This window comes from Lacticaseibacillus pantheris DSM 15945 = JCM 12539 = NBRC 106106 (assembly GCF_001591865.1).
Classification (GTDB): Bacteria; Bacillota; Bacilli; order Lactobacillales; family Lactobacillaceae; genus Lacticaseibacillus; species Lacticaseibacillus pantheris.
Window position 1 is genome coordinate 1 of sequence record NZ_BCVS01000005.1, and the last position, 57671, is coordinate 57671.

Sequence of the window (57671 nt, forward strand, 5' to 3'; positions counted from 1 at the left end):
CTTATACTCTGCTTTCTAAACGGCCTGCTCCGCCCTCTACGGCAAATCATGCCCCGCCGCAAAGTAAATATCGTACCACTCCTGGCGGGTCAAACTAACATCCGCACCCGCCGCACTATCACGAATATGGTCCGGATTCATCGTGCCGATAATCACCTGCATGTGCGCCGGATGCCTCAAAATCCACGCCGCCGCAATCGCATTCTTCGACACTCCGTACTTCTCCGCCACAATTCCCAGTACCCGGTTTACCTCTGGGAACGCCGGATTATTAATGAACGTCCCCTGAATCTGACCGTACTGGAACGGCGACCAGGTCTGAATCGTCATCCTGTGCAACCGTGAATACTCAATCACACCACCATCATGATCCACACTCGCCTCGTCCGTCATGTTCGTGTGGATGCCGAAGTCAACTGGCCCCGTGTGCATAACCCCGAACTGCAACTGGTTCACCAACAGCCTCTGGTTGACCGCCGACTGCAACAATTCCACCTGCCCAGGGTTAAAATTCGACACCCCAAAGTGGCGTACCTTGCCGCTAGCGAGCAACTCATCGAACGCCGCCGCGACTTTGTCCACGTCCATCAACGCATCCGGCCGGTGTAGCAACAGAGCATCCAAATAATCGACCTGCAGCCGCTCTAGAATCCCGTCGACCGCCTCTAAAATGTGGTGCTTGGAAAAGTCGTAGCGCCCACCATACGGCGCCTCGCCCAACGGTGAATCACCCTTGCTGGGTACAATCCCCGTCTTGGACTGAATGAAGAAGTCATTCCGGTTCGCGCCGGCGCGCTTCAACGCCTTGCCCAACACGCGCTCCGAATCGCCGCCACCGTAGATGTCGGCCGAATCAATGTAATTAATGCCTACATCCTTGATGGTATCCAGAACCGTCGCAGCCTCGGGAGCCGTCAACGCGTTCATCCGCATGATGCCCAGCGCCACCGCCGATGCACGGTAGTTACTGTTGCCCAACTGTACTTTATGCATATTCCTAACCTCGATTGTTTGTAATCGGTTCCATATTTAAGGTAAACCGCGCCGCCACGAACGTCAAGCCGTGGCGGCGCAGCTGTCACTAGTCACGCATCAAAAAACACTTACTCCGCAAATAACGTGCGGTACTCCCCGTAGCCCTCTTTGTCCAAATCAGCTACCGGTACGAACCGCAAAGCCGCGGAATTAATACAGTAGCGTAAGCCACCCTCCGCCGCCGGTCCGTCCGTAAACACGTGACCCAGATGCGAGTCTGCGTCCTTACTCCGCACCTCCGTCCGCTCCATGCCGTGGCTCTGGTCGCGGTGCTCCTTAAGCTGCTTAATGGGCCGCGTGAACGACGGCCAGCCACAGCCGGCATCATATTTGTCCCGCGACGAAAACAACGGCTCCCCACTCACCACGTCAACGTAAATACCATCATGAAAAAAGTCGTCGTACTGCCCACTAAACGGGCGCTCCGTGGCCGCTTCCTGGGTCACCGCGTACTGCTCGGGCGTCAACCGCCGGCGCAATTCGTCATCATCCCTCTTGTCCATAGTCAGAATCCCCCTTTGCATCATCAATCGGTCTAGTTACTTTTTGTTAGTTTCCACCCACAGAATAACATGGTGGGATGCAAAAACAAAGACGCATCATAGCATTAACTGGTGGTTAACTTGATGCCCACAATACCAATCATTAGCAACGCCACAAAGCCCCATGTCAGCGAGGACAGGTGGTCGCCGAATAACGCCACACCCAAAATGATGGTGCCCACCGCACCAATCCCGGTCCAGATCGGGTACGCGAGGCTCAGCGGTAGGTGCTGCATTGCGCGCTCAAGCAACAGGAAGCTCGCCACCATGGCCAAGAGTGTGGTCACCGTGTACCCCCAAAGGGTAAACCCGTGGCTCAACTTCATCGTGGTTGCCCACACAGTTTCCAGCAGTCCCGCAATTACCAAGTAAATCCACGCCATTTTAAAAAGTCCTCCATGCATAGATAGGCATACTAGATGCCCAAAACAAAAGGACGCCCCCGCCCACTCCTTCTTGGCCTAATGGAGTGGGAGACAACGTCCGTCAACGGTTACTACCCGGCGGTAGCTTGATTCAATAATTGTGATTTTAGCACGGTGTATAAGAATGGTCAAAAGTTGATAGCAACCAAGCCCCTACAGCCGGGCAACCACAGACTATACTTGCGCCAGCATTCCGTTCGGCGCATACTAATTAATAACAGATACCAGTTACATCAATAAGGAGGGCACGATGGCCACACCCCTGAATCACGAACGGCAACTTGTAGATATCCTCACCGAGATTAGCCATACCGGCAGCGTTTCGCGCACCGCCGCGAACCTCTTCATGACTCAACCCACGGTCAGTAAACTTATCCGCAGCCAGGAAAAGCAGTACGGCGTGGCCTTGATTGACCGCGCGCAACACCCGCTGCGGCTGACCTACGCGGGTGAGTACTATCTAGACCAGATGCAACAGCTCATCCGGTCATACCAAAATGTTAGTAACAACCTCAAGGGTTACGCGGGTACGACGGTGGGACGCGTCACGATCGGCGTTAACCCGTCCCTCGCGCGAGTAGTGTTGCCCCAGCTACTGCCCGAATTTCACCGCCGTTTTCCACAAATACAGATTCGCCTCTTTGAGCAATCCGCCAGTAACATGGCGCAGGCAGTGCTTAACGGCGACATCGACCTTAATATCGGTACCGCCCGCACGTACGACGAGTCGCTGGAACACCAACGACTGTTCACTGACGGGGCGGCACTGGTCATACCGGTGCGGTTGTTGCCAGAAAATTTTGATGCCACACACCCTGGCAAAGTAGCCACTTTGATTAACGGTCAAGATTTCATCGAAGAGACTGATGACTCCGGCTTCCAACGTATGGTCACCAGCTACCTCACACAAACTGAGTCCGACCCCAACGTGGTGCTGCGGACTCCCAACCTCACCACCGCACTCCAATTGGCGAGTGCGGGCCTGGGCGCCACCATCGTCCCCGCATCACTGTTGGCCGAACAAACCGTAGAGGCCGATACGCAGATTGTGCCATTACCAATACCCGAATTTCAGGCGGACGTCGCCATTACATACAAAACGGCGGCGCAATTAAACGAAGCGGCCACGGAATTTTTAAATTTGGCACGCACAATTTTCGCATCAGGAAATGATTAGCACCCCTAGCAGCATCATTTACCCACGACGGCCGGTCATAATTAACGGCTTCGGAAAACGACGAACGTCGACGCAGGCCACAATGCAGCTTCCTGTGCCTAACACAATAATGCCGATATTCCTAAATTCGGGAATATTGGCATTATTACGTTAGTATTCGAAAACTAAGCACATTGTGGTCCACTCCCACAATTTTTTGCTTTTGATAGCCAAAGTCGGTAAAATGTGGATAACAACGTATACGAATTAGTTTACACACACTTCACCGTTGTAGCGACGCTAGGCTTGTTACTACGGTAGTTGTATCTCTTTCTGAAAAGATATTAGTCGTAATATAACCAGAAAATTAACCAGTTAATTATCGACGAATATTATCATGTGTAAATACTACGCATATAATGATTAAATGATGGCATCGGTCACGCCGAATTTTTACGGCGACCCTCTGGTAAAACTCAAATACCTTGGTACGCCGAATGCACCCGCAGACATCCGGGGAGATGCAACAATGAACAAATTAAACTTTTACGTTAATGGTGACTACGCGCAATTTAAGCCCTTACTCACCAAACTGGCTACCAAGCGCATTACCGTTCGTGCCGGTGAACGACTACAGGATACTAACGGGCGCCACTTCTACTATTACATAGAGGACGGTCTGATTATGCGGTCCGTGCTTTTCAAGTCAGGCTTGGAGCACGGTCTGTTGTTATGCGGCCATGATACCCTGACTCCGGTTTACCGATCGGAGGGTACAAGTCCCGAGAGTACGCTAAGCCTAGTGGCCATCCACGAGGCCCACGTCTTGGCAATCACCCATGATAAGATTGATGACTTGGTCTATAACAACCGCGACTTTAATCATCAGCTCATTATTAGTTACCAGAAAAATATTGATTACCTAATCCGTAAAAAGGAGCTGTTGTTGACCAGCACCGGCCTACAGCGATTAGCCTACTACCTCACCTGCTACCTAGACGAGTACGAACCCAAGGACAACACTGTCCACGTGAGTCAATCCCTAATGGGTAGCTTGGTGGTGCTCAACCCGGTCAACACGTCACGCAATATGAAAAAGTTGCGGGAGCTGGGTTTAATATCGACCGACCGTAACGGCATCAAGATCTTGAAGCGGAATAAGCTCAGGGAATTGGGTGAAATTGAGGAAATTACAATTTAATCGGGCCAAGCAGGCGTCACATATAGAGAATGTGATGCCTTTTTTATGCCTGGGGTGAACCCAGCTTTTACTCAGAATACATTACGGATGTTCTTGGTATAGGTTAGTCAACGATAATATAGGCGTGCAAGAGTAATTGGTCTAAACATTAAACAAAATTTGACTAAATGTGGCTAATTTTATCGCTTGATAATAGACAAGTATATACATTCAATGTATAGTGTCACCTGTAAAGTGTAAGTTGTAGGCACGTCGTGGTCCAAATGGACAAGGCGCGAAGCAACTGAACGTATGGTCACCGATACTTGTTGAAGCAATTCAACGTTCGCGAAGGCGCCACGGTGGGGGCCGTGGAGTAGAGGGTGCCTGCGTTGCCTGTGTGTGGGGCACGCCCCAGCAGGATTACCAGGACGAAGTGCGCAAGAGGGACAGAGGCTCCCGAGGCGGGCTTCGTTTTTTTTTAGTTAGAGTAGGTGCTTTCAGCACCGTACTCTAACTTAACTCGTACGCGGAAGCTGTGCGCAGCACCGCTGAGAGACTGGAGTGTTTACTGGTTTAACCGTAGTCAGAACGAGTAACGTAGTGTGCCAGTGCACGAGCGCTCACCCTTTACCCTTGCTTAACAAAATTCGCAAATAACCATAACGGTCTCTGCACAATTTCTTCACACTTGGTCGGCATAATAAGCAACATAGAAACGAGGAACCCAGACCTCGCTCCTACAACTTCTTCTTCATAAACGTGATGTGGTCTCCCAGAGCCGCATCGCCCTCCCTCATTGAGGCCTCCGTGTGGACAGCGGAGGCCTTTTTCTATTGTCACAAAAAAAGACCCGATACCGCAGTCGGCGGAATCGAGTCGTTGAATATAGATCAACATTGCGTTAATCCATTAACATTCATATTAGTTAGCAAAGTACAGCCGAACAAAACCGTTCGTGGCTTCGCAGGTCTGAAAGCTAATGCCGCCCCACTGAGCCTTACCGGCCATCAGTGCGTTGTACGCAGCGTCCGTCGTGTTGTTCTGGTTGTACAGAACCTGACGGATGGTGTACTGGTGGCCATTAACAGCGACCGTTGAGCCAACACCGGCGCTAGCGAGCGAACCAAAGGCAACACCGGTCCGTTCAAACAAGTAGTGATTGCTCATCCCCGTCCACTGGTACACATAACTGTCGGCCGGAACGGAGCCACTACCACTAAATGAGCGGATGGCATACGTCGACCCACCAACCGTGAAACCGGTAGTAGGCGTCGGTGCCTGGGCTTGACTAGCCTGCGTGCTCTGTGCCGTTGTGGACGCAGTCGCGGTGTTGCTCTGGTTAGCAGTATTCGTCGTGTTCGAGGTAGCGTTGTTCGCCGCGCTGGACGCACTAGTAGCGTTAGCATTCTGGTTACTCTGGCCACTTTGGCTACTTGCACTAGCCTGGCTGGCACTATTACTGCTTGCGCTAGACGCACTGGCAGCGGACGCCTTCTTGGCATCCTGCTGCTTGTGGTCCTTCTTCGCAGTACTCGTTGCCACAACCTTGCTTTTCTTGACGGCAGACTTCTTAGCCACTTTGTGACTGGAAGATTCCGAAGAGCGCACGGCACCATTAGCGCTGCTTGTTTGACCAGGTGTCCCCCCCAGGACGCCGACAGCCAACAAAGCCGCACTTGCTACAGAAGCAAAAATATATTTAATTTTCAAAAGTATCCCCCAATACTTAAAAACCTAGTAACAACTTACACTCAATATGGTGATAATAGCCGGTAAGTATTGGTCCGTCTTTATCGCACGATAACTTTTACCCAATAAATAGCTTTGTACATGTTGACGAATACGCATTCAATTGCCGCTGCTATTCATTTGCCTATTTTGGAATAACGGTAAATTTATTTTCCTGTTTGTGGCGTTTAAATGAGAAACACCAACTAGTCGCCGTTTTTGCATATGTAAAGCCTGTGCAAACAGCCGTATCATTGGTAAACGCCTCTAACGGCTAATTGCAAAGCGTTATCGTTACCATAGACTTTTATCAGGAAAATTTGTCCCAATAAAAAACGTGCGGTCGCAAAAATGTCAGTTTTGCTACCACACGTGCCAATAATGGCATAACAAATCGTTTGCGACCTAAACACCAAACCGCTTGATGGCCTCCGCAATGCCCCCGACATTATTGTCGGCCACCACCGCATCAGCTACCTGCTGGAGCGCCTTGGCGCCGTTGCCCATTGCAACACCCACGCCGGCCGCACGGACCATGGGCAAGTCGTTGCCACCATCACCAATCGCTAGCGTTTCCGCCAACGGGATATCAAAGTAGTCGCGCAAAAATGTTAGCGCCGCTGCTTTGGTCACCCCATCGTGCGTAATCTCCAAATAGGTCGGCTTCGACCGCGAGATGGCCAGCTCTAGCTCAGGACGGTCGGTCAACGCGGCCTCCAGCACGTCGATGGATGGCTCTTCGCCCATCACCAAAATTTTGTGGATTGGTTCCGTGCCGGCCAGCACTTCCCGGAGCGGCTGGACTTCCGGGGCAAAACCCGTGATGGCGGCCTCCTGTTGCTCCCAGTACTCCTCCTCGTCGACGTACCAGTGAAGTTCCGAGAACACGTTCACACTGACCCCGAGGTCTTGCTCGCGCGCCAACCGGTACACCGTCCGCGCCGCGCTGGTTGCGAGGGGCTCCTCAAACAAAGGTGCAAGCTCACCGTCCGCATCACGCTGAGTAATGTAAGCTCCGTTGAAGCTCACTAACGGTACGTCAAAGCCAAGCTGGTCGGCCAAAGCGGTCATCCCCAAAGGCGGTCGGGCCGACGCCAACACGAAACGCCCACCGCAATCCTTGTAATTCCGAATTGCCGCCACCACGTTCGCGGGAATGACGTGCTCATCGTTCACCAAGGTGCCATCGATATCACTAATCATCAGTCTGACTTTGCCCATAATCTCATGCCCCCTATTCGTCGTTCCCAGTGTACCATGGTTAGCGTATACATGACGATAGCGGCGCACTTAATCCCGAAACGTTTCCATGTACTAGCGGGAAATTATTTGCTTGTGGAATAGCCCACAAAGACCTAGACTGAACTTAGATAATACTGTGGGCTGTGGCGTCCTCGGGGGACGAATGCTACGACCAAAAAGCCGCCTTTGGGGAGGTGCACGCATGTCCATTAACCAAATTCAACCGCAGATTGTGCAATTGTTGGTGATGACATTCTTCATCACTAGCTTTGCCAGTTTCTACTCCAGCTATTGGCACCGTCTAGCCACGCAACCAGCAACGAATCCGTCATCGCCGGTTTGGCGCATACTGCTCTCGCTGGGCATTGAGGGCCTCGGCATCGTACTGTTTATCACGGCCAGCATGGTTGGACCGACAAACGCAGTCATATATACCAACGGTGCGCTAATTCTACTGTCATCCGTACTGTTCGATACCAACACAACCTGGCCGGAATACATGGTGCGCGTCGCGGGTATTCTGCTCGTTTGGATTGCGGCTCACTGGGACAACCTGACCAGCCCACTCGTTATGACGATGACCGTCGTTATGCTGGGACTGCTTTCTGTTATTCGGGCGCAATCGCGGACCACACGCGCCAACCTCGCGCTCAACATGACCATGTCCGCACTTGCCGACTTTGCATTCTGGATGACCCTCCCGGCCACCACGCTACTCGGCCTCGACGGTACCGGCCTGAGCCTCACCATCGCGATCGGGATGTTCCTCATCATGGCGAGCGTACTCAACATCTACTGGGTGTACCGCCATCACGCGATGACCAAAGCCGCCCAGATCACCAACAACGTGCTGACGACGGCCGCCACCTACGAACGGTACGAGCACCATATGACCGACATGTTCAACACAGCACAGGAGTCTGCCGGTACGTTCACCATGGCCGTGATGGACATCGACCACTTTGCCCAGGTCAACACGCAGTGCGGTCACATGGGTGGTAACGGCCTCCTGCTGGACCTTACCCACTTGCTGGAGGAGACGCTCCGCCAGTACGCCGATTCCGTCGAGATTCTCCGGACAGGTGGGCAGGAATTCACGGTCGCCGTAAAGAACGCCGATGGTCAGGCCGCCTTACCCATCATCGTGGCCTGCTGGCAGGCCGTGCGCACACACCATTTCTACTACAAAGGTGGTCAGGTTAACTTGACCGTATCGGTGGGGATGACCAGTATGCATCCCCGCGACGAATCGGTGGAAGATACTTACCAACGCGCGACGACTAACCTGCAGCAAAGCAAACATTCTGGTCGCGACGTGATCACCCTGGACGGCCAAGTGTACGGCCAGCACCATCAGGCCCACCACGCCGAACTGGCCTACTTTGGTCAGGGCATCTATGACGTCAACGCTGACAACCCGCGACTCGTGCACAACGAACTACTGCTGCGGCAATATGATGCGAGCCACCATCGTTGGGTGTTACCGCAAAGCTTTGAGATTAGCGTCGGCACCCAGATTAACTTGCTCCGGCACTTCCTTCGGCACTCACAATGCAAATCGGTCACGCTTAACCTCACCGCCCAGGAATTCCGGGACGCAACGGTAGCAACCGCGCTAACGCTGTTCAAGCAACGCGCGGACGGCCCCGAAGAATTGATTGTGGAAATCATGGACACACCCAGCCTGCAATACGTCCGTGAAATTAGCAGCATTTACCACGCTGGCGGGGTCAAAATATACATCGACGACGTGGGTAGCGACAACAGCTTTGAGCTAGTACACACCCTGTTTCCGTACGTCGATGGCGTGAAGTTCGCCATGCAGAACCTACGCAAAACGGCCACCTTTGAACAGATGGCCGAACGCATTAAATTCTGGACCGGCATCGCGCAAGAATACCACCTGGAGTTCATCCTCGAGGGCGTCGAAACGCAATACGAGATGGCGTTTGACCGCACCAACTTTGGTATCATGCTCGAGCAGGGCTACTACTTTGGCCGACCTGCGCCGGCGGAAAAAGCCGTTGCGTGAATACGTATCATTATCACTGCAAAGCAGCCGCGGCTGCTTTTTTGTTGACCGGTTTTACTGGTACTCCCGGTTACGGCGCCGCATCACGCGGGCGTACCAGGCAAATAGTAGCAGGTACGCAATTGTACCAACCAGCGTGACCATCACCCATTTGGCATCGCCACCACTACTTTTGCCTAATGCTACCGCCAGTAGTTGCTCCACGGGCCCCTCCTTAGTGGCCGCGCTGATTGCCATTATTCCATGCTCTCCCACTAGTGATGCGGTCGCGTGGGTGATAAACGGGGCGGACAGCGACCCGGCCCAGAGGAACAACGGTAATTCCACGGCGCCAATGACCACCATCCGGATTACCTTCCCGCGTGTCACCACTAGTAAAGCCGGTGTAACGCCCATCGCAATGATTCCCCCGAGCGGCAAAATACGGTTACCAGGTAAAATCAAGGCCTCCACAACCATAATGGGGGCCAAAATATTAGCGGTTGCCCACAGCTCGGAACGGCTCGACAAAAAGGCCCAATCCAACCCAACGTTGAGTGACCAACCGGCAAAAATGTGATTAAGACGGTTAGTTAATCCCTGCGTCAGTGGATCAACCGCCGCCGTGAACCAACCACCGATAACGTTAAATAATTCCAGGGTTGTCGCCAGCGTCAGGGCCAGCGTTGCCACTGATGTCAACGGTAGTCTCCCCATTAGCCCCACAAAAATGCCGATGTACATACCGATAGCAAACCGACTACCCGCAAACCCAATTCGATTATTCAAAGCGGCGGCATCAACATCAAAATGGTCCAGCCACCCCAAACACAGTGAGTACAATTTATCTAGCACCATCACGAGTGGGTTAATCATGTAGTTCAAATGGCTAGTGGTCATCAGACTACTAGGATTCCCCAGTAAGTCATTAAATGTCGGCTTCATCAGGTCCGCGTTAATTAATTTCAGCACCACCAGTAGCGCCACAAAGACTAGGGTTAGCCACAATGGGGCCCCAGTATACATAGCCAACAGCGCCGTAAAGGCCACATGCCAAATATCAAAGATGTCAATGTCCAACGTCTGGGTGTAACGTAATTTAAGCATGATAATATTGATGATCAGTGCCACGCCAAGAAACAGTAACGTGTGCGGTGCGGCCCACGTAATGGTGGCAATAGGCGCCCAGCCAACATCAGCCACAGGCAAATTCACGCCGGTTTGCCGGGCCATTGCGGCTAAAGCCGGTCGGTAAACGGTTGATAGTATCCCCACCGTCGTCACAATTCCAGTAATGGCGATGGCTAACTGCAGCGCTCCCGCCACGGCTTTACTCAGTGCCGACCCACTCACCCACGTGGCCAACCAAAGACATAACGCCATCACCACTATGGGATTAGCTCGGGTAAAATTAATTATGGTATCCACTACGCGCTTCCTTCCTGGTTCAACCGCAACACGCGCCAAGCCCCGTCTGAATCCCGATTGGGGAAATTCCGGCGGGGCTTAGTGTCATGCATTAGTTTACGTCCTGGTTCTAGAACCAGCAACTGGACAGTCGGCATTGGTCGGGGTGACTAGCCGCCAATTGTCCGTCCTAGCTCACGAAACCACAAGGTACTCTTTTTAATCTCACGCGCCTGCGTATCAAAGTTGACGTAGAACAAGCCATAACGCTTATTATAACCATTGGCCCAGGAAAACTGGTCTTGTAGCGACCAAACAAAGTAGCCCTGAACGTCAACACCTTCCACGCGCGCTTGGAGTAGCGCTTCAACGTGTCGGTCAATAAAATCAATCCGTTTATCGTCGTTAATTAGTTGACCCACGCCCTGATACTCGTCCTTGTACCCCAAGCCATTTTCCGTAATGTAGATGGTTTTACTGTTGGGATACTCGGTTGCAACCCGCTTGAGCATGTCATACATACCCTCCGGATAAATATTCCAATCCCAGTCGGTTTGGTCCACACCCGGCTTCTTCACATGCTGACCCACGCCCTTAAACTTGAACGCGCTAGTCCCCTTCTCACCAGTGCCATTGAAGCTATTCGTACTCTCACCAGCATAGGCGGTAACAAACGAAGGCTGGTAGTAGTTCATACCAAAGTAATCATTCTGGGTGGAAGCGGCCTTAATAATCTCCATATCGCCAGGTTCAATCGTTAGGTGCGCGTCATTAGCGTCCAACAATTCATCAATCAGTGCCATGGTGGCATCGGTATACTCACCCTTAAAGGTACCATCCAGTAAGAAACGGTTCATGAAGGCATCTTCCAAATCCGCCGCGTGTTGGTTGGCCGGCGTTTCTGGATACGCGTAAACCGGCTGTAATACGTGAATTAAACCGATGCGCCCGGCATACCCCTTCTCCTTGAACAGGTTTACTACCCGTGCGTGTGCCAGCAACTCATTATGTTGCGCCTGAATACCGCTAGTCACGTCAAAGTGGTGGCTGGGTGGGAAGTTACCCTGGATATACTGCGAAAAGGCCAGTGAAATTAGTTCGTTGATGGTGAACCAATTCTGCACTTCGGTAAACTCACCGAAACAGAAATCGGCGTACCGCACAAAAGCATCAATAGTCGCACGGTTCAGCCAATCACCGTCATCAAACAGCCGCTTGGGCGTGTCAAAGTGGTGTAAGGAAACGTAAGGCGTCACGCCGTTCGCAATACAGTCCGCAAACAGGCGGTGGTAATACGCTACTCCCGCTGTATTGGGCTCACCCGCTCCATCTGGGAAGATTCGTGACCAGGCGATTGATACCCGGACAGCGTTCAGTCCGTAGAGCTTGGCCAGCTCAATATCCTCAGGGTAACGATGGTAGAAGTCGCTAGCGGGATCCGGACTAAACCGGCCCTGCGCCGCTAAATAGTCATCCCACATGGTCTTACCCTTACCATCGACTTTGGTTGCACCCTCGACTTGGTACGCGGCGGTGGCCCCACCCCATACAAAGCCATCTGGCAACTGCTTAACACGTTTCAATAATGATTCCACGGTTCATTTACCCCCATCTTAATTGCGAGTATGGTCGGCCAACTTTTGTTCTAAATCATGAATACGTTCATATTCATCAATGAAGTACTTGGCCTCATTTTTGAGCATCATCGTGGTCATTAACGTGTCCTGCGCGTGCACCATGATGAACGTCACGTCCATCTCCTGACCACCGGCTTCGGCACTCAATAATTTGGTCTGCGTGTTGTGGGCAAGGTTAATTGACTCTTCCGCGGACTTAACTAGTTCACGTGCGTGGTCAAACTTGCCTTTGTGTGCTGAGTCGAGTGCATCCAGCAAGTCTGTCTCGGCGTCACCCGCGTACGCGACGATGTCGAACCCCGTCATGGAAATTTCTTTCTTTGTTGCCATAATCAATTACCCCCTGCGACTACGTTATTCCTGTGCGTCATTTTCTTGAATTAAACGTTGAATGTGGATGATGAAGTACAACCGTTCGTTCTCCGTCAACTGTACCTGGAGTTGCTTTTCCAGCTGGTCAGCAATCTCGGCAGCAATCCCGTACGACCGTGGAAATTTCTGCTGGTACTCCCGGTAGATTTCCGAGCTCAGTGTTTGGGCGTCCTGGTCGTTGGCTTTCACCCGTTCCACCATGTACTGCAAGTGAATCATGAGGCGGTCAAAGTAGTTCTGGTTCGCCACGTTGCGCTGAATATGATATCTACTGAACACGGATTTAACCGTGTTATTAACCTCAGTAGTCATATCTGGAGTAGCAGCAACCGTATCGTCGTTCTCCTCGCCCTGAGCGTTGATGAAGTGTAAAGCCAAACTTTTTACTTCGGCTTGTGGGAACTGCACGTTCAGAGCTCGGTTAATCGACGCCAAAGTTGCTTGGGCCACCGCGTACTCGGCCGGAAACCGGTCATGGATGTCTGGCACGACACTTGGCTGGTAACGGCCGTCCATCAACCGTTTATACATCTGAAACACGTGGTCAGTCAGCGTAATGTACACATAGTTCAGCAGCTGCATGTGGTAGTCACGCTTAGCCTGATCAACCGCGCCAAAGACGGTCACCACAATATCAATGGGTACATTTTTCAATAAACTCGCAAACTGACCGCGTACCCGGCTGTCATCTAGATAAAGAATTTTGCTAGCGTTACTGGCGTCGATGACATCGCCCTTACGCTTTCCAAAACCAATGCCTTTACCCTGAATGACGGCTTCCTTACCTTCACCGACTGTGACTAGGGCACTGTTGTTGTTATAGATCTGCCGAACTATTAACTTCATGGTGTCCTCCTACTATTATTATTCTAACTACCCCTTATCGTCCTCAGTATTGTTGACCGCGTCCAGGACAAACTTTACGGCGTTGGCCGGATCGTGCGTCAGCGCAATGTATTGCTGACCCTTAGTGGCCACGAGCTTAATACCCAGTTTATCAGTATCGGCCTTCAAATCGCTGTAATACGTACGAACCTGCGGGGCCAACACCACGAGGTCGTAATTCGGCAGAATATCGTGGTGCGAGCCATATGCACCCGCAGTCGCAACAATCGGTTCACCGGTCGCCTTCGCGCCTTCGACCAGTGCGTTCGCCAGTTGCTCACTAGTGCCACCACCGGCACAAAGTACTAGCACCTTAAGCTGCTGGTCAAGTTTCTTGAGTGGCTGCTCGTCTGCCTTGTCGACAGTATCGGCAGTCGTAGTGGCTGTGGCTTCCGTCGCTGTTGTAGCTTCAGCAACGGCCGGACCATCGGTGGCTCCAGCAACCGCCACGGCACCTTGGCCCTGTTCCTGCAAAATCAAAGTAGCGTCATACGCCTTAATGAACGGTAGGTAAATCAGGGCATCAAGGATTAACAGTATCGCCATAAGTACCAGTGAACTCCACTGGAAGTTGGTGTCTAGGAATGCCCCAATTGGCCCAGGCAATGCCCATGACAGCACGTACATAAACCCACGCATCAGGTGCAAGTCAATGAACAACTTACCAATGGCCACGTTCACCATCGGCGCGATGACAAATGGAACCAGGAAGTACGGGTTCAGCACAATTGGTGCACCAAATAGTAATGGCTCGTTCACGGCGAACATTACTGGTACGACCGACGCCGTCCCAATAGCTTTAAGCTGCTTTGACCGGGCAAATAGTAAGAAGAGAATCGGTACCACGAAGGTTGCACCAGTGCCGCCCAATTCACCCACAAAGTTCAAAAAGTTTTCGGACAGGGCGTGGATAGGAAAATGCCCCGCCTTGAATAATGCCAAGTTAGCCGTAGTGTTACCAAACAAAGCTGACTCAATGGCTGGCTTAACCACGGACGGACCATGAATACCCATGAACCAGAACAGGGGGATGAGGAACTCAACAAACATAATCCCCGGGTAAGTGTCGGCCCCTTTGAAAATTGGTGCAAGTACGGTCTGAATCACCTGTGCAAACGGTACGGACAGCCATGCCCGTGCAGCCACATCAATCAAAGAAAAAATCAAGGTAGCCATCCCAAACGGAATGATGTCCCGGAACGTTTGCGAAATGGCGCCAGGTACTTCCTTTGGTAGCTTGATGGTTAGGTCACGAGAAACACAGAACTGGTATACCCAAACGGTGACAAAGGCGGCTACGAATGCCGACAGAATACCATCCGTACCAAAGAAACCCGCCTGGTAGTTACCCGCCTTAGTCGTGCCGATGGCCAGTAGCATGAAGCCAACCATCGCGGCCATCATGGTGGAGGTATTGTTGATGAAACGTCCACCCTTCATGCGCTGGTTAATGGACCCAGTTAACGCCTTAGCGGTGGTCCCCGCTACATAGAAGCCCACAAAACCCATGGTGTAGTTATAAATCTTGTTGAACCACGCGTTGAGATCAGTTGGAATTGTAATACCAATTAGTGGTGGTACATTTGACAACAGAATGAACACACTGGAGAACAGGATGATTGGCATTGCAGCAATAAAGCCATCTTTAATTGCCATTAAGTAAATGTTGCGCGAGATTTTCTCGAACAGCTTTTGATGCTTTTCAAGCCTTGAGATAATAAATTGCATGACTCTTTCCTTCTTTCAGCATCGCTAGTAACAATGAATAATTGCATTGTTCAGAGCACCCCGGGGGCATTCACGTAATTATTAGCTATCTGAGCGCACAAAAATAACCGTGGTTACACCGCTGGTATTACCAGCGCCGTCAGCCACGGTTACGCCTAGTTGAGTAGTAACGATCCGTTTATGCTGTTGCTCTTTACAAAGGTTATAATAAACGCACTAACTGAATTTGTAAACGCTTTCTGAATTAAAAAACATTTTCTTTTTCGGGTCTATACGTTAAAGGCTCACCGGAAAGCGGCAGTTATAGAAAGCGTTTGCAGGTACAATAACAATTTTTTCTTACTTGAATCTCAATTGGCCCAACGGTATCACTTGAGTTGCCCGCGAAAGTATTAATGCTGGCGAAAGTAGAAAAATATGCCCATCCTTACTACAGTATTAACGAGAGACGAGCGGAAAGAGCTACCTCATCTATACGTAGAAAACTGGAGTTGCATACTGGTGACAGGGTCTATTTCAGCGAAAGCCACGACCAGTGCGTTATTACCAAATTCCCCCCGCACCTAATTGGCTTGAGTTGACACAACATATTCCCCACGTGCGCGTTATCTTCGATCAAAACGGACATTACGACGCAAAGCAGTCACCAAACTTTGACAAATGGATGCACGAAGACGACTAGCGGCGCCTACTTCACCAACCCGGCATCCATTAGTGACCGCGCTGCGTCCAAAACGGTTTCTGCGGGCGTGTGCTGAGTCCAACTCAAATCACGCTGCGCCGCGGCCGTTGTGTGCCGATAGCGGCGCCGTAGCATCGGTACCAGTGTCCGTAACGAGGGTACAAACCGCGACATCAACCGCACCGTCCAGTTGGGTGCGGCCACAAAGTGCAGGTGTAGCTCTGGAAACGCCTGCCGGTACGTGGCCAGCACTGACGGCATGGTCATCAACTGATCCGCAGCCAAATACCGGTGTCCTACAGCAGCCGGATTAGACAGCGCCAGCCGGTGTAAGGTCGCCAAATCGCGAACGTCAGTGATTTCCATCGGCACTTTGGGTACCAGGTGCTGCCCGCGCAACATTGTCAGCAGAATACTGTCTGAACTAATTTGGTCTGGAGTCAGAATGGGACCAAAGATAGCACCGGGCATAATCGTGGTGAGTTCCATCCCCTGTTCCCGCGCAAAATGCCACGCGGCCTTTTCTGCCGCAATTTTGGACCGCCGGTAAGGGTCTAGCTCGGGATTATCTTCCGGTGACCAGTATTCTTCATCCAATAACTGATCACCCACACTAGTTGGGGCGGTTGATGCTGCTTGAGAGCTGGTCATGACCACCCGGGTGACCCCTGCGTCATGTGCTGCCTGTAGGACATTAAGCGTCCCGCCCCGAGCAACACGGACCATTTCTGCCGTTGACTCGGTGCCGTGGCCCAAAGGCGAAGCAACGTGCATAACGGCATCCGCGCCGTGCATTCCTGCCGCCCACCCATCCGTACTGGTTAAGTCAGCGGTAAAGAAACTGAGGCGCGTGGCCTGCTCTGCTGGTAACCCACGCGTAACGCTACCGGTTACCCGGTCCGCTTTGCGCATGTTCCGTAACGAAGCGCGGACAGTATAGTCGTGCTGTAACAAATCCCGAATCACCCACCCCGCTACGAAGCCGGAGCCACCAGTAACCACAATCGTTTTGTTATTCATATTTACTCTCCCTCGGGTTAAAACCATCCGTCATTAATTTTGACAAACTTATTAGACAATTTACACACGAAACTGTATAATTTGTTCAGAGAAATGTCAAGGAGGAATTTCATGCCCACGAATAAGGACGACAAAAAAACCGCGCTGACCATCACGTTAAACCATGTGGTGGTTGCCCACGGCTTTGCCAAACTATCAATGAATCGGCTTGCCAGTCTTGCTGGAGTCAGCCGTGCCACTTTGTACCTCTACTTCAGTAATAAGGACGAAATCGTGGATGCGGCGATTGGCCGGCACCTGCAATTTATTGCCGCTAATACTCTTAGTACAGTTGACCCCAGTCCCGCCCAGTACGTCCGTACCCGAATCAACACGTTGCTATTGTTGGGTTCGATGTCACCCGTTTTGCATAACGATTTACGCGCTGCCCGTCCCGACTTGGCGGCAAAGTTGAATAGTGGCTACCGTAATTTTCAGGCGGGCATTATTACGCAGCTGGAGACCGACATGGCCGCAGCCGTAATCACGGATACGGCTCATGCTACGACTTTGTACCAGCAGGACCACCTATTCGTTCGGAGCGTGATTACGTCCCTCACCGATGACTCGATTGATACGGTGGCGGCCCAGGCGGTGTTGACGTCGTACCTGACCGGGGCGGTTCGTGGGACGCTGCGTGACCCAACCGCCACAGCCGCGGCGTTTGCCGACAACGCCGATTTTATCAGCACCATCTGGGGTGAAATGCAGGCTACATACCGATAGCCGCGCTTACAATAACCGCACCATCTGCCCCTGCATCTCGATACGACCCTCCCGCACCAGGCGCTTCAGGTTACGGCTGAGCGTCTCCGGCGTGATGCTCAGCCACCCCGCCAGGTCGCGTTTACTCATCGGTAACCGGAAGTAATCGGTCCGCAGGCGGGCACCCGTATCTTCCAAGTAGCGGAGCAACCGCGCGTGTGCCGTTAACGTACCGAGCCCCGCGCTACGGTTTTCAAGCGTGGTCAGCCGACTACCAAAGGCGCTCAGGAGGTTGACCGCGAGTTGCGGTGTGTTCGCCACCAACGTTCGGAAGTCGTCCCGGCGAATCGAACACACCCGGGCGTCCTCCGTGGCCACAGCCGAGTTCTGGTGTTCTACGTCCATGAACAAAGCCGCCTCGCTGTCCACCGCGTGACCGGCGAGAAAGTACATGATTTGTTCCGTACCGTCCGCGGCAGTCCGGAACACCTTCACCCGACCGCTGTCCACCACCAGCAGCCGGTCCGCGGTCGTCCCTGCCGCGTACAACAATTCACCTTTGCGGACGGGCTGCTGGTGGGTCGATATGGCCGCAATCTGAGCGATAATGGGGTCTGGTAAGCCGGCAAAGATGGGCGCGCCGGCGACGCACTGACGGGGATCATGCATAGTTAGTAGCCTCCACAGCGAATTGATAAATGTCAATTACAGTATACGCGTTTGGACGTACACTGAGCGTAACAATTACGAGGAGGAAAATAGTAATGACTACTTACAAAGCAGAAATCGTCCCGTTAAACGCAAACAAAATCGGCACCAGTGCGCATGGTACCGCCAGCTTAGAGCTAACGGACACCGAACTAACCATCACCATCGAGATGTTTGGCACACCCGCCAGCACCGAGCATTGGGAACACTTCCACGGATTCCCGGATGGCCGCGCTGCGGAAATCGCCACGGCCGCCCAGGACGTGAACGGCGACGGCTTTGTCGACCTGATGGAAACCGAGTCCGTGTCGGGTACCACGATGGTCCCGTTTGACGACGCGCCGGAACACATGGACATCCCGCACGACCGCTACCCCGTGGCAGACGCCGATGGCCACTTTGCGTACACCAAAGTCGTGCCACTGGCCGAACTGCAGGATAACTTTGCCAATGCGTTTGGTAGTCGCGACCTGCAGCTGGACCGCCGCGTTATCTACATCCACGGCGTACCGGCCGACCTCCAGTTGCCAGACAGCGTCGCCGGAATGGTGGGGATGTTCGACGCCCACGTCACCTTGCCGATTGCAGTGGGTAAGATAGTCCGGGTCGACTAACTACTGACACCAATAGTAAAGGCCACCCCGCATTTGTGGGGTGGCCTTTGCTATCCGGTTAACCGTGCAGCTTTGCCTGGAGTTTGTCGCCCAGACCGTCGATGCCCTTAGCGGCCATGACGGTTCCGGCTACCAGCACACCACCAACAATCAAGGTGCTAGCCAACATAAATTTAAACACTGTTTTTACTGTGTCCATGTACTCGTCCCCCTAATGATGATCCGAACGACCGGCGATCAGTGACACGATTGCCACCAGAATGACCGCCCCAATAATGGATGGAATCAGCGCCATCCCCGCTAGTTGCGGCCCCCAGTGCCCCAGAATCGCCTCACCGACGACGGAGCCCAGTAGACCAGCAATAATATTCGCGATCCACCCCATTGAGTGACCCTTGCTGGTGATGGCACCAGCAATTGCACCAATTAGCGCACCAACGATTAATGCCCATAAAAAATGCATGATGTCGTCCCCCTTCGTTAACTGTGACAGTACCTCTGTCCTTAATTTAAGCGTAACGGGACGGGGATGGCGGGTAAAGATTTAATTTATTGGCCGCGATAAATTGCTTTATACCGGGGCTCGGATAGACCGTTGCGCGTGGTTGCGTCCGCTCAGTTTTGGCAAAGATACCGCAATAAATCTAATCGAACAATTGCCGAGACAAACGCAAAAAGCCGGCACACTTCGCAATCAATGCGCCGTGTACCGACTTCAAGTTCTTTATGATTACCGTCCATCCACCAATTCGAGGTGGTAGCCGCGGCGGCGTATTTCGCTGGCGTAGTTATCGGGTAAGGGCTCATTAAACCGGAGTTCAACGAGTACGTGCTGCCTGCCAGCGTCGTCCCGTACCGTGAAAACGTGCGCCGATCCGGGCTCGTGCGGGCGTACATCCAGCACCACCTGGTCAGGAGAGAGCTCTCCCCGCTGGCGCGCCTGCACCAACGCGGTCAACACCCGGTCTAAATTAGTAATGGTCACTGGTTGCATCCTCTTCACCCCCCCCGATGTTGCCGCTATCGTCTACATATAAACTATACACGCCGCTTCCGGGATGCAAGTCCAGCCAGTCCCAGCATGCTGAGGATAGCTAGACCGATTGCGGCCAACGGGCTGTGTGCATCCCCCGTCGCCGGCATTGCCGCCGCAGTCGTAGTTGCTGGGCTTTGACCTTGATCAGCACCACTCTGCGGACGACCTGCCTGGCTGGCGGCAGGTACTAGCTGTACGCCACCCTGACCATCATTCTTGTAACCAGGTGCAGCAGGGTGCACGTCTGGAGCGCCCTGCGCCTGCCCGCGCTGCCCACCATCAACCACGGGGCTGGTGGTGGCGGTACCCTCACTGCCCTGCGATTCATCACCGGTTGGTGTCACGCTAGTTGCGTCCACCCGTACGACGTGGAAAACCTTCGTGATGGTGTTACCCACCATATCCACGGCGGTCACGGTGAAGTAGTTATCGCCCTTCAACAAGTTGTACGTCTGGCTAAAGTCAGCCGCCCCATAAGGGTTTGAGCTGGCCGCATCCGCATCCACGTGGTTGTTAAAGCCAGCCAGGTTCTTCTGGTGCACAACGTTATCGCCGTTCGTGTACAGCCGGTAACCATTCACGTTATCGTTCACGGTGCCCGTGACGGTAAAGGTCGGGTCCGACGTCGTGATATCGTAGTTACCATCCGCATCAACCGTCAACGTGTCGGCTTGCGGCATGGACAAAGTTGGGAAGACGGTGTCCAGGTAGATCTGGAGCTCGCCGTAAGCCGTGCTACTTGCCGTCGTGCCGTCATCGTTGGTCGTAGTCGTCGTCAGACGGTAACCAACTGACTGCTGCTCAGCGGCTTTGAATGGCACCGTGAAGCTGAACGTCCCGTCCGCGTTAATCGCAACCGCCTTGGTCGGCTCGGTAGCATCAGTCACCGTCATGGCCTTCCCGGCAGGATCAGCCACCTTACCCGTAATCGTCAGTTCACTAGTCTGCGGGTCGTAAACGTCCGCCACCTGATCAGCACCCACCAACGTAAACGTGTTGTCATTAAACTTATCAAAGGAAAGCCCAGCAGTTGGCTGTGCGTGCGTCGTAATGTCCGCAAAGGCGCGCCCACTAAGCACTGGCGCCCCGGTCGTGACCGTAGCGTCCGCAGCCGCGTCTGCGTTATCGCGCAGAGCAATCACCGTGTGTGGATTCGTTGTGCTGAAGTGACCGTATCCGGCAGTGCCGTCAGCGTCAAGGAAGACGATCATTTCGTCCCCGTCAGCACGTCCAGCCTGCTTGTATTCGCCAAAGTTAGCGGTCGGGTACAGGACGGTGCCCACAAAGTCGCCGTACGGAGCCCCTTCGGTCAGGTTAAACGTCACGATACCAGTAGCCGCATCAACTTTGCCCGGGAACACCTTGCCCGAGATAGCGTCGGTCGCGTAAACAATCCAATCGACGCCCGCCGGCACCTGGGCGTAGGCGGTGAAACTCGTCTGGTCGGACACGGCCTGCACGAAGCCCTCCTTACGCCAGCGGTTGTAGCTACCATCGCCGACTTGCCAACTAAACTGCGGTGCGACGGTGGCGGCAGTATCGGTCGATGAGGCCGAAGTAGTACCCGCAAACGCCTGTACACTCGCGCTGGTGTGGTTGCCAGCAACGTCCGTCACCGTCAAGGTCAGCTGCCCATCGCTCGTTGCTAGGGCGGCCATTTGCGCTGCCGTCAGTTTGAAGCTGATTGTCCCAGCGTTACTTTGCCCGTTGTTATCGAGACTCACCCCATACTCCTGGGCGCCAATCTTGAGCACCGCGTCACTAAACTGGCTGAACCCCGCACCCTGGTCGTTGTAGCTGGCCGTCAACTGACCTTTGGCGTAAGTCAGACCGGTCAGAGTCGGTGCGACGGTATCCACGGCTACAGGTAAATCAAAGTTTTGTTCCTGCTCCGCCCCGTCGTTGTACTGCTCAGTCACAATCCGGTAAGTGTACCTGCCATCCGGCGCCGTGATGTACTTGCCCGTCTGTTGGTCGTAAATCCGACCATCCCAGGTAAACGCGTCGGTATCCAGACGCATGTCGGTGCTCAACCCTAAGTCAGAGTTGTAACTGGAGCCATTTTGCAGGTATGACTTGGTCGTGTTGTTCTCCTTGTCGAGCACGCGAACCAAGTTACCATTAGCGTCCAGAATCTGAATGGTGACCGCCTTGAGGTTCTGCTTGGCAAAGACGTATGGGTACACGGTATCGCTAGCACCGTCTCCGTTAGGCGAGAACGAGACCTTGCCGTTCTCAATGTACGCGGGCACCTGTCCCCACGTGTACTTGCCCGTTACGTCGCTATTCACGAGGTTGCTCAGTGAGGCAGCGTCGGTGACCCCCAGCGGGTTATTGTTGTTATCAACGAGGTACCCACCCTTAAAGATTGAGTCCTGCTTGTTCGCCGAATCATCAATAATCTGCTCGGTGGTTAGGTCACCAAAGTAGCCGAGGTACGGCACACTGATGGTCTGGGTGTCGTCCTCCGCTTTGAATGTCAAGTAGCCCTCGACAATTTGGTCAGCGGCAACCGCATCAGCCAACGCGAGCGTGAAGGTCACCACTTTGCTGGCACCGGGCGCGAGCGTAAACGTTGGCGTAGCAGTGTTCACCGCCGCTCCCGCCAAGTTCTGGTCGTGCACAATATTACCGTTACTGGTATCCCGCACCTGCGTGAGGGGCCCACCGTCGTAGTCGACCGTGTAGCTTTGGGTCGTCTGCCCGTAATTGGTTAACGTCACGTTGAAGCTGGTCGTCTGCCCGATTTTACCCAGCGACACCGAGCCGGCGTTATTTGTACCCTCAGCAGCGACGGCCAAGTTCCCCGCCTTGGTCACATCAATTTGTCCAGCACCCTGGCGCCGCGGGGAGACGTAGGTGTCCGGGTAGTTTAAGTCAATCATTGGGTCGGCCGCGTTCATTAACGCTAGCTTAACGGCCTTCACCAGGTCCGCGCCCTGCAATTCTGGGCGGGTTGCCTTGAGTTTCTGCATGACTAGTAGGGCCGCACCGGCATCGTACGGGCCAGCCATGGAAGTACCGGACTCAACTGCGTATGTTTGGGTATTGGTTGTCGGGTCAATGGCCGTGGAGGTCACACTATCACCGGGCGCCGCGATGTCCGGCTTGAGCGTATAGTCCGCCATTGGTCCCCACGATGAGAAGCCGTCCATTTCAGAATCAGCACCAGTCGCACTCTTCTCGGCGGCGACGGTCATCGCGGACGCTGCGGCACCGGGATCGGCAATGGTTGAATCGTTCTTCGGCACGTACGCCGTGGAAATATCATTCGGCGTATCGGAGCCCACAATGCTGGCCGCGTTGGCGTTGTTGCTGGCCGAGATGGAAACAAAGACTCCGTGGTCGGTAGCGTACTGCACGGCGGCTTGCTCCTCGTCGGTCAGATCTTGTTCGGCCACACCAATTCCCAGTGACATTTGGATGGCGTTGGCTCCTAGCGCAACGGCGTCCCTTATTGCCCGGGAAATATCGTTAGCATTTTCGTCCGGGAACTCATCAATGACCTGCATCGCCAAAATCTGGGCTTCCGGGGCGACCCCTTTGACGTAGACTGACGCTTTAGACGTACCGGTAGCGCCATCGGCAACGGTCCCGTTGGCGGCAATAATACCAGCGACGTGTTCACCGTGCGTAGACCCGGACACCGTAGTCCCCGTGTTGACACTATCGTTGTTCACGTAATCGTAGGCAAAGGGGATCTTGCTGTTGACGTACGTGCCGTACCCTAGCTTAGCAATAGCGGCCTCCGCGGCGTCTTTGCTAATCGCCGCCGTACTATCGTCAGTCAACCGCAAGTCTGCGTGTGGTTGGACCCCAGAATCAATCACGGCCACAACCATGCCCTGACCCTGATAACCCTCATTCCACAGGCCCTCAACGTTCCCCTTGGTCAACGTATCCTGGTTTGCGGGACCGGGATCGGCGGTTGCGTCGGCTGTAGCCTGCGCGGTGGTGGTAGCGGCAGGTGTCGTCGTGGTTGCAGCGCTTGAGCTCGACGCGCTCGCACCACTGGTGGCAGTGGTGGCAGTGGCGCCGCTAGTGGCTGCACTTGAGCCAGCCTGCGATTGACTCGTAGTAGTAGCTGGCGTCGCCTGTGACGCGGTAGCCGATGATTGCGCTGGCGTCATGTCCTCCGCCGTAGCCGTGCTACTTTGCGTGTGGTTGTCCGCTGCATTTTGTGCGTCGTCCCCCGCGCTGGACGACTGTCCGGTCGTTCCCGTGTCGGTTTGCGTTTGTACCGTTGCCGCCGTCGTGGTATCGGCCGCCACTGATTGTGTGTCGTTACCACTCAGCACAATGGCTCCCGCGCTAACGGTAATGATTGCCGCCGCCACCCACTTGGAGCCCGACTTATATAACTTGTAGTGCCTCTTCATTTCGGTCATCGAATTTCTACGCATTCGCGACTACCCCCTCATATTGGTTGTTGAGCACGCCATCTTCCCAGACAAAGCTTTGCAAAAACACAAATCGTTCACATTTTTAACGCATTTAATTCTAATTTGCTCAACAAGGGCAATTTATCGCATCACATCGGCATTGTCAAGACAGTGAACATCGGTGTATCGATAATTACGACATATCGGGACCACTTGACCACCGCATGATTATGAGAGTTAGCTAGCATCGATTTTAATTTTGTGGCAAAACAAAGGAGGACACGCTGAGACAGGTGTGCCCTCCATAAAACATTATTAGTGTTGCCAGCTACTCGGTAGCATCATTCGCGATACCAAAGATAGCTTCTTCGTACAGCCACCGCTCAATCGCCGACTGCCGCCCCGTTAAATAGAACTTTTGCAACTGGGATAGATACCAGTGCATTTTGTTCTCGGGGATAGCCAGCAGACCGGCGCCTTTAGTAAGCATTATCGCGTTGGCAACCACCAACGCGGTACGTTTATTGCCATCGGCGAACCATTGCGACCGGGAGATATGCAACATGAGCTTGATTGCTTGCTGCGTGGCTGACATGTCCGCACTCATTAGGCTGGCGAAAAATGCCCGTTCCGTCTGTTCAGACGGAATTGGTGGTACATACGTGTCGTTGGTGTGCCCCACCGTGACAATATCCGTTCTTATACGACCGGCGTCTGCCTTAGCGGCCCCCTGAATAAGCTCGTTCACACGCAAAATAGCATCGAAAGTCAGCTTATCAAGGGTGGTGATGTATTCAAAGGCGTGCTTGAGGTTCAGGACGATTTAAATATCGGTAGGAAGGATGCCATCAAAACTGCCGGTGCTCAAGATTCGAGCCACCTTTCCCGCACCCAGCGTCATGCCCTCAAACCTAGCCGCACTAGCCACCAAGGTAGCTAAGTGATCATGAAAAAACTGTTTTTCAGCGGCATTTCCCAAATAATACCGATCAACATAATGGTCCATGGCGACTACATCTCCGCCTCCGCCAGCCCGACAATCGTTGCCGCCACGTCGCGTTTAGCGGCCTCATCCAGAGCGAGCGGGTCCTGCCCCCGCCGCAGAATGGTGACGGTGTCCGTATCAGCGTTAAACCCCTGCCCGTAACCGACCGGGTTGGCGACGATCATGTCCGCGCCTTTGTGTTCCAGCTTGGCCTGCGCGTTGGCGACCAAGTCGTTGGTCTCAGCAGCAAAGCCGACCAGGTACTGGTGCGACTTCTGCGCCCCCATCGCGGCCAGGATGTCGGGATTTTGCACCAAGTCTAGGTGCAGGCCGTCGTCCGCCGATTGCTTCTTAATCTTGGTGCCGCTCACGTCGACCGGTCGGAAGTCAGCCACCGCCGCGGCCATAACCACCAGGTCGGCCGCATCAAAGTTAGCCAGCATGGCGTCGTGCAGTTCCGCGGCCGAAGTAACGTAAACGGCCTCCACGCCCGGCAGTACCGGCAACATTTTGGTAGCCACCAGCGTCACCTCGGCCCCCGCCGCCGCGGCCGCGTTAGCAACGGCGGTGCCCATCTTGCCGGATGAGTCGTTTCCGATGTAGCGCACGGGGTCGATTCGCTCCTGCGTGCCGCCCGCCGATACTAGGACGCGCTTGCCAACCAGTGGTTGCTTCGCCTGGTACGTCTCCACGAACAGTTGGATCACGTCCAAATCCGGCATCCGACCCACCGCGGAGTACCCCTCAGCCAGGAACCCCTCGGCCGGTGGCAGGACGCGCACGCCCATGTCCTTCAGCCGCCGAACGTTGCTTTGCGTCGCGGCGTTAGCCCACATTTTGTCATTCATGGCGGGCATGACCAGCTTGGGGCCGTCAAAGGCGAGCCAGGTAGACGTCACGACGTTATCCGCGAGTCCATTAGCAAACTTAGCGAGACTGTTGGCGGTGGCCGGCACGACCAGCATCATGTCAGCCCAGCGCGCGAGCTCGACGTGCACAACGTGCTCCGGATGGTCGAACTCATGGGCATCGGTAACCACTTCAGCTTTGGTCAAAGTTGACAAAGTCGCTGCGGTAACAAAGGTTGCCGCAGCTGGCGTCATCGCAACGCGCACCTGGTAGCCATCACGGACAAGCCCGCGCACGAGCAGTGGCACTTTGTAGGCGGCAATGCCCCCGGTGATCATGACGGCAATATTTCTAATAGTAGGCATGATGAATCCTCCTCGGTTAAGGTCGTGCTGCTAGTCGTTCTCGGTCTGCGCCCAGTGCCGGCCACGATTAATGGCATTCTTGGCCGCCACCAACTTTAACGGGTCAACACCCAGCCGGTCACACATGAAGAACGTGTACGTTAAGACGTCGGCCAGCTCCTCGGTCAGGTGTGCCTGTTCGTCTTTGCCCAACTGGTCGCCGGTGTCGAGCCACTGAAATATTTCCAACACTTCGCTGGCCTCAATGCTCAGTGACTTAGCGAGGTTCGGCAACGTGTGGTACTCCGCCCACCCCTTACTGTCGCGAAACGCAACAATTTGCGCCAACACATCGCGGTAATGCGCGGATGTGTGTGCGTCTACGGGAACAGTTGATGGAACAATTGGATGGATGGTTGAGGACATGTGTGCAGACTCCTTTGCGAATGGGTGGGTATTGAATATATCAAATATGGTTGTTAAGGCCATTTTACACTATAATGCCCACTACACATCAGCGTAGTGGGCATTGGGGTGGGGCTTTAATTAAATTCAATAGATTAGTCTTGCTCAAAATAATAATCATCTAGTTCAAACGTCTGAACTGGGGATATGTGGAGTTGGTACCGTTCGACAAGCTTAACAATTCCAGGACCATCAATTAGCGTCACGGATTTGGCGCCTTGGACAGCCTTCTTTTTCGCGCCGTCAGTATAATAACTAGTGGTGATAAAGATACCATACTCAGCGTTAAACCCGTCCATTACCCCTTTAAATTTATCAATTTCAGGTTCTCCAACAGGCGCATCGCTATATCTTTTGGATTGTATTGCCACTCTAGAAGTCCTAAACTCGTCGGATTGAAAATAACCAAAACCATCAATCCCATGGTCCCCAGAAACAACCATCCCCATCTTCGCATCTATTTTTACACCCATTTGTGAAATCAGCAGTCTAGAAAAGCGCTCAAATTTCGTTGGTGAAAATTTTTTCAGACTGGCAAGTAGTTCCGTCTTCCATGTGTCCGTCACATCTTGAGCATCATCGGTACTTTCATCATCGTTACCGCCTAAAGAAGTCTGGTCATTGGCGTTGTTTGATCCACTTTTCGCTTCACGGAGCGCTTTAGTATGATCCCAGTATTCACGTATCGCCTGTTTTTGGGCTTTATTAGGAAAGTCGGATAATGAGTCTGCCCGGCCTTGCTCGGTTAGCGTTACTTTACCACCACGAAAAGACTTTTCAATGTAGTCAATTACCGACAATTCCCGCATTGCAAAATTAAAATCATAATTAAACGGGATATATTCATTTCCTTTCCGTGAAATAACTGTACCGTACACATCATCATGAGTGAATCCACTGCCGTCATCTTCTGCGATGATTGATTTAATATCATCCCTTGAAGCTGTGCCACCAACACTCTGTAGTGCTCGAACTATCGCCTTTTGTGCCCCTCTACGTATATATGCCACAGTCCTACCCCCTCCATAAGTAATGAATATGGTAATTTTACACCCAAATCACTGATCCTAGTAAATCCACGTTGTGCGTATAGTATTGCGGGACGTGTACATCAGGTCGAATTATCAACACCAAGGCTGAATAATAGCAATCACCTTAGATGTATCTAACGAATCTATAACAAAACCGCCGACTATTGCGCCAGCGGTTTTGTTGGAATTAACTAGCGACCATAGATTCATGGTCGATGTAACACTACATCCTTAAACTGTAAATATATTGGTATAGTCTGCATCATGTAATAATAGCCCCATTGATTAACGGCTTTGATAATTTATCGGCTTAAAAATCGTAATGAATCATTTCCTGATACTCTTTAACTAATTGTCTGTTTCTCTCATCACCGTCGTCTAGATTAGCCGAATAGAAGACAGGTGCCTCGCCCGTAGTATCCACAAGTCTCTGACTAACTTCAACAATGATAGCATTTAGGATGGCGGCTCCAACCACCGTCGAGGTTGGCCCAACTTTTTGTGGGGCACCAGCCAATTGACAGGAGGCATCCCCGACATCACCGTGATTATCAATTACGATGTCTGCCAATTCAAATAGGCGCTTACCAGACGAATGTCGGCTGGTAACTGTTTTTGAGTATGAAACATTTGTGAGCCCCACTATACGGACGCCCTTCTTCTTGGCCGCAATAGCTAAGTCAACAATAACCGGATTACGTCCAGAAACCGAGTGCAGGATTAACACATCATTTGGTTTAAAATTAACGGAATTAGCCAGCCGCGTTCCGTACCCCTCTAGGCGTTCCATATCACTGGTAAAAGTAATCGGAGAACGATCAAGCATTACTTCACGCCCGAATATCGCATTAATAGTAAGCATCCCACCCGCACGATAGTACATCTCCTGAGCTATAATACCGGCATGACTAGCCCCAAAAACATAAATGGAATGCTTTTTTAAGTTTGCATCGGTCAACAAATTAATTGTGGCATCAATATTGGGCTTTTCTTCATTAGCAACCTTGCTAATCAGTTGCTCAACATTGTCGATATAACGATACATAAACGTGCCTCCTATAATCCTAATAGGTGAAGACCTTGGCCAACAAACTTAGAGATTATTGACCATAAAGACAAATCATTACCACCAAATATTAGAATCCAATTCTTGATGGTACCACCCATCATCGCAGCAGAAACTCCAACTAAAGCAACCATTGCAAATGAGGCAACAGCCGTACCAATAATGGCGCCACGGAGCCCGCCTTGACCTTCACCAACAATAGCAGCACCACCACATTCAAAGAAACTGGTGATAATCAGTGGCACAATAACTACCCCAAATACATTAGTAGTGTTAGCAATCAATACGAGAATTGTCGAAGTCACAAAGGCTGAAATAAATCCGATGATTACGGCGTTGGGCTTGTAGTTAAACAAAATAGGAATATCGAATGCAGGCTTGGCACCTGGCACCAATTTTTCGGAAATTCCTTGGAAGGCAGGGATGATCTGGTTAACTAACAAACGAACACCATAGAGCAGAATAAGCAGTCCACCACCAAACGTTAATCCAGCGTTTAGCGAAACCATAAACAAGTTGCCACCCTTTGGAACCAGCGCAGGAGCAACTAATCCCACGACGATGTCGACCGCGAACATCACTAAACCACCGCTAATCGAAATCTCTCGGAAAAAGGATAGGGCCTCTGGAACCTTAATATCTTCGGTAGATTGCTTCTTGTTACCAACACGCTTAGCGACAAAACCTGAAATCAATGAAAGGATAGTTGTTGGATGACCAATTAAGAATGAATCATCACCCGTTGCTGCCCACACATACTTACGCATAACCCACGGTGCAATTGAGAAATACAGTGCTGACAAGACCGCGCTAACAACTATAAGCACTGGGCCACGCAGACCACCTTCTACACCACCAGCGACAATAACAAACGGTACCCACCAAAGCATGTGACCAGTCAAGAAGATTGATTTAATCGGCGTAAATCTTGCAATTAGTATATGAATAACCAGTGCAAGGAACATGGCCATACCGACTGCACCACCATAATTGGCAGTAAACGTGGCATCCGATAATCCTTTAGCTACAGACAATCCCATCTTCGTCTGTACGGCGGTGTTGATTGCTGACACAACCCCAGTCAACATGTTGACCCCTTCAGTCAGTATCACCATACCAAACGCTGCCGAAACACTACCTTTAATGATTTCGCCTATTGGCTTCTTCTGAACAATTAGGCCAATCATCGCAATTAGAGCAATCAAAACGGGAGGATCTTGAAGGATATTATTTGAAATAAAATTGAGTATTCCCATTGTTACGCATCCTTTCTGGTTGCAAGATAGTCGTTCATCGCTGCCTCAACCTCGTCCTTGTTCATATAACGCTTGATTGCATAAATAGGCTTATCTGTTGATGCCTCAAGGTCCGGTTTCAATTCAAAGCTCGTAAAATATACATCTGCCAGAGTCGCCTTAGCCGAAGAGATATCCGTATTTTCCACAGTTGCATCAACCCCCAGTTCACGAACAACTTTGTCCAGCGTCATTTTAAGGACCATTGAGCTACCAACGCCAAAACCACATACCGCTAAAATTTTCATAATCACTTCTCCAATCCATCAAATAAATTAACAATTGCTGGTCTGTTTCCAGTCAATATTGACCGGTACGATCCGTCATCCATAAAAATGCCCATTATTTGCTGCAGGCTTTCCAAGTGACTTTGATTATCGGTGGCTGCCAGTACCAGAAATATCTTGACCGGCTTCCCCCGTAAATCTGTTTCATGCTTCAATACTAATAGACTCATTCCCAGCTTCTTAACGCCCTGCCCTGGCCTGGCGTGCATTAATGCAAAGTAGTCGGACAAAACCATGTAGGGACCATTTTTATTTACGCTATCAATCATGTTATCTACATATTCATCACTAATATTTCCGCTCTTCAGTAAAGGTAAACTAGCCAGACGAACCGCCTCTTCCCAGTTTTTTACTGTTTCAACCACTTGTATATTACTTTCTGGTATTAGGTCTCTACCCACGATTCATCTAACCTCCGTCATCTTATCGATAAACCAGTCCTTGTTATTAACACCCTGCATAATTAGCTCCATGATTGGTTCAATCGTTTTCTTATCCTTTTCTGCCACCATTAACATCACCACTACGTCAACTTTGTTATTACCCCAATAAATCTGTTTTCCTGGTATTAAAATAGAAATATGGCTACTTTGTATTAACTGCGGGTTCCCATGTGGCAATGCAAAGCCATTTCCTAGGTACGTCGATTGCAGCTTTTCCCTCCTAATAACGGATTCTCGATAGTTGGCTAACTCCGCAGATGAACGCCATAAATTCTTGCTCAACAAGTAATCAATCGCTTCAGCTTGAGTATCAACCGCTTCAAAAAATATATTTTCTCTCAGCATGCTGATTGTCCTTGCCGAACTACTGTTTAAAATGTTTGGCTGTCTATTTTTAGTAGTAACTACATCGATGTACTGGCTCATGATTGACTTCATATCTTCATTTGTAATCATCGGTGATATTTGGACCACCGGAACGACCTGTACTGGCAAACTGACTGTTGAAATAATAAGATCAACATTACTTAAATTCTGTCTGGGTAAGGCTGCTCGGGAGATAATTTCAATCAATGAAACCTCGGGTAAAATTTGTCTCATCTTCGCTGAAATCAACGAGCTTGTACCAATGCCGTTTAGACAAACAAAGAGAATTCTGCGTTGCCGTTTGCTTCTTTCAATTGCTGCCTGGAAGTGAATTGTGACGAAGGCAACTTCATCGTCCGAAACCACTAAACCGTTATTATTGGCAAAGTCGATCAATGCGTACCATACAACTCCAAAAACAGTCGGGTAATCACGTTTAATCTCCCCAAGCAAGGGGTTAACAACCGTCGTGTCAAACTTTAACCTCAACGCCATTTGAAAAAGATGCAAGGTTAGATCTTCCCTTAACTGGTTGTCATGTTCTAGATCAATATTTATACCGTGACTAACGTTTCGGATTAGGCGCTGAGTATCCCGCTTAAATGTTTCCGGAATTGACGTGTCCGGGACAAAGTAACGGAAACCACCACCAAGAACTACATATGACAAGTAACGTAATTCATCCTGCGAAAACTCATAAATTTGCGCGTTTTCAACCGATTTCAGTAGCTCGTATATCAGTGGGTACTTGTCTAAGCTAAGGAGCAAGGTTCCTAACTGATTATGCAAATCCAAATTAATATGGAATCCGCTACGACCGCGCGACACCAAAACCGATGTAGATACTACAATATCAGTCACATAACTATCAGAAATCTGTAACTGCCAAGCATCCGTTGTCGCAATCACAGTCTTACGAATAGGCTCAATTACATCAGTTTGAATTAAAATCGGAATGTACTGCTTGGCCCTTCCACCATTCATAAAATCAATCACCAACCGCTTAATGACCTTTTGTTTCGCTATCTCATCACTTCCCACGTAGGTACCCGAATTGTCAAAGTTTAATGCAACATTGTCTTTCGCTATAAGCTCTTTGATAAAGGCAATGTCGTTAGCAATGCTACTTCTGGAAACAAAGTAATCATCAGCTAACCGCTGGTAACTTAAATGCTCATTGTTAAACAACCGAGCCAATATCAAATACTTTCGATTTTTGCTGTTTGGTTTCTGATTTTCATTCAAGTTATCACCTTCACTTAATATAATATGTAAGCGTATACGAAATGAGGAGACCAAAAATAGTCCGGCTTGGTTAGCAAAAACGTGTACACCTATATGCGCACAAGCTATTAACCCTCAGTATGATGCGTTTAAGCAGGCCACCAGGAACGGTAAGCCACCATTACAGACGAAAACACCCCCATCCATTAGCCTGGGATGAGGGTGCTTAACAAACTGACAAAACCACAACTGGAACCAAACTTCATTACTTGTTTCGGACTACCAATTTAGCTCAGTCAACACTAGGCTCAACAAACGCCCCAACCATTTCCGCAACTCGTGTGCTAGAAATAAATGCCCGGCTATCCTTACTCCTAACGGTAGCCTGGAGGTCTGCGAATTCGGCTCGAGATATGATTGTTAGCAAAACCGTCTTACTCTCATGCTTATACCCGCCTTCTGTATCCTTAAACACTGTAATTCCATGCCGCATCTCCTTGTGAATAGCGGTAAGAATTTCATTCGCCTTACTCTGATTCGTGACAATCATTACCTGTAGCCGCTGTTGCCGCGTGTACAACAAATCCATCGCCTTACCACCAATAAAAATAGCGATTACAGAGTACAATGCATGCGGCCACCCCTCCAGAAAGCCAGTTACAATAACCACGCACGCGTTAACGGCAATGCTGACCGTTCCAACTGAAATATTAAAGTATTTGTGCAACACCATACCTACTATGTCGGTTCCACCACTTGAGAGACCATTACGTAGAGCTAGGCCAATGCCCGCACCGTTAATGACTGCACCAAAAATTGCACAAATCATTGGATCCCGAACTAGAGGGGTCAACCCACTAGTGAGATTAATCAAGACCGACGAACTAACAACGGTAATCAAAGTAAAAACCGTAAACTCGCGACCAATGTCACGCCATGAAATCCAGATTAGCGGCACGTTAATGATAAAAATCAGGTTTGCAGTGTTCATGACGTCCGTTACTGCAAGGCCACCAATTGAAAAGTTGAGGTAGCGGCGAAAAATAATGGCAATGACTTGAGCCACACCAGTGACACCACCCGCAGATATGTGCCCAGGCACCCAAAATAAGTTAAGGGCAATACTTAGGCAAAAACCATATATCAGCGAGATCATTAATTTTCGCCATATTTTTTTGGAACCCAATCCCAACTCCACTTTCGTCATCCTACACACCACCGTTCTTACGCAATTTTTTGCTTGCGATTCCCATGACGCCACGATATTTGGCAACGGTCCTACGCGCGATTGCTATGCCTTCACCCGCTAAAAGTTCTGCAATTTTCTGGTCACTAAGCGGGTGGCTATTATCTTCGTTCCGGATAATTCTACGAATACTGGACATGGCCCTGCTATCAGCGGATTCACCGTCGCTAGTTCCGGACCTATTGGTAAGCAAATCTCTGACCGCAACTATCCCGATAGGACTGTCGATATATTCACCAGAAATCGCTCGACTCACAGTTGACTCTGCTACGCCGACAGATCTGGCAACGTCCCGAAGTAATAGGTTGCTAATAAACTTTTGCTCGCCCTTTAGGTATAACCACTGCACGGCAACAATCGCCTCTGCAACCGCACTAATCGTTTCTTCACGGCGTTGTAGCATACCGTCAACATCATGGAACTGCATGGCAAGTGATCCTAGGTAGTCCTCAAGTTCTTTGTCGTCATGAGCACGTAATTGGTCATACTCCGCAGTATTAAAAATTAACTCCGGTCGTCCAAATTTCGTCAAATATATTCGATAACCAGCCCCATCAGGCCGCACTTTAATATCCGGTATGCGGTACTGAGTTTCATCATTCCAAAATGTTGCACCCGGCCTGGAGGTAAACGTGCCAATAACTCGCTTAGCTTCGGTAAAGTCCGCCACGCTGGCTTCGGTGCCAACAAGTATTCTATGAATATCATTGTGCAAGAAATCGTGATAATAGTTCCGCAATATCTCCAGTACTAGCGGCGGACAACTATCGATTTGCAGTGCCTGGATAATCAATGATTCCTGTATACTGCGTGCGCCGACACCGGCCGGATCTAGACTTTGCAGTAAGGTAAGGGCATCCTCGAATTCAACAATACTCACACCATTAGTAGCAATAAATTCGTCCTGATTGAAATTGAGAAAACCATCCCGATCGAGTTGACGCGCCAAAAGGCTTACTAACCTACGCAGTGGTTTTTCACTGTACCGCAATTCAATTTGAGTCTCCAAATAGTCATACAAGTTAGTGTATTCTGGGCTGTTCATTCTTTCGAATCCATTGATATTAATATCGCCACTGGCACTGACATCAACTAAGGGGTTACTCAAACTCAAATCGTTCAAGTATTCTTGTAGGCTAAAACCATCCATTTGCAGTACTTTCAACGACTGCTGCATCGTTTGTGTCAACTGTAGGCGCTGGCTCTGCCTAATCGTCTGCTCTATGCCCATGGTTTAGCCTCCCCTATTATTTGAGCGTCTTTCTAATTTCATCCATACCGCTGACTATACGGTCAGCCCTCGACTGATCAACATTATATTGTGCTTGATCAACTGCCCAAGTGGTCATGCCTGCGTCTTTGGCCGCCTGAATTCCATTACTGCTATCTTCAATCACCAGACACTGGCCAACTTCAACACCTAACTTTCCAGATATCTCGACATAAATATCGGGTGCGGGTTTATTGTTCGGTACAGCTTCACCGCTCAGCACTTGGTCAAAAAAAGGGCGTATATGACACTCTGACAACATGCGGAAAATATCAGCGTATATGCCAGCCGATGCCAGTCCAATCGCCATACCATGGGTCCTCAAACTCTTTAACAAGTTAACAACACCCGCGTTCAAAAAGCGGGAATAATCAATTGGATGAGTGTCTTGGTATACGAGGTAATCTTTACGCAAAACATCACGTTGCTCAGGGTCAGGGACCAAGGCTGCCCAAACTTGGTTGTTAGACATCCCCAAATAATCGTGAATATCCGTTGATCCGGGATGCAGTCCCTTCTCTTCAAAATAACTCATTCGCCGGTTAAAATAAAACTCCTCACTATTAACTAGAACACCATCCATGTCAAATATAACCGCCTTGAACATACTATCTAATAGCCGCGTCACATCAAGACGTAGCCCCCTCCTTCCGTGAACAATGACACCCCTAAACCACCAGAAGGAGCGGCATCCGCCGCTCCCCAATGGTGGTACTAATACACTTTTGGCATAACCTGAGAAAAATTAGTAACTCAATTTCCACATGTACCGGCGCTTGGACAGCGGGTGGTCACGCTTGGATGCTAGTTCCTCGGCGTAAACTCGGAATACACCGGTCAGTAGCATTGGGTTGAAGTAGTCAATGACGTGTGGCCCAGCGATAGATGCAAGCCCGAAGTCCTTGGCATCAACCAAGGTAATCTTCGCATCAAAGCGTTGCAAGAATGTCAGCGCACGCATATCCATTGGACGGGTGCTGCCATCATTGGCAAACAACAGGTATGGTGCATCCTTTTCAGTTAGTTCAAATGGGCCATGGAAGTATTCCCCGGAGTTGTGCATTGGTGCGGTAATCCACTGCATTTCTTCAAACAGGAAACTGGCAGTGGCATAACCCGCACCCCATGTAGCACCACTTGCAAGCACGTGAATTGTTTGGTCGTTCTTGTACAACTCGCCAAACTTCTTGGCCTCAGGACCAACATGCTTAACCTGCTCGTCAATCAAGTCATACAGACCATCAAACGCCTTCTGGGCTTCATCATAATACTCGTACCCTTCAAACTGGTTCTTAATTTCAACTGCCAGTTTAACGGCATTCGTCATCTTTTGAATCTTAGCGGAGTAACTCTCATGGAACCCATGAATAATCTTGTACTGTGCGGCTTCTAGAATTGGAGCATCCGGGTTGTTGGATAGGCTAACGACATTAGCTCCCCACTTAACGGCGTTTTTTGTTGCTTCAACCGACTCAGGGGTGGTACCACCCAATGATGCTGTAATTACAATAGTCTGCCCATCGATATTCTTTGGAGCATCATAGTTAAATTCATTGGCAGTAATAATTGCCGTCCTGACACTCTTCGTTTCGTGAAGAGTGAAGTAGTATGCTGGATATAAATCGGACATTGAAGCCCCACACCCAACAAACAATACCTGATTGATATCGCCGTGATCCTTCTTAATAGCTGCAACAATTTCCTTTGGTGACATAGTACTCATAATTGAATTCCTCCTATATAATTTTTGATTTGGCTTTTAACCAACCGAATCCAGAATAATTGAAATAACTTTATGCGAATATTCCCAAAACGCTCAGCAAGATTCCACCACCAATGCAGAAAAGCAGAATCCAACCCGTACCAACCTTCTTCCGTAGCATCCAGTACATCAGGAATGTGAAGGCCAGTGGGATCATCTGTGGGAAAATGCTATCCAACGTTTTTTGAAGGTTGAACGCACTCCCCATCTTGATTGGGGTAGTGATGCCAATCATGCTGGCAATCATAGCCCCAATCACCATCAATCCAACAATGTTCACTAAGTACATAACGCGGTTCATTAGGCCGCCACCGGTCAAAATTTTCAAATACTTCTTCCCGGCGGTATATCCAAACTGTCCACCCCAGTAAGTAACTGCAAACGAAGGTATAAATGAAATGACCATCGCCAAAATCGGCCCCAAAATACTTCCGTGTTGGGCTAAATTGATCCCCAAGCTAAACGCCAATATTCTGATTGTTCCCTGAAAGAACGAATCACCCACACCAGATAAGGGACCCATCAAGGATGATTTAACGGCGTTAATTGAATCTGGGTCCATTGATGATGGATTCTTCGCGTATTCTTCCTCCATCGAAGTCGTTAAGCCCAAGACAAAGGAGCTAGTTTGGGGAGTACAGTTGTAAAAAGCCATGTGCCGCTGATAAGCGGCTTTTTTCTTGTCCAAATCTTCCGGCTTACTGTATAAACGATTCAATGTAGGGGCAATTCCATATAGGAACCCCATGTTCATTTGACGTTCATAATTCCAGGAAGCCTGTATTGCCCATGAACGCCATGTAAACGACCACGACTTTTTCCGTAAGTCCTTACGCTGTTCAGTAGTTAAGCCATTGTCTGCCATCTTTGCTCACTCCTTCCATCAGAGCTCTTCAAGATCGTCATCATCTGTATCGCTACTCGAAGCATTACTGCTAGCAGGCGTTTCAGTATTACCTGTTTTGGGCATAAACTCATTAACAACCAATGCCAACAGAACTGCGAAAATAGCTACCCCGGTAACTGATATATTTGCGTAGGCCGTAATGAAGAATCCCAAGAAAAGATAGACGGCGGTCTTCTTTGACAGCATCGTTGACATCAACAGTGCAAACCCAAAAGCTGGTAAAATCTTGCTTGATAATGTCAAACCATTTGTCAGCCAGTCGGGGATCTGTTTAACAATTTCGCTAACCACACCGGTACCAAAGTAAATTGCTATAAACGTTGGCACAAAATACATTAGTGAATAGAACACATTTCCCCACACGATGTGATAACTTAGTACCCGTTTGAACTTGCCTTTCTCAATATCGCGCTCTGCCATATGCGATAGCGACGACATCAACATACGCACAACAATTCCGAGCAATTGGCCAAACACCGCAATTGGAATTGCAACTGTCAGTGCCGCCTGAGCAGAAGTGTTAGACAGGATAGCAAATGCGGTAGCAATAATTGAACCCAATACCATATCCGTGGCCACCGCAGCTCCGACATTAACTAGACCCATAGAAATTAATTCAAGTGAGGCACCAACCATTAGCCCCTTTGTAACATCACCAAGAACTAAACCAACTAGCGTACTGACAATTAGCGGCCGTTCAAGATTAGACCGACCAAACATTCGCGAGTCAAGCATGGCAACAATGCTGATAATCCCAATCAACAATGCCTTTATAAGCATGATATTCACGCTCCTTTCCGTCCGTACAAACGTAACTACTACAATTTATGGTTCAGAATTTCCTTCTTGGAGGTTGGCACCTGCTGCATAAATAATGAAATACCCATCGAAGCCAATTGCCTGCTTTGCTCTACTTCCTCATCGGTCAAATATATTGCGTTACTGTAGCGCGTTGCTCCTGGACGATCCAAAATACCGCCATAATTGATTTCCGGAACAGCCCCAAACGTTTGAAAGAATTTATACGTCTCGCCTACATTGCCAAAAATAAGCATGGTGTTCTCTTTCAACGCTTTAATCTTGGGGATTCGCTCAATTGCTTGTTCAACCGTGAAGAGACTGAGCTTAACGTCGGCTGGCTTCGATAGCTTTAACGACATACGCTTAAATTCGTCGTTTGCCGTACCAGTATCAATCACCACAATACGTTCAATGCCCAGCGCTTTAGTCCACGAAAAGACAACCTGTCCATGCATTAAGCGATGGTCAATTCGCACCAGTTTAATCATTACAAGTCATCCTCCTCTCCATTCTTTTGTGCTACCAACAAACCATTAACATCAACGAGTGCCTGTTGTGCTGATTCAACAACCCCCGCCAGTTTGTCTTTATCTTTAACCGTACTTTCAGCTAATAACTGCAAAATCAGCGGTAAATTCATTCCGGCAATCAACTCCACGTTTGGATAATCCTTTAACAGTTGAATCATTGTTGTGTTAACCGAGCCACCCAAAACATCCGTGCAAATAACAAATTCTTCCTCAGGATGCTGCGTGAGTTCAGCCTCAATACTGTAAACATATTTACTTTCGTCACTATCAACGTAAGCCGCATAAGCTGATAGATTGGGAGTTTCCCCCATAATAAACTTCACTGTATCCTGCATACCTAGCGCCAAACGTCCGTGACTTACCAAAATGATCCGCATACGCGTGCCTCCTTTCACTGTTAATATCTGCTTAACCAATAATCCGGTAATCCACGTGAGATACCGCTGATTAGTTTGGGCTAAGATTGGAGATTGATATTTAGCTTGTTCTTGCGCCTTAACCCTTACATATATATACAAGCAAAAAGCGTGCCAGTTTTATGCTGGCACGCTCAATATACTTACAACCTATCTAAAAACGCCTGGAACTAGCTAATCTCCACGAATAATATCATAAATATACCCCACCTCGCTTTTCGGGACCGTGACACTATATTTGGTTTCTATGACACTAAGCGCCTTTTTGATGTCCTCGACCGTTTTTGTGTCAAAATCATTAGTCTTCCAGTCATAGGTGGTAATTGGTTCGTTACGTATTAGTCGTTCAATCATGCAACTAACATGAACATACAAAGCCATTCGTTGTGGATTAGCCAACACACTACCCGACAGTTGGACAAAGCAGCTCATTACCACATCAATTGCATCCATTACACCAGAAGCGTCCAGTATAGTCAGTGAGTTAATCACCCGCTCAATGGTAAAGTTATGCAACAAGGTTGTCACAATTTCATCAACTTGCTTCTTGCCAGCCACAACACCCAGCGCACGCAACATTGCTCCTGAATCCTCACCCAATATCAATTTTTCCAGTGGTATGAAGGGTACCCCTTCCGCATGTGGGTTAACGGTTCCGACAATCGCCAGAACATTATAGGTACGTCGTAGTGTGGCCATTTGACTACTATCACTAACCACGGCGTATTCGTAAGCATTAACCACAACATCAATTTTTTCTGCAAAGCTACTATCCAACAACCGCTTAATTTGGTTTGCTGTACCAATTCCGGTATTGCAACACGTAATAATCAAATTCTTTTTAACTTCCTGAGGATAAATAGTCCTTCCTTCACTGTGCACAGTTTTGGCCGTGTGGGTAACTATTTCGTCTATAGACTTATTGTGGGCAACCTGGTCCACCACGGAAAGGGCCGACTGAGTAGACACATTTGTAATTATGCCGATTGGAAAATCAATCGTTCCGTGAATATACTTATGAATCCCTGAAAGTGAGCCCATATCTACCATTAAAATCAATCCTGAAGTAATGGAATTACTAGCAATGTATTCTGACACCCTTTGCCCAATAGTCTCCACGCTAATGTTTAATGGCATATCAATATAACCTAAGGCTGAATATCCTACCAGTCTATTCACGACATTAGCAATGCTACTAGCTGTCGAGTAGCCGTGTGCTAGAACCAGGCAACGAATCGTATTGTTCTTAGTCACCTTGATTGCTTCATGTAGATATAATTGCAAAAACAACCTGTCCACAACGTCCACAGGCAGTGATAAGGCAGAATGGGTCATTTTAAGTATTTCATCGGTAAAAGTTGCAACACTCGCATCCTGCTCTGCTAGATTTGAACTGATTTCATTCAATAACTCATGATTTTTAGCAGTCAGTACCCAGTAATTAAACTGCCTGTAGTATAAGAAGTAAGCAATTACCACCAACGAATTTCCGGAAAATTTCACCGAAAAATTATCTTCAAGTGAGTGCAGTTTAGCCTGAGTCATTTTCTTCATGAGATCCAATGGCACCTCGCCACGATCAATCACGTTGCTAAAAATCATTTCATCGCTCAGAGTATTGATTAAATCTGTACTGCTCTTAATAAATTGCAGAGATAGGCCTAGATTGTCATATAATCCCAATATTTGCGTAAAAATTAAGCGAATTTGATTATCCTGATCAGAATCATCATCAATTAGCTCCTTCAAATTCATACCACTACGAATCAGGATAGTCGTACCATCACCGCTCAGGCGTAAACGAACGCTATCGGCATCATTCTTACTCCAAATCTCATTTGGCAAATTTCCAATGTCAACAAGTAAATTTTTGCTACTCTCGTTAACCTTTGCAAGCGCATTGGCTACAGCCAAAGTAATATAATTCTTCATTTGTCCAACATTACTATCATAGTGTTGGCTGGTTAAAATGCTCAGTACTTGTTTGCTTAACTTGATGTCCTTACCAATACGGCGAGACTGGTTAAGGAAGAAAAGTTTTGCTAGACTCTCACGTTCAAATTGCGTTCGCTCATTGATGCCTGGGATCTCCACTTGAACCGGAATTCGCCGTATAAAGGTTTGTAAAAAGTTGCTCTGAACATTCTCGGTGGTAGCAAACACTAACCGTACAGTGACCTTATGGCCAGCCTTAGTCTCGCCAAGGGGCGAGATGACACCGTTGTCTAAATACTCGAATAGCTTTTCTTGTCCTTTGGCACCAAGACGGTGCACTTCATCTAGAAATAGCATCCCCTTATCCGCTTGATCGAACAGTCCCGGGCTGTCTTTGCTTGCTCCCGTAAACGCTCCCCGCCTATAGCCAAAGAGAATGCTGGCTAGTAGTTCTGGATTATCAGCGTATTCTGCACAATTAAGATGAACAAACGAACTGTCGCCGCTAAGGTAACCCTCACTAACACAATAGTCATAGAATACTCGAGCTAAGTACGACTTCCCCGAACCAGTTGGTCCCGTCAATAATACGGGTAGTCCAACGCCTGGATATCGTGCAGCGGCTTTCATCCTTTTAACTTGTGAAAAAAGTGATTGCTTTGAGCCAATCACCGCGCTCATAGGATCATCAGGGATTCCTTTTTGATGAAAGATGTCAGCAGTCGATGAATATATTGAATCGACCAATGCTTTTCCAATTGCTTTTTCAACCGCCGCCCGCGAATAGAATCTAACCGGTCTTGTATTAACTTTGATTACTTTTCCTTCAGTAACCAGCATGTTCAAATAATGACTGGCCGTATTACGCTTAATTTGCAGGTTATTGGCAATAGTATCTGCCGTTATTATTACAGCGCTAAGATCGCCCTCTTCGCAAAGAGAGACTAGACGAGTATAAATTTCACTCTTAATATCCTCAGACAAAATAAAAGCCCCCTTAATTGAAAGCGCTTGTACCCCAAGCATACAACAGGGTACATTTCCTTTCAACAAGGGGGTATAACATCAACCTAATCTTGACCCATTTTTACCAAATTTAGTAATTCACTTTCCACATGTATCGCCGCGTCAGGAAAGATTTCTGAATTTCTGCTGACAATGCGCGCATGTAAACATTGTTCAGTATTGGTGCAAAAATGATGTGGTTAAAGTATTCCGACACCCGATCATCCAAATCGTTCAGACCGATTTCCTTTGCATCAAGAATGTACACGTTATCCCCACCATATTCCTTTAAGAAACGAACCGACCGCTCATCCGCGGGTCGTGTACGGCCAACAGACACCAGTTGGAAAACCGAAGTGGTTTTATCCAGTGTCTCAAACGGTCCGTGAAAATACTCGCAGCTGTTGGTGGTTGGCGAACTAATTTGTAGCATCTCCTCAATGTTGCAAATAGAAAAAATATAAGCTGCGCCATAGGCCGGTCCACTCCCCAACACATAAATTGGCTTACGCATTTTATTTTTTTCAGCCCATTTTTGGGCTAGCGGCGTAGTGGTTCCAACGGTACGTCGATATATTGCGTCAACGTTGTCAAACGCACTCATTGCGACATCATGGTCAGCATAGCCATCAGTCCTATCCACTAACTCCATCGCCATCATCAATGCAATGCTTGTGTTGGATAACTCAGTTTTACTTTCATCAAGGGCCAAGCTTTCATACTTAACTTGATAATCGGCTATTTCGGTTAATTCGGATGGATCCACGTATAATGCTACAACGTGCGCGCCTAGGGACTTAGCAACCCTGGCCGCCTCGCAAGTTTCCTTAGTACCTCGCATTGAGCAGACAACTGCCAGAGTATCATCCCCAACATATGCTGGCGGCGCCATGACAAATTCGTTGCTAGTAAACATTTCCGAACTAAACGTGACTGCATTGCGAGTCATAAAGTATTGTGCGGCATAAAAGCCCCCGAAAGATCCACCTGCCCCAATCCATACAACGCGCCTAACTGATTCATTACTTTCCTTAAAGACCCGCTGAATTATACTGCCCACCGTCGTTTGTATTTTGTTCATGTTGTCCTCCCATGTTAGATACAACTGCATACAACTTTTTTGAGACGACCTCAGAATAAACGCTTTTTAGTGATAGTGCAAGCCCTTTCTTAAAATCAACTAAGTTTGTTTCTACCACAATTTTTTGTTGTATACTGTGCTTATCTATCATTGCTGGGGGGAGGTACCAATCATGGGGAGTTTAACGGCCAACTTAAAGCAGTCATCACTGACGCTGTACGAGCAATTAGCAAATAAAATACTGAACGACATCAATCACGAAAAGTACCTCCCGGGCGCTCAAATTCCGACTGAACTAGAGTTACAACGCAGTACTGGCTATAGTCGGAGCACTGTTCGCCACGCGTTACGCATTCTCGTCAACAAGGGTGTGCTGGTTAAGATACATGGCAAGGGTACCTTCGTTCAGGATGGTACCAGTAATGAAACAACACGCAGCCAATTCTTCAGTCTAACCAATAACGTGGAAAATTTGGGAGCGTCAATCAGTACCAAACTAGTAGATATTCAACCCACCAGAGCGTCTAAGGAACAGGCAGAATTTTTCGGTATCGAGCCCAAGACCCCATTACTGAAGCTCACACGCTTACGATACGTAGACAAGAGTCCGTTCTGCGTGGAATACATTTACTTTACCGAAGAGTTTTCAAGCATCACCAGTGAAAATCTTAATGGATCACTTTACCAGGTTTTACATGACCAATTTAATGAAGTGCCTGCTGGTGGTCATAAAATGTTCGACATTACAAAGGCTAGTACCAGTGAGGCTTTCTTACTGAATGTAGAGCGGGATACCTCACTTATGCAAATTACTGATTTTGTTTACGATCAAAACGATCATCCTCTCCATATAACGAGACAAGTTATCAGAAGTGACAAATATAAATATGAATTGATTCAGTAATATTCCTAAACAAAAAGCTCGCGGAAAATCCGCGAGCTTTTTAATTCTAGTAATTTTCCAGTTTCCACATATACTGTCGCTTAGTTAAAGGATGATTCCTGACCTTCGCCAGTTCTTCAGCGTATACACGCATTACCCCAGTAATAATGAGTGGATTAAAGTAATCAATTACAGTCGGTGCACAAACGCTGTCCAGACCATAGTCCTTAGCATCAATTACCGTAACCCGTGCATCAAACCGTTGCAGGAACTCCAATACACGTGCATCAAGATGCCTGGTCTTCCCGTCATTCATAAACAGTAGGTATGGTGTTCCATTATTAGTCATCTCAAACGGGCCATGAAAATACTCACCAGAATGAATTACCGGACTGGCAATCCACTGCATTTCCATAAATAAAAAGTTAGCAGTAGAGTATGCTGTCCCGAAAGTGGCACCGCTTGAGATCGTATAGATCAGTTGATCATCCTTATATTCCTGTGCAAACTCCTTTGCTGCGGGTGTAACTGATTTGACCCCTTCATTAATTACATCATCAATTCCCGCAAATGCTGTCTGTATGGCATCGTAATTATCGTAGCCCTCAACGGCATTTAACATTTCAGCAGAGAATTCTAACACCACTTTGGTTTTAGCCGCCTTGGTCGCATAGCTGGTAAAGAAACTGTGAACCAGGACATAATCGGCCGCCTCCGTTAATTTTGCATCGGGATTATGGGTAACCGCCACAACGGTACATCCCCAATCATGTGCATTTTTTGTAGCCTCGATGGATTCTTTGGTGGTTCCCCCTAGCGAAGCGACAACGACAACAGCACTCTCATCCGCAAAGTTAGGACGCGCATAGTTGAATTCATTCGCGGTCAACAGTGCAGTTCGTAGGGAATGCGCCTCTTGCTCCAGAAAATACTTTGCCGGGTAAAGTTCTGACATCGATGCGCCACAGCCAACAAAGGCTAACGTACTAATTCCTTGTTGCTTAGTAATACTTTGAACCATCTGTTGAACTTCTACCAATGACGTGGTCTGTACTTCATTTTGCATACCGTTTATTCTCCTTTTTTCAATACGTGCTATAACGTTATATAAGAACTAACGTTAAAATGACCGTCCGAAACCGAATGACCCATTAGTCATGACCTGCTCAGTTGCAAAATCCCGAGCCTTTATCATGGACTCCTCGATAGAATGAGTTTTCTGTACCCACTCTATCGAAAAAGCAGTAATGAAGGCGTCACCCGCTCCCATAGTGTCCACAGCCTTTACTCGAACAGCATCCTGCCAGTAAAACAATCCGTTACTATAAACAACGGATCCTTGACTACCTAATGTGCATAGAACACTATCGCAACCCGCTTTTTCGACGAAGTGGCATAAGCTATCAACATCGCCTTTGGACATACCACCACACGAAAAGCACGCCAAGCCCACCTTACCTGCCACTTGGGCTATCACTTCTTCGGTGAATAGATCTGAGAAATCATATACTTTGGGAATTTTGACTAGGTCCAGATACTCATCGGCTGAACCGTTAATATTGAAATGTGCCAAATCAAACCCATTAATAAATTCAATGTCGTAAACGTTTAGATTTAAGCCATCCCGTAACACACCGCCACGATTGCTGCCTAGAAATCTACGGTCCCCGTTAAGTAACTCCACCCTTGAAAATCCATTTTCGCCGGGATTAGCCTTCGAATGTGACGTGTCAACATTAAGTTGATTCAGCACGTCCAAAGCAAAACTAGCCCGTTGATCATTACCAAAAACGCCAACAAATGCTGAGTCTATTCCAAGGCGATTTGCGAAAACGGCAAAGTTAAGTGCGTTACCACCCAAATACATCTTTTTTTCAGTTAAATACATATCGACAACGTTATCGCCTATACCAATAGCCTTCATGTTGCCTCCCTAATTTTCGACTACAAAGCTAACCTTTCGAGCATCATAGAACATAGTGGAATGATACAGTCGGCTTCCTGTATTGCTAAATGTAGTCTTGTCTACCTGATAAACGGGTTCGGCCACTCCAACATTAATTAATTCGGCAATTTCTGTAGTGGCAGAAACTACATTAATCATGTTCCTATCCTTACCCATCGTTGCCCCATACCGTTCCTTCAATAACTTGGTCATTGACGAATCATCATTGACAAGTTGATTTAGCTGAGGGAAAAGATCCACTGAATATATGCTTTCCTCATAGCCTGAGTTTCCAGGACTTAATAGCATTACTCGTCCCAAAGTAAACACTTCGGCACCCTCTGCCACACCCAGCTCTTCAGCTATTCGAGAATCGGCCATTACTATTTCATTTTTAACAACATGGCGTTCCGGACGCTCACCCAATGACTCACGGTAATGGGTGTAACTATCTAAGGACAATAAGTTACGAACCATCCTTGGCTGCTGCACGTACGTTCCACGCCCTTGTTTCTTGACCAAAAAATTTTCAGTGACCAATTCACTAACAGCGCGTCTTACCGTAATACGACTGACCCCATACTTTTGCTCAAGTTCACCTTCTGATGGTATCTGACTACCTTCAGGATATTTATGAGATTCAATGTCTGCAATAATTTGCTTTTTTATCTGCAAGTAAAGCGGTGAGACCCTCTGGCGATCAATCATATACTCACATCCGTTTCTGTTTTCTAGTCATATAATACCTTACTTAGGAAATCACGTGTACGTTCAGACTGAGGATGGTCAAAGACCTCTTCAGGAGTTCCACTCTCCTGAATCCTGCCCTCATCCATAAACAGAATTCGATCCCCCACCTCCCGTGCAAAACCCATCTCATGAGTGACAACAACCATTGTCATGCCACTGTGCGCCAAAGATTTCATGACCTGAAGTACTTCCTTCACCATTTCAGGGTCAAGGGCGCTGGTCGGTTCATCAAAGAGCATAATTTCTGGTTCCATTGCCAAGGCTCGTGCAATAGCAATCCGCTGTTGCTGTCCACCAGATAGTGATAAAGGATAACTATTAATTTTTTCTGCGAGTCCTACCTGCCTCAGCAACTCTTTTGCATGCTTGGTAGCAACATCCCTTGTTTCGTGTTTAACCACCATTGGAGCATGTACAATATTTTCAAGAACAGTGTAATGTGGGAATAAATTGAACTGCTGAAACACCATCCCCATCTTTGCACGAATCTTTTCAATTTTAACCTTAGCATCAGAAATAACTTGTCCGTCCACGGCGACCGTGCCGCTGGTAGGTTGCTCTAACCCATTTAGACAGCGCAACAGCGTGCTTTTTCCTGAGCCAGAAGGGCCAATTACTACTACGACCTCACCATCATTAATTTCAAAATCAATATCAGACAGCACTAAATTTTCTCCGAACGATTTAGCTACATGATTAACGGTTATCACTTACGCTCATCCTCCTTTCACCATAGCTCAACACACGGTTCAACAACCAGGTCATAATTAAATACAATCCTGATGCAACTAATATCGGCTGTAATCCCAGCGCAGTAGACCCTCGCACGGTCTGCGCCTGGTACATCAAATCAGTAATTCCCAATACTGAAACTAAAGACGAATCCTTCACGTTACCAATAAATTGGTTGCCTAAAGCAGGCAAAATGTTCTTAAACGCTTGCGGTAAAATAATGTCTCGCATTGCCTGCCTACTCGTCATTCCTAAGCTCGCAGCCGCTTCACTTTGACCTGCTGGTAACGATTGAATGCCACTGCGAATAATTTCTGCAATGTACGCTGACGAATATAACGTTAACGCCACTGCCCCGGTTACAAAGTCCGGCACGCTTAAACCTGTAACCGCCGGGAGCGCAATATAAACAATATAAATCTGAGCAAGTAACGGGGTATCACGAATAAAACCGATAAATGCCTTGGACAGCAGGCTTAATATCCATGCCTTTGAGCGCTTCGCCATCGCGAGCATTATTCCTAGCACTGTACCCAAAATAATTGATACAATTGCCAGCTCAATGGTCACCTCGACACCCGTCACGAAGAACTGCCAATAGTTTTTCAAAAATGAAAAACCGCTAAAGAAATTCGCCAATTTTCATTCCTCCTCAGTCCGGTACGTGTGGCTGATCAATTTTATTCCTGAACATACTTAGTCTCATCAATGACCCACTTGGAGTACTGTTGCTTATTAGCCTTAATAACTTGGTTGACCTTTTTAATCAGATTCTCCGATGTACCCTTGGGCATTGCTACCGCGGCACCAACACTACCATCATCGTGGTTAAAGTTGGTCTGCTTCAATGAAGGATTTTGGCGTAAAAGCAGTTTGGTAGTGGGAACATCAATACAGAAAGCATCCGCCTTGTTGTTTGCAACGGCCAGCGCTAAATCAGTAACCTTAGAGAATTTCTTCAAAGTAGCGTTAGGATACATTTTTTGTAACATTGCTTCCTGAGTTGAAGAATTAACTACCGCGATAGTTGCCCGGCTCAGTGCTTTAGTATTGCCATTAAATTTTTTGAAATCTGTCTTTCTAACTGTAATAGCAGCGGTGCTCTTGTAGTAAACATTAGAAAATTCAGCCGCCTTTTTCCGCTCTGGGGTTGGACTTAATGATGTCACCAACATATCCACCTTTTTGGCCTGTAATGCAGGTAGCAACCCGTCCACATCCATTTGTTTAAGCTGATACTTAACGCCCAGCTTCTTTGAAATGGCTTTAACCAATTTAACATCTGAGCCCCTAAATTTGTCCTTGCCATTGATGCTAGTATGGAATTCATACGGGGGATTGGAACTAATAATACCAACCACTAGTGTTCCCTTCTTCTGAATTCGCCCCACATCACCATCGCTCGAAGCATTGGCCGACTTGCCACAGGCTGACAAAGAAATTGTTGCCAGTAAAGCAACGGCAATTCCAATAAATATCTTCCCTTTTTTAAACATAGAATTCCCTCCATTTTTGCAACACGTTATAGAACGTCATAACATTTTCAGTGTCTTCATCATATACTCATAACTTTTTAACGTCAATGGCAATTAAATTATTAGTCTCACATTTTTTGAACAAAAAAATCGTCCCACTGACCAAGTGGGGCGATTAAATCTTTTTTTGGGGGGAATTATTCAATTCTGCATTACCTATTAAACAATCACTGAGCGCTTTTTAGATTTATCTGACTTGCCGATGCCTGCGTTAGGATTAAAGATTGCCTTACCTTCCTTGAGATCGTCCAAAGTACCAATTTTAGAGCCTTCAGAGTAGAAGCCATCCAACAACCCTAATTTTTGGAACACAGCTTGCTTGTACGCAATTTGCGCATTCCACTCACTAGTATCGACAATTGCCAACGCCTGATGAATAGCGGAAAGCCCATCCATCACCTTATCCTTTTTGCCAACAGTAATTAAGACACCATGACTATTCAACAAATACATATGCATCAGTGCCCTATCGCCGATGTCAGTGATGTGTTCACTGACCAACTCCGCTAGGGGTTCCGAGCAATTTGGCTCGTACTCCAGGGTCTCAATTTCATGTAGCTTCTGAGTTGCTTCCGTGACGTTAGGTTCAGGCAATCCGCTGGTTGCCCAGAACATGTTGTTAATTGCGTGAGAGTGTAAGACAGCACGAATGTTAGGGTTGGCATCATAAACGCCTTCGTGTAAGTTGATTTCACGAGTAAGCTTCCCTTCACCGGCAACAATTCGACGAGTGTGCGGCTCAACAACCAAGATTTGTTCTGGAGATAATTCTCCCATATACGCCTGAGACATCATCGTTGGCGTCATGATGATGTAGTCCTTGCCATCGTCGTCTGTCACCTTGAAGGAAAAATTACCGCCCGCAATATTGGTATCGTCACGTTCCATAATCAACTTAACCATCTTTGCGAGGTCTTCACGTTCGTGTTCAAAAATAATACGTCCATCCGGTGCACTAATCATAATAATTACCGTCCTTTTTGATTGTTAGAAACCTTAATCACCCGCGCATTAACTAAATCTTTTTTTAGCCGTTTCCGGCGCTGCTGCCCCTCTAAAAATATAATTGGGGAACCATACTTTTTAATCAGAAGTCCCAAAATAATGACACCAACGTTTAACCAGTACCGCTGTGTGATCACCGCCACCAAGAACAGCGCGAATGTTGCAAAACTAATTGCAGTCCAAAAGCGCTTGTTCAACAACATGATTTTCATTCCAGTTTCCCCCGTTCGTCTTTTATTTAGCAGCTTCAGCCTTAACCACCGGCTTTTTAGTGTTCTTACTTAGACTCGTGTAGGCCTTTGCTGGTAACGGGTGCTTCTTGAAGTACAGGTAAACCACAATGAATAGTGCCAGTAATGCTACTAAGCCAATCCAAGCCAGAATGTTGCCCGAGAACGCCTTGGCCATCAGGAAGCGAAGATCTGGAGCCTCAATGGAACTCCAGGAAACTAGGTTGCCCTTACCAACATTAACTGCGCCTGTATCTCGAGCCAGTTTAGTGAATACGTTAGTAAAGTAGGTGCTGCCGTATAGAAACATTGGTTCATAAATAACCCCTAGAACCAGCATGCGTAGTAAATTACCGCCGGTCAGTAACAATCCGCCAACACCGAGACAGTAGTTAATGACCCCACCCATTGGCAAAATTTCGTTTCCAGGAAGAATAGCCGCGTACACAATGCTAATCGGAATAAGGATAACCATCGTCACCCATAACTCCGTACTTTGACCTAATACTGGCCAGTCAAGGCCTATCACAAATTCGCGATCCTTAAACCGTTTCTTCATAAAGTTACTCATCTGAGTACCAAATGGTGTTAGGGCATCCATAAAGAACTTCGCCATAACTGGGAAGATTGCCATAACAGCTCCGACGGTTACCCCCAAACTAAGTGACGCACCGACGTTGTATCGGCCTGCAAGTCCTAAAATAAGACCAATAATAAAGCCCATTACGACTGGTTCGGACAGAATACCAATCTTCTTTTTCAGTGCCTTTGCATCCCACTGACGGTTAAATACAGGGATGAAATCCATCAGCCGGTTAACTGGCCACATAATCACGGCTGTAAAAGCCTCGATATGTGGCACGGTAATGCCTGGGTACCCCAGCATGTCCTCTATCTCAGGTGCCCACATGTCACCAAGCTTAAGACTGATTACAGCCTGAATGGCCCCAGCAATAAAGGCCCAAATATAACTATTAGTCGCAAAGTAGATCATATAGCCAGTAAGCGCAATGCCCCACACATTCCACATATCTGCGTTAACAACATTGGTCGTCTTGGTAGCTAGCATAACCACATTGACACCAATTTCAATCGCGAAAAATACAAACGCAACGGCCCATGCCCACGTAATTGCAGATGCCCCTGTCCATCCAAAGTCGACAGCAGGTAAGTTAATGCCAGTATTTTTAGCCAATGCCTTGGAAGCAGGAGTAACAACCGCAACCAATTGATTGATGGCCATACTCATACCAATAAAACCAACACCCAGATATAAACCAGAAAGAATAGCCTTTGATGCTTTCATACCGAATGCCAGGCCTAAAATCATTATTAGTGCTGAAACAACGACTGAAGGTCCGGGCGATAGTATAGCCTGAACAATACTATTCCAGTTCATGACTGTTCATCTCCTCAATTGATTGCCTTCATGTTTTGTTCAACAACGTCTCTAACCTTTTCGTTAGCCTCATCTTCACCCATGCCGGTCAGCCAAGGAACACCGACAATCTCTGTAACGTGGTTTTCTTCAATCGTTTCCTTTAAGTCGTCATCTGCCGGTGCAATGCCAACATAAATAATAATGTCCTTATTACCATCAATCCGTGATTTTGCGGTTTCTACTGGGTGGGGTTCAGCATGTGCAAAATCGTCAAGATCATTATCTGACAAAAAATCATTAATCTTGTTTGCAACCTGTGGGCTCGTAGCCACACCAGAACCACAACATACTAAAATCGTCTTCATCTTCCATACTCCCTTTCTATACTGGAACCTGTGTAAATTTTTTTACCAGCAAATTGACCATTTCGTTCTCACTACTTGCCGCTTTAAAAGTGGTTACGAAGTTTTCATCTTGAAATGCAGCGATAATTGACGATAACAGTCCGACCTGCTTCGACGGTTCCTTAATTCCCAAAAACATAAATCTGTCAGTGTCCATCGGCTTACTATCACCCATCTGCAACCAACTTAACGGCCTAACAGTTCTCGCGACGTAGATAAATGGTTGCTTTACAAACTCCGGATCTACATGCGGTAAAGCTAACTGAATATCGGGAAAAATTAATCCTGTTGGAAATTTTGATTCTCGCCTTTCAAGACCGGCTATATAGCCTGGATTGGCAAACCCTTTGTCTTGTGCATCTTGTCCAACCAACTCGAACAATTCAGTTGAATTACTGGCGTCAACGTGAAGATTCACCAAATCCTTGTCAAACATGGATTCGTACATTCGCAAAGATCTCCTTTCTATGTTCAACTTTACATTTTTTGTTTATCTTTGTTCCAGTTCATATAGTAAACGCTTTCTTGAACTGTGTCAACATTTTCTCAATAATAAATTATCACTGCAAGACGCCCTAGATAGCAGTTGATTCATTAACGTGTCTTTATATTCGTACTGCTGTAGTCGAACATACTTGAACATATTCGCGTATGGTCGTACAATGAAAATGATTAAGGGAGGTGCAGCTATGCTTAAACAAGATCGTCAAAGTGCAATCGTATCACTGCTCAACTCATCGAAAACCGGATCCATGACAACCGTGAAAATAGCCTCCGAGCTAAACGTAGCAGCCATGACCATACGACGTGATCTCAAGGAGATGGCCGAGCACAATCTTTTGACCCGTATATATGGTGGTGCAACCCTCTATGAAGAGAAGACGACTAAAGAAAAGCGCGCATTACAAAAAGAGGCCAAGGACGAAATTGGCCGAGAAATAGCTCATTTAGTAGAACCAAAAACTAGTATTTATTTAGGTGCGGGGACTACTGTATTCGCAAGTCTGGATTTTTTACCCAAAAATGAGGACATTCAATTCGTCACAAACTCAGACATTTCATTCCATTATCTCGCTGATAAAGATATGGACGTCACCCTTACAGGTGGTGTTTACCACAAGACTACGAACGAGTTTGTCGGAACAATTGCCGAAAACTCCCTTTCAAATTTTGTGTTTGATGTTGCTTTTATTAGCACCAACGGTATTTGGGAAGGAGGCGCAACAACCTCAAATTTTGCTGAAGGAAATGTTCAACGAGCAGCCGTTAGTCGTGCAAAACGTAAATATATCGTATGTGACCACACTAAGCTTGGAAAAGCCGACCGCTACAACTTCCTTTCACTAAGCGATGTTACCGGATTAATTACTGATTCGGGTATTTCACGAGAAGAAGCTAAATACTATAAACAATTCACTGAAGTCCTCATCGGAAAGAAGGTAACGGAATGATTCTAACAATCACAGCCAACCCATCAATCGATATGATTTACCACACGCTTTCATTTGATGCCGGCAAAACAAACCGTGAAACTAGTCATAAACAGGTTGTTGGCGGTAAGGGGATTAACGCAGCCAGAGTAGCCTCAATTCTATCAGGTCAAAACAACAATAACGTAGTTGCCACAGGATTTGTGGGTGAGCAAAACGGTCAGCTAATCTTGGACGACCTTGCTAACTATGAGGTAACTCACAAATTTATTGCCCGTCCCGGAAGAACTAGGCTCTGCTATACAATTATCGACCAAAATGGCACGAAAACCGAACTAAACGAAAACGGTGACCCGGTTTCCGAAGATCAACTTCAAGAGCTTTTAAACATGATCCGATCCCTAGATGAGCTTGATGCCGTTTCCATTAACGGTTCACTACCGCCAAATTCTCCTATCGACGCATATTCACAAATAATACAAACAATACGGGAAATATCCCCTAACTCAAAAATTATCCTAGACACGTCTGGGCAAGCACTACGGGATACAATTAGTGGTAATTTCATTCCGGATATCATCAAACCAAATAATGATGAACTAGGAGAACTAACTGGTGAGCATATTAGTGAAAATCCTCGGGACGCAATTGCTGCCTTACACAACCAACGCCTGGCGCGTATCCCCATAGTAGTGGTTTCACTGGGTAGTACTGGAGCGGCAATTAAAGTCGGCACCGCAAACCCACAGTTCTACGTTGTTAAAACCCGGTCTCTAAACGCAGTTAACACTGAGGGGGCAGGAGATTCTACAGTGGGCGGCATGCTCTTCGCAATTAGTCAGGGTCTTGGCGATCTTAGAACCGTTAAGTACGGTATGGCCGCTGGCATGGCAAATGTAATGGAGTTAAAGACTGGCTTCCTACAACCCGAAAACGTTAGCGCGTATATCGAAGATGATTCCCAAATACTTTTCCAAAAAATCAATTAAATAGCCACGCCCTACTTGACCTGCAAAAGGTGAAGTAAGGCGTGGCATTTAATTAGTTTTCTTTAACGCTAGTGTTGTTCGTAATGCAGCAAATGAATGAAAATATTCATTATAGCCTAGAAAGTCAGAATCGAAAGTCTTAACCAAATACTCGTCCTGGACTTTCTTCCAACGAACATTTTGCTGATGAACCGAATCATCAGACTTATCTAAAGTGATTTTTTTAATTATTTCAGCAAGCAATTCGTCTTGTGAATTTGCACTTGTTTCATCAAATTGCTCCATGGCGACTCCATTCTAACTTTACGGTCTGTGAATTCAATCAACATGCAGTATATCACTTGGTAATTGCTATTAAAACAATCAAAATATTTGCTTCATTCGGTTATACACCAACATAAAGTATAACCTGTGGCGAATCACAGAACACGCAAAGTTAAATGGTCATATATCGGAAAAATACGCACAAACGTTTGTTCGTGCCGGGCGCATATCCTACAATAATTGCGTGGACAGCCGCACCCTACCACTTTTCAAAAAACGAGGTGCGGTGATTTATGAATCAACATTTTTATATCGGTGGCCATTCGACCGATTACCTGGCAACTCTACCTGTAGAGTTGCCCTCTTGGCCACTGTGTTACCTGACGTCCGATATTGCTGCAATCATCCCTGCTGCCCCAAGCAGTGGATATCGCAGCCTGTTGATCCATGAATCTAGTCAGATTTATGTCAGCTCGCAGCGCAGCAACAACTTAATCGACCGTACCAGGTATGTACACGGACTAAATAAACCGATGCTTTGGGCACTTGGAAATCCCGAACTCTTTAGGGATATTTGCCCACGAATCGAAATGATGACGGCGTGGACTAGCGACCATGATGGTTTTCTGGCCATGGGCGTTGACCAGTCACGTGCACAGCCCTGGTTTAACATTCACCGATTGCGTGCAGCGTGGTGGTCACCCGCACGGTTCCGCAATGGCCAATATTACGAACGCCGGTTGTGCGTAAAAATTGGGTTGTGCCAACAGCGCCTCACCCGCTTAATTGAGTTCACTACCAGCATGGGCGAGGAATTACTGAACCCCCTACTTCATCAGACCGCCACACTTTATCATCACGCCAACTGGGGCCAGCAGCTTAAATTGCCGTTCCTAGACGTCAATAATCTGCCTGCACCTCCACGCGGGCGTGAGTATGACTATTGGGCTCAGCATCAACGCATTCGTGCCATGATCATCAATGAGGTTGAGAGTCGTTACCAATACGACAGTCAACACAACAAGGCGCGGGCATTAACCAAGGACTGGATGTTGTTACTGTAACGGCTCCGTCCGACGCTTAGTTTCGTTAATGTTGGTGTGCGGCTGTCCACTAACATACATCCCACTCACCATTAGTTTAATCACGTTCAAATTTAACTTTCCGAATTGGCCTTTCCCCACCACAAGCTATACAATTAACTCATCATACAAACAGAAAGAGGTAATCTCATGTCCAAACACATCAAGGGTTCCTGTACCACCATTCTGGTCGGCAAAGACGCATCAATTGACGGTTCCACCATCATCGCCCGTAACGAAGACGGCAACGAACCGCTGCACCCACAAAAGTTCGTCGTGGTTCGTCCCGAAGACCAACCTCGCCACTACCAGTCCGTGCTCAGCAAGTTCAACATCGACCTGCCTGACAACCCGCTCCAGTACACCTCTACACCAGAAGCCGTCGACGGCCACGGGCTCTGGGCAGCCGCTGGTATTAACAGCGATAACGTCGCAATGACTTCCACCGAAACCATCACGACCAATAGCCGTATCCTCGGTGTGGACCCACTGGTTGACGAAGGTATCGGTGAAGAAGACATGCCAACCATCACTTTGCCATACATCCACAGCGCCCGCGAAGGGGTCGAACGCCTCGGTAGCCTGCTGGAAAAGTATGGTACCTATGAGACCAACGGAATTGGCTTCTCCGACAACAATGAAGTATGGTGGTTCGAAAGTATCGCCGGTCATCACTGGGCCGCTGTCCGTATTCCCGACGACGCTTACGTAGTGGCACCAAACCGCTTTAACATCGACGACTTCGACTTTGACGACCATGAAAACTACATGGCCAGCGCTGACCTCCAGGACCTGATTGAGCAGCACCACCTCAACCCCGACCGTGAAGGCTACGACCTCCGCCACATCTTTGGTTCTGCCACCATCAAGGACACGCGCTACAACAACCCCCGCGCATGGTACGGCCAGAAGTACTTCAATCCTGAATTCGACACCACGCCGATTGACCAGGACCTGCCGTTCATCTGCCGGACCGACCGCAAAATTAGCATCGAGGACGTTAAGTTCGTCCTCAGCTCCCACTACCAGAACACGCCTTACGATGTTTACGGTACTACCGGGACTGATGCGGAAAAGAAGCTGTACCGGCCGATTGGGATCAACCGTAACCAGGAATTGCACATCCTCCAAATCCGCAACGACGTACCTGCCGCCATCGCCGGCGTTCACTGGCTCGCCTTTGGCCCAAACACGTT

At 48.3% G+C, this 57671-nt stretch carries 58 protein-coding genes (1 of these 58 running past the window's edge); 10 read left to right on the forward strand and 48 right to left on the reverse strand.

The features are described 5' to 3' along the window. Positions 1-36: 36 nt before the first annotated feature. From LPA02S_RS01285 to LPA02S_RS01295, 3 genes are all read right to left on the reverse strand, one after another. Positions 37-993 (reverse strand): aldo/keto reductase, encoded by a 957-nt coding sequence (locus tag LPA02S_RS01285; RefSeq protein ID WP_056956744.1) that lies wholly within the window; start codon positions 991-993, stop codon positions 37-39. 110 nt (positions 994-1103) lie between these two features. Further along, on the reverse strand, positions 1104-1538 hold the full coding sequence (gene msrB, locus LPA02S_RS01290; RefSeq protein ID WP_056956745.1) for a peptide-methionine (R)-S-oxide reductase MsrB: 435 nt from the start codon (positions 1536-1538) through the stop codon (positions 1104-1106). A gap of 104 nt (positions 1539-1642) precedes the next feature. Then, on the reverse strand, positions 1643-1960 hold the full coding sequence (locus LPA02S_RS01295; protein ID WP_054649245.1) for a DMT family transporter: 318 nt from the start codon (positions 1958-1960) through the stop codon (positions 1643-1645). Between the two features lie 292 nt (positions 1961-2252). On the opposite strand from LPA02S_RS01295, the gene LPA02S_RS01300 reads away from it, so the two are divergent. Together LPA02S_RS01300 and LPA02S_RS01305 are read left to right on the forward strand one after the other, a co-directional pair. Then, on the forward strand, positions 2253-3179 hold the full coding sequence (locus tag LPA02S_RS01300; RefSeq protein WP_054649243.1) for a LysR family transcriptional regulator: 927 nt from the start codon (positions 2253-2255) through the stop codon (positions 3177-3179). A 508-nt stretch (positions 3180-3687) separates the two neighbouring features. Next, complete coding sequence (locus LPA02S_RS01305; protein WP_054649241.1) at positions 3688-4359, forward strand: Crp/Fnr family transcriptional regulator; 672 nt, start codon at positions 3688-3690, stop codon at positions 4357-4359. A 903-nt stretch (positions 4360-5262) separates the two neighbouring features. Here the strand turns inward: LPA02S_RS01305 and LPA02S_RS01310 are convergent. Next, positions 5263-6051 carry a hypothetical protein gene (locus tag LPA02S_RS01310; RefSeq protein WP_054649239.1) on the reverse strand — a complete coding sequence of 263 codons (789 nt, stop codon included), beginning with the start codon at positions 6049-6051 and terminating at the stop codon, positions 5263-5265. Between the two features lie 423 nt (positions 6052-6474). Continuing rightward, entirely contained in the window at positions 6475-7290 is an 816-nt protein-coding gene (locus tag LPA02S_RS01315; RefSeq protein ID WP_056956746.1) for a Cof-type HAD-IIB family hydrolase, read from the reverse strand. Positions 7291-7513: 223 nt separating this feature from the next. On the opposite strand from LPA02S_RS01315, the gene LPA02S_RS01320 reads away from it, so the two are divergent. Then, positions 7514-9343 (forward strand): GGDEF and EAL domain-containing protein, encoded by a 1830-nt coding sequence (locus LPA02S_RS01320; RefSeq protein ID WP_054649237.1) that lies wholly within the window; start codon positions 7514-7516, stop codon positions 9341-9343. Between the two features lie 54 nt (positions 9344-9397). On the opposite strand, the gene LPA02S_RS01325 is transcribed toward LPA02S_RS01320, so the two are convergent. The 6 genes from LPA02S_RS01325 to LPA02S_RS01350 all read right to left on the reverse strand — a co-directional run bounded on the left by LPA02S_RS01325 (position 9398) and on the right by LPA02S_RS01350 (position 17053). Beyond that, positions 9398-10750: a PTS transporter subunit IIC gene (locus LPA02S_RS01325; protein WP_056956747.1), complete on the reverse strand. Its 1353-nt coding sequence runs from the start codon at positions 10748-10750 to the stop codon at positions 9398-9400. Positions 10751-10899: 149 nt separating this feature from the next. Continuing rightward, positions 10900-12324 (reverse strand): 6-phospho-beta-galactosidase, encoded by a 1425-nt coding sequence (gene lacG, locus LPA02S_RS01330; RefSeq protein ID WP_054649235.1) that lies wholly within the window; start codon positions 12322-12324, stop codon positions 10900-10902. Positions 12325-12342: 18 nt separating this feature from the next. Next, the gene (locus LPA02S_RS01335) at positions 12343-12696 is read right to left on the reverse strand and encodes a PTS lactose/cellobiose transporter subunit IIA (protein ID WP_054649233.1); all 354 of its coding nucleotides are present in this window, start codon (positions 12694-12696) and stop codon (positions 12343-12345) included. Positions 12697-12720: 24 nt separating this feature from the next. Further along, positions 12721-13584: a PRD domain-containing protein gene (locus LPA02S_RS01340; RefSeq protein ID WP_054649231.1), complete on the reverse strand. Its 864-nt coding sequence runs from the start codon at positions 13582-13584 to the stop codon at positions 12721-12723. A 27-nt stretch (positions 13585-13611) separates the two neighbouring features. Further along, positions 13612-15351, reverse strand: a complete 1740-nt coding sequence (locus LPA02S_RS01345) for a PTS lactose transporter subunit IIBC (protein WP_056956748.1) — start codon at positions 15349-15351, stop codon at positions 13612-13614. 688 nt (positions 15352-16039) lie between these two features. Continuing rightward, positions 16040-17053: an NAD-dependent epimerase/dehydratase family protein gene (locus LPA02S_RS01350; RefSeq protein WP_054649229.1), complete on the reverse strand. Its 1014-nt coding sequence runs from the start codon at positions 17051-17053 to the stop codon at positions 16040-16042. A 111-nt stretch (positions 17054-17164) separates the two neighbouring features. On the opposite strand from LPA02S_RS01350, the gene LPA02S_RS01355 reads away from it, so the two are divergent. Then, entirely contained in the window at positions 17165-17818 is a 654-nt protein-coding gene (locus tag LPA02S_RS01355) for a TetR/AcrR family transcriptional regulator (protein WP_056956749.1), read from the forward strand. Positions 17819-17824: 6 nt separating this feature from the next. On the opposite strand, the gene LPA02S_RS01360 is transcribed toward LPA02S_RS01355, so the two are convergent. After that, positions 17825-18466 (reverse strand): Crp/Fnr family transcriptional regulator, encoded by a 642-nt coding sequence (locus tag LPA02S_RS01360; protein WP_056956750.1) that lies wholly within the window; start codon positions 18464-18466, stop codon positions 17825-17827. A gap of 95 nt (positions 18467-18561) precedes the next feature. On the opposite strand from LPA02S_RS01360, the gene LPA02S_RS01365 reads away from it, so the two are divergent. Further along, on the forward strand, positions 18562-19119 hold the full coding sequence (locus LPA02S_RS01365; RefSeq protein ID WP_054649223.1) for a hypothetical protein: 558 nt from the start codon (positions 18562-18564) through the stop codon (positions 19117-19119). 58 nt (positions 19120-19177) lie between these two features. Here the strand turns inward: LPA02S_RS01365 and LPA02S_RS11585 are convergent, their stop codons facing one another. The 24 genes from LPA02S_RS11585 to LPA02S_RS01480 all read right to left on the reverse strand — a co-directional run bounded on the left by LPA02S_RS11585 (position 19178) and on the right by LPA02S_RS01480 (position 43845). Continuing rightward, on the reverse strand, positions 19178-19318 hold the full coding sequence (locus tag LPA02S_RS11585) for a hypothetical protein (protein WP_156302024.1): 141 nt from the start codon (positions 19316-19318) through the stop codon (positions 19178-19180). A 12-nt stretch (positions 19319-19330) separates the two neighbouring features. Then, a complete protein-coding gene (locus LPA02S_RS01370) occupies positions 19331-19582 on the reverse strand; it encodes a GlsB/YeaQ/YmgE family stress response membrane protein (protein WP_056956751.1) in 252 nt (83 codons plus the stop codon). Between the two features lie 267 nt (positions 19583-19849). Continuing rightward, positions 19850-20113 (reverse strand): hypothetical protein, encoded by a 264-nt coding sequence (locus LPA02S_RS11590; protein ID WP_054649219.1) that lies wholly within the window; start codon positions 20111-20113, stop codon positions 19850-19852. Positions 20114-20157: 44 nt separating this feature from the next. Then, entirely contained in the window at positions 20158-24558 is a 4401-nt protein-coding gene (locus tag LPA02S_RS01380) for a S8 family serine peptidase (protein ID WP_056956752.1), read from the reverse strand. Between the two features lie 307 nt (positions 24559-24865). Then, complete coding sequence (locus LPA02S_RS01385) at positions 24866-25360, reverse strand: Fic family protein (RefSeq protein WP_082607898.1); 495 nt, start codon at positions 25358-25360, stop codon at positions 24866-24868. Beyond that, the gene (locus tag LPA02S_RS01390) at positions 25361-25543 is read right to left on the reverse strand and encodes a hypothetical protein (protein ID WP_054649215.1); all 183 of its coding nucleotides are present in this window, start codon (positions 25541-25543) and stop codon (positions 25361-25363) included. It lies immediately after the preceding gene. 5 nt (positions 25544-25548) lie between these two features. Beyond that, complete coding sequence (gene coaBC, locus LPA02S_RS01395; RefSeq protein ID WP_056956754.1) at positions 25549-26736, reverse strand: bifunctional phosphopantothenoylcysteine decarboxylase/phosphopantothenate--cysteine ligase CoaBC; 1188 nt, start codon at positions 26734-26736, stop codon at positions 25549-25551. Between the two features lie 30 nt (positions 26737-26766). Continuing rightward, entirely contained in the window at positions 26767-27141 is a 375-nt protein-coding gene (locus LPA02S_RS01400; RefSeq protein ID WP_082405310.1) for a nucleotide pyrophosphohydrolase, read from the reverse strand. A 134-nt stretch (positions 27142-27275) separates the two neighbouring features. Beyond that, entirely contained in the window at positions 27276-28190 is a 915-nt protein-coding gene (locus LPA02S_RS01405; RefSeq protein WP_056956755.1) for a restriction endonuclease, read from the reverse strand. Between the two features lie 331 nt (positions 28191-28521). Beyond that, complete coding sequence (locus LPA02S_RS01410; protein ID WP_056956756.1) at positions 28522-29256, reverse strand: sugar isomerase domain-containing protein; 735 nt, start codon at positions 29254-29256, stop codon at positions 28522-28524. 11 nt (positions 29257-29267) lie between these two features. After that, positions 29268-30533 carry a PTS ascorbate transporter subunit IIC gene (ulaA, locus tag LPA02S_RS01415; protein WP_054649213.1) on the reverse strand — a complete coding sequence of 422 codons (1266 nt, stop codon included), beginning with the start codon at positions 30531-30533 and terminating at the stop codon, positions 29268-29270. A gap of 2 nt (positions 30534-30535) precedes the next feature. Then, the gene (locus LPA02S_RS01420; RefSeq protein ID WP_056956757.1) at positions 30536-30820 is read right to left on the reverse strand and encodes a PTS sugar transporter subunit IIB; all 285 of its coding nucleotides are present in this window, start codon (positions 30818-30820) and stop codon (positions 30536-30538) included. Positions 30821-30822: 2 nt separating this feature from the next. Further along, a complete protein-coding gene (locus LPA02S_RS01425) occupies positions 30823-31260 on the reverse strand; it encodes a PTS sugar transporter subunit IIA (RefSeq protein WP_439950849.1) in 438 nt (145 codons plus the stop codon). Between the two features lie 3 nt (positions 31261-31263). Beyond that, complete coding sequence (locus tag LPA02S_RS01430; protein ID WP_225354970.1) at positions 31264-32913, reverse strand: BglG family transcription antiterminator; 1650 nt, start codon at positions 32911-32913, stop codon at positions 31264-31266. Positions 32914-33184: 271 nt separating this feature from the next. After that, positions 33185-34099 carry a YitT family protein gene (locus LPA02S_RS01435; RefSeq protein ID WP_056956759.1) on the reverse strand — a complete coding sequence of 305 codons (915 nt, stop codon included), beginning with the start codon at positions 34097-34099 and terminating at the stop codon, positions 33185-33187. Position 34100: 1 nt separating this feature from the next. After that, positions 34101-35369 (reverse strand): RNA polymerase factor sigma-54, encoded by a 1269-nt coding sequence (gene rpoN, locus LPA02S_RS01440; protein ID WP_056956760.1) that lies wholly within the window; start codon positions 35367-35369, stop codon positions 34101-34103. 16 nt (positions 35370-35385) lie between these two features. Then, positions 35386-36015 carry an HAD family hydrolase gene (locus LPA02S_RS01445; protein ID WP_056956761.1) on the reverse strand — a complete coding sequence of 210 codons (630 nt, stop codon included), beginning with the start codon at positions 36013-36015 and terminating at the stop codon, positions 35386-35388. A 138-nt stretch (positions 36016-36153) separates the two neighbouring features. Next, the gene (locus LPA02S_RS01450; protein ID WP_202812991.1) at positions 36154-37134 is read right to left on the reverse strand and encodes an SIS domain-containing protein; all 981 of its coding nucleotides are present in this window, start codon (positions 37132-37134) and stop codon (positions 36154-36156) included. A 67-nt stretch (positions 37135-37201) separates the two neighbouring features. Beyond that, positions 37202-38035, reverse strand: a complete 834-nt coding sequence (locus LPA02S_RS01455; protein ID WP_056956762.1) for a PTS system mannose/fructose/sorbose family transporter subunit IID — start codon at positions 38033-38035, stop codon at positions 37202-37204. Between the two features lie 18 nt (positions 38036-38053). After that, complete coding sequence (locus LPA02S_RS01460) at positions 38054-38857, reverse strand: PTS mannose/fructose/sorbose/N-acetylgalactosamine transporter subunit IIC (RefSeq protein WP_054649199.1); 804 nt, start codon at positions 38855-38857, stop codon at positions 38054-38056. Positions 38858-38895: 38 nt separating this feature from the next. Next, positions 38896-39366: a PTS sugar transporter subunit IIB gene (locus LPA02S_RS01465; protein WP_054649197.1), complete on the reverse strand. Its 471-nt coding sequence runs from the start codon at positions 39364-39366 to the stop codon at positions 38896-38898. Then, positions 39366-39785 (reverse strand): PTS sugar transporter subunit IIA, encoded by a 420-nt coding sequence (locus tag LPA02S_RS01470; RefSeq protein WP_054649195.1) that lies wholly within the window; start codon positions 39783-39785, stop codon positions 39366-39368. Before LPA02S_RS01470 ends, LPA02S_RS01465 begins: the two co-directional genes overlap by 1 nt. Before the next feature lie 213 nt (positions 39786-39998). Then, on the reverse strand, positions 39999-42743 hold the full coding sequence (locus tag LPA02S_RS01475; protein ID WP_056956763.1) for a sigma 54-interacting transcriptional regulator: 2745 nt from the start codon (positions 42741-42743) through the stop codon (positions 39999-40001). Positions 42744-42855: 112 nt separating this feature from the next. Further along, complete coding sequence (locus LPA02S_RS01480) at positions 42856-43845, reverse strand: sugar isomerase (RefSeq protein ID WP_056956764.1); 990 nt, start codon at positions 43843-43845, stop codon at positions 42856-42858. 172 nt (positions 43846-44017) lie between these two features. On the opposite strand from LPA02S_RS01480, the gene LPA02S_RS01485 reads away from it, so the two are divergent. Next, the gene (locus LPA02S_RS01485) at positions 44018-44749 is read left to right on the forward strand and encodes a GntR family transcriptional regulator (protein WP_056956765.1); all 732 of its coding nucleotides are present in this window, start codon (positions 44018-44020) and stop codon (positions 44747-44749) included. 46 nt (positions 44750-44795) lie between these two features. Here the strand turns inward: LPA02S_RS01485 and LPA02S_RS01490 are convergent, their stop codons facing one another. The 11 genes from LPA02S_RS01490 to LPA02S_RS01540 all read right to left on the reverse strand — a co-directional run bounded on the left by LPA02S_RS01490 (position 44796) and on the right by LPA02S_RS01540 (position 53158). Next, a complete protein-coding gene (locus LPA02S_RS01490) occupies positions 44796-45794 on the reverse strand; it encodes an SIS domain-containing protein (protein ID WP_056956766.1) in 999 nt (332 codons plus the stop codon). Positions 45795-45848: 54 nt separating this feature from the next. Beyond that, positions 45849-46652 (reverse strand): PfkB family carbohydrate kinase, encoded by an 804-nt coding sequence (locus tag LPA02S_RS01495; protein WP_056956767.1) that lies wholly within the window; start codon positions 46650-46652, stop codon positions 45849-45851. Between the two features lie 9 nt (positions 46653-46661). Next, positions 46662-47381, reverse strand: a complete 720-nt coding sequence (locus tag LPA02S_RS01500) for a UTRA domain-containing protein (protein WP_056956768.1) — start codon at positions 47379-47381, stop codon at positions 46662-46664. A gap of 23 nt (positions 47382-47404) precedes the next feature. Then, positions 47405-48133, reverse strand: a complete 729-nt coding sequence (locus LPA02S_RS01505) for an amino acid ABC transporter ATP-binding protein (RefSeq protein ID WP_056956769.1) — start codon at positions 48131-48133, stop codon at positions 47405-47407. Then, positions 48120-48794: an amino acid ABC transporter permease gene (locus tag LPA02S_RS01510; protein WP_054649180.1), complete on the reverse strand. Its 675-nt coding sequence runs from the start codon at positions 48792-48794 to the stop codon at positions 48120-48122. Before LPA02S_RS01510 ends, LPA02S_RS01505 begins: the two co-directional genes overlap by 14 nt. Before the next feature lie 41 nt (positions 48795-48835). Continuing rightward, positions 48836-49651: a transporter substrate-binding domain-containing protein gene (locus LPA02S_RS01515; RefSeq protein ID WP_056956770.1), complete on the reverse strand. Its 816-nt coding sequence runs from the start codon at positions 49649-49651 to the stop codon at positions 48836-48838. Between the two features lie 198 nt (positions 49652-49849). Further along, complete coding sequence (locus LPA02S_RS01520) at positions 49850-50653, reverse strand: class II aldolase/adducin family protein (protein WP_054649178.1); 804 nt, start codon at positions 50651-50653, stop codon at positions 49850-49852. 5 nt (positions 50654-50658) lie between these two features. After that, positions 50659-50907, reverse strand: coding sequence for a hypothetical protein (locus LPA02S_RS01525; RefSeq protein ID WP_056956771.1), 249 nt, complete (start codon positions 50905-50907; stop codon positions 50659-50661). Between the two features lie 22 nt (positions 50908-50929). Then, positions 50930-52324, reverse strand: coding sequence for a PTS galactitol transporter subunit IIC (locus tag LPA02S_RS01530; RefSeq protein ID WP_054649174.1), 1395 nt, complete (start codon positions 52322-52324; stop codon positions 50930-50932). A gap of 14 nt (positions 52325-52338) precedes the next feature. Then, entirely contained in the window at positions 52339-52671 is a 333-nt protein-coding gene (locus LPA02S_RS01535; RefSeq protein WP_056956772.1) for a PTS sugar transporter subunit IIB, read from the reverse strand. A 16-nt stretch (positions 52672-52687) separates the two neighbouring features. Continuing rightward, complete coding sequence (locus LPA02S_RS01540; RefSeq protein WP_056956773.1) at positions 52688-53158, reverse strand: PTS sugar transporter subunit IIA; 471 nt, start codon at positions 53156-53158, stop codon at positions 52688-52690. Between the two features lie 241 nt (positions 53159-53399). Between LPA02S_RS01540 and LPA02S_RS01545 the strand changes: the two genes are divergently transcribed. Both LPA02S_RS01545 and LPA02S_RS01550 read left to right on the forward strand, forming a co-directional pair. Continuing rightward, positions 53400-54161 carry a DeoR/GlpR family DNA-binding transcription regulator gene (locus LPA02S_RS01545; protein WP_056956774.1) on the forward strand — a complete coding sequence of 254 codons (762 nt, stop codon included), beginning with the start codon at positions 53400-53402 and terminating at the stop codon, positions 54159-54161. Continuing rightward, positions 54158-55129: a 1-phosphofructokinase family hexose kinase gene (locus LPA02S_RS01550; RefSeq protein ID WP_056956775.1), complete on the forward strand. Its 972-nt coding sequence runs from the start codon at positions 54158-54160 to the stop codon at positions 55127-55129. Before LPA02S_RS01545 ends, LPA02S_RS01550 begins: the two co-directional genes overlap by 4 nt. A 48-nt stretch (positions 55130-55177) precedes the next feature. Here the strand turns inward: LPA02S_RS01550 and LPA02S_RS01555 are convergent, their stop codons facing one another. Continuing rightward, positions 55178-55414, reverse strand: a complete 237-nt coding sequence (locus tag LPA02S_RS01555; RefSeq protein ID WP_056956776.1) for a hypothetical protein — start codon at positions 55412-55414, stop codon at positions 55178-55180. Between the two features lie 272 nt (positions 55415-55686). Between LPA02S_RS01555 and LPA02S_RS11595 the strand changes: the two genes are divergently transcribed. Next, entirely contained in the window at positions 55687-56457 is a 771-nt protein-coding gene (locus LPA02S_RS11595; protein ID WP_156302017.1) for a hypothetical protein, read from the forward strand. Positions 56458-56625: 168 nt separating this feature from the next. Further along, positions 56626-57671, forward strand: the 5' portion of a protein-coding gene (locus tag LPA02S_RS01565) for a C69 family dipeptidase (protein WP_054649168.1). It continues 367 nt past the right edge of the window; the window shows 1046 of its 1413 coding nt (coding positions 1-1046); its start codon is at positions 56626-56628; the stop codon falls past the right edge of the window.

Bases quoted from the DNA above. Each gene is read 5' to 3' on its own strand.
- LPA02S_RS01285 (WP_056956744.1), bottom strand. From the start codon at position 993: ATGCATAAAGTACAGTTGGGCAACAGTAACTACCGTGCATCGGCGGTG.
- msrB (WP_056956745.1), bottom strand. From the start codon at position 1,538: ATGGACAAGAGGGATGATGACGAATTGCGCCGGCGGTTGACGCCCGAG.
- LPA02S_RS01295 (WP_054649245.1), bottom strand. From the start codon at position 1,960: ATGGCGTGGATTTACTTGGTAATTGCGGGACTGCTGGAAACTGTGTGG.
- LPA02S_RS01300 (WP_054649243.1), top strand. From the start codon at position 2,253: ATGGCCACACCCCTGAATCACGAACGGCAACTTGTAGATATCCTCACC.
- LPA02S_RS01305 (WP_054649241.1), top strand. From the start codon at position 3,688: ATGAACAAATTAAACTTTTACGTTAATGGTGACTACGCGCAATTTAAG.
- LPA02S_RS01315 (WP_056956746.1), bottom strand. From the start codon at position 7,290: ATGGGCAAAGTCAGACTGATGATTAGTGATATCGATGGCACCTTGGTG.
- LPA02S_RS01320 (WP_054649237.1), top strand. From the start codon at position 7,514: ATGTCCATTAACCAAATTCAACCGCAGATTGTGCAATTGTTGGTGATG.
- LPA02S_RS01335 (WP_054649233.1), bottom strand. From the start codon at position 12,696: ATGGCAACAAAGAAAGAAATTTCCATGACGGGGTTCGACATCGTCGCG.
- LPA02S_RS01340 (WP_054649231.1), bottom strand. From the start codon at position 13,584: ATGAAGTTAATAGTTCGGCAGATCTATAACAACAACAGTGCCCTAGTC.
- LPA02S_RS01345 (WP_056956748.1), bottom strand. From the start codon at position 15,351: ATGCAATTTATTATCTCAAGGCTTGAAAAGCATCAAAAGCTGTTCGAG.
- LPA02S_RS01350 (WP_054649229.1), bottom strand. From the start codon at position 17,053: ATGAATAACAAAACGATTGTGGTTACTGGTGGCTCCGGCTTCGTAGCG.
- LPA02S_RS01355 (WP_056956749.1), top strand. From the start codon at position 17,165: ATGCCCACGAATAAGGACGACAAAAAAACCGCGCTGACCATCACGTTA.
- LPA02S_RS01360 (WP_056956750.1), bottom strand. From the start codon at position 18,466: ATGCATGATCCCCGTCAGTGCGTCGCCGGCGCGCCCATCTTTGCCGGC.
- LPA02S_RS01365 (WP_054649223.1), top strand. From the start codon at position 18,562: ATGACTACTTACAAAGCAGAAATCGTCCCGTTAAACGCAAACAAAATC.
- LPA02S_RS11585 (WP_156302024.1), bottom strand. From the start codon at position 19,318: ATGGACACAGTAAAAACAGTGTTTAAATTTATGTTGGCTAGCACCTTG.
- LPA02S_RS01370 (WP_056956751.1), bottom strand. From the start codon at position 19,582: ATGCATTTTTTATGGGCATTAATCGTTGGTGCGCTAATTGGTGCAATT.
- LPA02S_RS11590 (WP_054649219.1), bottom strand. From the start codon at position 20,113: ATGCAACCAGTGACCATTACTAATTTAGACCGGGTGTTGACCGCGTTG.
- LPA02S_RS01380 (WP_056956752.1), bottom strand. From the start codon at position 24,558: ATGCGTAGAAATTCGATGACCGAAATGAAGAGGCACTACAAGTTATAT.
- LPA02S_RS01390 (WP_054649215.1), bottom strand. From the start codon at position 25,543: ATGGACCATTATGTTGATCGGTATTATTTGGGAAATGCCGCTGAAAAA.
- coaBC (WP_056956754.1), bottom strand. From the start codon at position 26,736: ATGCCTACTATTAGAAATATTGCCGTCATGATCACCGGGGGCATTGCC.
- LPA02S_RS01400 (WP_082405310.1), bottom strand. From the start codon at position 27,141: ATGTCCTCAACCATCCATCCAATTGTTCCATCAACTGTTCCCGTAGAC.
- LPA02S_RS01410 (WP_056956756.1), bottom strand. From the start codon at position 29,256: ATGTATCGTTATATCGACAATGTTGAGCAACTGATTAGCAAGGTTGCT.
- ulaA (WP_054649213.1), bottom strand. From the start codon at position 30,533: ATGGGAATACTCAATTTTATTTCAAATAATATCCTTCAAGATCCTCCC.
- LPA02S_RS01420 (WP_056956757.1), bottom strand. From the start codon at position 30,820: ATGAAAATTTTAGCGGTATGTGGTTTTGGCGTTGGTAGCTCAATGGTC.
- LPA02S_RS01435 (WP_056956759.1), bottom strand. From the start codon at position 34,099: ATGACGAAAGTGGAGTTGGGATTGGGTTCCAAAAAAATATGGCGAAAA.
- rpoN (WP_056956760.1), bottom strand. From the start codon at position 35,369: ATGGGCATAGAGCAGACGATTAGGCAGAGCCAGCGCCTACAGTTGACA.
- LPA02S_RS01445 (WP_056956761.1), bottom strand. From the start codon at position 36,015: ATGTTCAAGGCGGTTATATTTGACATGGATGGTGTTCTAGTTAATAGT.
- LPA02S_RS01455 (WP_056956762.1), bottom strand. From the start codon at position 38,035: ATGGCAGACAATGGCTTAACTACTGAACAGCGTAAGGACTTACGGAAA.
- LPA02S_RS01460 (WP_054649199.1), bottom strand. From the start codon at position 38,857: ATGCTTATAAAGGCATTGTTGATTGGGATTATCAGCATTGTTGCCATG.
- LPA02S_RS01465 (WP_054649197.1), bottom strand. From the start codon at position 39,366: ATGATTAAACTGGTGCGAATTGACCATCGCTTAATGCATGGACAGGTT.
- LPA02S_RS01470 (WP_054649195.1), bottom strand. From the start codon at position 39,785: ATGCGGATCATTTTGGTAAGTCACGGACGTTTGGCGCTAGGTATGCAG.
- LPA02S_RS01480 (WP_056956764.1), bottom strand. From the start codon at position 43,845: ATGAACAAAATACAAACGACGGTGGGCAGTATAATTCAGCGGGTCTTT.
- LPA02S_RS01485 (WP_056956765.1), top strand. From the start codon at position 44,018: ATGGGGAGTTTAACGGCCAACTTAAAGCAGTCATCACTGACGCTGTAC.
- LPA02S_RS01490 (WP_056956766.1), bottom strand. From the start codon at position 45,794: ATGCAAAATGAAGTACAGACCACGTCATTGGTAGAAGTTCAACAGATG.
- LPA02S_RS01495 (WP_056956767.1), bottom strand. From the start codon at position 46,652: ATGAAGGCTATTGGTATAGGCGATAACGTTGTCGATATGTATTTAACT.
- LPA02S_RS01500 (WP_056956768.1), bottom strand. From the start codon at position 47,381: ATGATTGATCGCCAGAGGGTCTCACCGCTTTACTTGCAGATAAAAAAG.
- LPA02S_RS01515 (WP_056956770.1), bottom strand. From the start codon at position 49,651: ATGTTTAAAAAAGGGAAGATATTTATTGGAATTGCCGTTGCTTTACTG.
- LPA02S_RS01520 (WP_054649178.1), bottom strand. From the start codon at position 50,653: ATGATTAGTGCACCGGATGGACGTATTATTTTTGAACACGAACGTGAA.
- LPA02S_RS01525 (WP_056956771.1), bottom strand. From the start codon at position 50,907: ATGAAAATCATGTTGTTGAACAAGCGCTTTTGGACTGCAATTAGTTTT.
- LPA02S_RS01530 (WP_054649174.1), bottom strand. From the start codon at position 52,324: ATGAACTGGAATAGTATTGTTCAGGCTATACTATCGCCCGGACCTTCA.
- LPA02S_RS01535 (WP_056956772.1), bottom strand. From the start codon at position 52,671: ATGAAGACGATTTTAGTATGTTGTGGTTCTGGTGTGGCTACGAGCCCA.
- LPA02S_RS01540 (WP_056956773.1), bottom strand. From the start codon at position 53,158: ATGTACGAATCCATGTTTGACAAGGATTTGGTGAATCTTCACGTTGAC.
- LPA02S_RS01545 (WP_056956774.1), top strand. From the start codon at position 53,400: ATGCTTAAACAAGATCGTCAAAGTGCAATCGTATCACTGCTCAACTCA.
- LPA02S_RS01550 (WP_056956775.1), top strand. From the start codon at position 54,158: ATGATTCTAACAATCACAGCCAACCCATCAATCGATATGATTTACCAC.
- LPA02S_RS01555 (WP_056956776.1), bottom strand. From the start codon at position 55,414: ATGGAGCAATTTGATGAAACAAGTGCAAATTCACAAGACGAATTGCTT.
- LPA02S_RS11595 (WP_156302017.1), top strand. From the start codon at position 55,687: ATGAATCAACATTTTTATATCGGTGGCCATTCGACCGATTACCTGGCA.